This is a genomic window from Cellulomonas sp. ATA003 (genome assembly GCF_031582905.1).
GTDB lineage: Bacteria > Actinomycetota > Actinomycetes > Actinomycetales > Cellulomonadaceae > Pengzhenrongella.
On record NZ_CP133990.1, the window covers coordinates 2,062,603 to 2,119,341 of the forward strand.

At 73.0% G+C, this 56,739-nt stretch carries 50 protein-coding genes, 14 pseudogenes and 1 riboswitch (2 of these 65 cut by a window edge); of the genes and pseudogenes, 34 read left to right on the forward strand and 30 right to left on the reverse strand.

Annotated features, from left to right (window positions below; translation table 11 throughout):
• From REH70_RS10130 to REH70_RS10170, 9 genes and pseudogenes are all read left to right on the forward strand, one after another.
• A pseudogene (locus REH70_RS10130) lies at nucleotides 1-1,044 on the forward strand (RsmB/NOP family class I SAM-dependent RNA methyltransferase); it begins 548 nt to the left of the window's first position.
• Between the two features lie 30 nt (nucleotides 1,045-1,074).
• Nucleotides 1,075-1,743, forward strand: a complete 669-nt coding sequence (rpe, locus tag REH70_RS10135; RefSeq protein WP_310747007.1) for a ribulose-phosphate 3-epimerase — start codon at nucleotides 1,075-1,077, stop codon at nucleotides 1,741-1,743.
• Nucleotides 1,744-1,846: 103 nt separating this feature from the next.
• Nucleotides 1,847-1,991: riboswitch (FMN riboswitch) on the forward strand.
• A gap of 228 nt (nucleotides 1,992-2,219) precedes the next feature.
• A pseudogene (gene ribD / locus REH70_RS10140) lies at nucleotides 2,220-3,330 on the forward strand (bifunctional diaminohydroxyphosphoribosylaminopyrimidine deaminase/5-amino-6-(5-phosphoribosylamino)uracil reductase RibD).
• A complete protein-coding gene (locus tag REH70_RS10145; protein ID WP_310747009.1) occupies nucleotides 3,330-4,073 on the forward strand; it encodes a riboflavin synthase in 744 nt (247 codons plus the stop codon). The pseudogene ribD and the gene REH70_RS10145 overlap by 1 nt, the downstream one beginning before the upstream one ends.
• Nucleotides 4,070-5,488, forward strand: coding sequence for a GTP cyclohydrolase II (ribA, locus tag REH70_RS10150; RefSeq protein WP_310747010.1), 1,419 nt, complete (start codon nucleotides 4,070-4,072; stop codon nucleotides 5,486-5,488). Before REH70_RS10145 ends, ribA begins: the two co-directional genes overlap by 4 nt.
• Nucleotides 5,485-5,952, forward strand: a complete 468-nt coding sequence (ribH, locus tag REH70_RS10155) for a 6,7-dimethyl-8-ribityllumazine synthase (RefSeq protein ID WP_310747011.1) — start codon at nucleotides 5,485-5,487, stop codon at nucleotides 5,950-5,952. Before ribA ends, ribH begins: the two co-directional genes overlap by 4 nt.
• Before the next feature lie 67 nt (nucleotides 5,953-6,019).
• Nucleotides 6,020-6,283 (forward strand): phosphoribosyl-ATP diphosphatase, encoded by a 264-nt coding sequence (locus REH70_RS10160; protein WP_310747012.1) that lies wholly within the window; start codon nucleotides 6,020-6,022, stop codon nucleotides 6,281-6,283.
• Between the two features lie 72 nt (nucleotides 6,284-6,355).
• Nucleotides 6,356-7,204 carry an ATP phosphoribosyltransferase gene (gene hisG, locus REH70_RS10165; RefSeq protein WP_310747014.1) on the forward strand — a complete coding sequence of 283 codons (849 nt, stop codon included), beginning with the start codon at nucleotides 6,356-6,358 and terminating at the stop codon, nucleotides 7,202-7,204.
• Nucleotides 7,192-7,665 (forward strand): PH domain-containing protein, encoded by a 474-nt coding sequence (locus REH70_RS10170; RefSeq protein WP_310747015.1) that lies wholly within the window; start codon nucleotides 7,192-7,194, stop codon nucleotides 7,663-7,665. The genes hisG and REH70_RS10170 overlap by 13 nt, the downstream gene beginning before the upstream one ends.
• Here REH70_RS10170 and REH70_RS20625 read toward each other — a convergent pair.
• Complete coding sequence (locus REH70_RS20625; RefSeq protein ID WP_396134503.1) at nucleotides 7,565-8,218, reverse strand: GGDEF domain-containing protein; 654 nt, start codon at nucleotides 8,216-8,218, stop codon at nucleotides 7,565-7,567. The genes REH70_RS10170 and REH70_RS20625 overlap by 101 nt on opposite strands.
• A pseudogene (locus REH70_RS20630) lies at nucleotides 8,107-8,433 on the reverse strand (GGDEF domain-containing protein); the annotation flags it as partial. The gene REH70_RS20625 and the pseudogene REH70_RS20630, both read right to left, overlap by 112 nt.
• Here REH70_RS20630 and REH70_RS10175 point away from each other — a divergent pair.
• Nucleotides 8,342-8,749, forward strand: coding sequence for a hypothetical protein (locus tag REH70_RS10175; protein WP_310747017.1), 408 nt, complete (start codon nucleotides 8,342-8,344; stop codon nucleotides 8,747-8,749). The pseudogene REH70_RS20630 and the gene REH70_RS10175 sit on opposite strands and share 92 nt — an antisense overlap.
• A 228-nt stretch (nucleotides 8,750-8,977) precedes the next feature.
• Here the strand turns inward: REH70_RS10175 and REH70_RS20635 are convergent, their stop codons facing one another.
• Together REH70_RS20635 and REH70_RS10180 are read right to left on the reverse strand one after the other, a co-directional pair.
• Nucleotides 8,978-9,130, reverse strand: coding sequence for a DUF3866 family protein (locus REH70_RS20635; RefSeq protein WP_396134504.1), 153 nt, complete (start codon nucleotides 9,128-9,130; stop codon nucleotides 8,978-8,980).
• A 38-nt stretch (nucleotides 9,131-9,168) separates the two neighbouring features.
• Nucleotides 9,169-10,421, reverse strand: a pseudogene (locus REH70_RS10180) (DUF3866 family protein).
• Nucleotides 10,422-10,440: 19 nt separating this feature from the next.
• Between REH70_RS10180 and REH70_RS10185 the strand changes: the two are divergent.
• From REH70_RS10185 to REH70_RS10245, 13 genes and pseudogenes are all read left to right on the forward strand, one after another.
• Nucleotides 10,441-10,785 (forward strand): annotated as a pseudogene (locus REH70_RS10185) (helix-turn-helix transcriptional regulator); the annotation flags it as partial.
• 40 nt (nucleotides 10,786-10,825) lie between these two features.
• A complete protein-coding gene (locus REH70_RS10190) occupies nucleotides 10,826-11,296 on the forward strand; it encodes a WYL domain-containing protein (protein WP_310754461.1) in 471 nt (156 codons plus the stop codon).
• Entirely contained in the window at nucleotides 11,289-12,305 is a 1,017-nt protein-coding gene (locus REH70_RS10195) for a WYL domain-containing protein (protein WP_310747019.1), read from the forward strand. Before REH70_RS10190 ends, REH70_RS10195 begins: the two co-directional genes overlap by 8 nt.
• A 9-nt stretch (nucleotides 12,306-12,314) precedes the next feature.
• Nucleotides 12,315-12,638, forward strand: a complete 324-nt coding sequence (locus tag REH70_RS10200; protein ID WP_310747021.1) for a hypothetical protein — start codon at nucleotides 12,315-12,317, stop codon at nucleotides 12,636-12,638.
• Between the two features lie 132 nt (nucleotides 12,639-12,770).
• Nucleotides 12,771-13,070, forward strand: a complete 300-nt coding sequence (gene tatA / locus REH70_RS10205; protein ID WP_310747022.1) for a Sec-independent protein translocase subunit TatA — start codon at nucleotides 12,771-12,773, stop codon at nucleotides 13,068-13,070.
• 51 nt (nucleotides 13,071-13,121) lie between these two features.
• Nucleotides 13,122-13,883, forward strand: coding sequence for a twin-arginine translocase subunit TatC (gene tatC / locus REH70_RS10210; RefSeq protein WP_310747023.1), 762 nt, complete (start codon nucleotides 13,122-13,124; stop codon nucleotides 13,881-13,883).
• Nucleotides 13,880-14,911 carry a diacylglycerol kinase family protein gene (locus REH70_RS10215; RefSeq protein WP_310747025.1) on the forward strand — a complete coding sequence of 344 codons (1,032 nt, stop codon included), beginning with the start codon at nucleotides 13,880-13,882 and terminating at the stop codon, nucleotides 14,909-14,911. Before tatC ends, REH70_RS10215 begins: the two co-directional genes overlap by 4 nt.
• Before the next feature lie 172 nt (nucleotides 14,912-15,083).
• On the forward strand, nucleotides 15,084-17,006 hold the full coding sequence (locus REH70_RS10220) for a DEAD/DEAH box helicase (protein ID WP_310754227.1): 1,923 nt from the start codon (nucleotides 15,084-15,086) through the stop codon (nucleotides 17,004-17,006).
• Nucleotides 17,007-17,101: 95 nt separating this feature from the next.
• Nucleotides 17,102-17,845: a hypothetical protein gene (locus REH70_RS10225; RefSeq protein ID WP_310747027.1), complete on the forward strand. Its 744-nt coding sequence runs from the start codon at nucleotides 17,102-17,104 to the stop codon at nucleotides 17,843-17,845.
• Between the two features lie 144 nt (nucleotides 17,846-17,989).
• On the forward strand, nucleotides 17,990-19,636 hold the full coding sequence (locus REH70_RS10230; protein ID WP_310747029.1) for an amidohydrolase family protein: 1,647 nt from the start codon (nucleotides 17,990-17,992) through the stop codon (nucleotides 19,634-19,636).
• 494 nt (nucleotides 19,637-20,130) lie between these two features.
• Nucleotides 20,131-20,421: pseudogene (locus REH70_RS10235) on the forward strand (apolipoprotein N-acyltransferase); the annotation flags it as partial.
• 133 nt (nucleotides 20,422-20,554) lie between these two features.
• Nucleotides 20,555-21,580, forward strand: coding sequence for an apolipoprotein N-acyltransferase (gene lnt, locus REH70_RS10240; RefSeq protein WP_310754228.1), 1,026 nt, complete (start codon nucleotides 20,555-20,557; stop codon nucleotides 21,578-21,580).
• Between the two features lie 38 nt (nucleotides 21,581-21,618).
• Nucleotides 21,619-22,369: pseudogene (locus REH70_RS10245) on the forward strand (polyprenol monophosphomannose synthase).
• Between the two features lie 64 nt (nucleotides 22,370-22,433).
• On the opposite strand, the gene REH70_RS10250 reads toward REH70_RS10245, so the two are convergent.
• The 4 genes from REH70_RS10250 to REH70_RS10265 form a co-directional block, all read right to left on the reverse strand.
• Complete coding sequence (locus REH70_RS10250) at nucleotides 22,434-22,778, reverse strand: RNA polymerase-binding protein RbpA (protein WP_310747030.1); 345 nt, start codon at nucleotides 22,776-22,778, stop codon at nucleotides 22,434-22,436.
• 228 nt (nucleotides 22,779-23,006) lie between these two features.
• Complete coding sequence (locus REH70_RS10255; RefSeq protein WP_310747032.1) at nucleotides 23,007-25,130, reverse strand: ABC transporter ATP-binding protein; 2,124 nt, start codon at nucleotides 25,128-25,130, stop codon at nucleotides 23,007-23,009.
• 100 nt (nucleotides 25,131-25,230) lie between these two features.
• On the reverse strand, nucleotides 25,231-26,322 hold the full coding sequence (locus REH70_RS10260; RefSeq protein WP_310747034.1) for a glutamate--cysteine ligase: 1,092 nt from the start codon (nucleotides 26,320-26,322) through the stop codon (nucleotides 25,231-25,233).
• A gap of 4 nt (nucleotides 26,323-26,326) precedes the next feature.
• Entirely contained in the window at nucleotides 26,327-26,977 is a 651-nt protein-coding gene (locus REH70_RS10265) for a heme-degrading domain-containing protein (RefSeq protein ID WP_310747036.1), read from the reverse strand.
• Between the two features lie 226 nt (nucleotides 26,978-27,203).
• Here REH70_RS10265 and REH70_RS10270 point away from each other — a divergent pair.
• The 5 genes and pseudogenes from REH70_RS10270 to REH70_RS10290 all read left to right on the forward strand — a co-directional run bounded on the left by REH70_RS10270 (nucleotide 27,204) and on the right by REH70_RS10290 (nucleotide 31,510).
• Nucleotides 27,204-29,593 (forward strand): annotated as a pseudogene (locus REH70_RS10270) (ATP-binding cassette domain-containing protein).
• 127 nt (nucleotides 29,594-29,720) lie between these two features.
• Nucleotides 29,721-29,918: a hypothetical protein gene (locus REH70_RS10275; protein ID WP_310747038.1), complete on the forward strand. Its 198-nt coding sequence runs from the start codon at nucleotides 29,721-29,723 to the stop codon at nucleotides 29,916-29,918.
• An 82-nt stretch (nucleotides 29,919-30,000) separates the two neighbouring features.
• Complete coding sequence (locus tag REH70_RS10280; RefSeq protein ID WP_310747039.1) at nucleotides 30,001-30,537, forward strand: hypothetical protein; 537 nt, start codon at nucleotides 30,001-30,003, stop codon at nucleotides 30,535-30,537.
• An 11-nt stretch (nucleotides 30,538-30,548) separates the two neighbouring features.
• On the forward strand, nucleotides 30,549-31,070 hold the full coding sequence (locus REH70_RS10285; protein ID WP_310747041.1) for a hypothetical protein: 522 nt from the start codon (nucleotides 30,549-30,551) through the stop codon (nucleotides 31,068-31,070).
• Entirely contained in the window at nucleotides 31,067-31,510 is a 444-nt protein-coding gene (locus REH70_RS10290) for a PQQ-binding-like beta-propeller repeat protein (protein ID WP_310747042.1), read from the forward strand. Before REH70_RS10285 ends, REH70_RS10290 begins: the two co-directional genes overlap by 4 nt.
• A 26-nt stretch (nucleotides 31,511-31,536) precedes the next feature.
• Here the strand turns inward: REH70_RS10290 and REH70_RS10295 are convergent, their stop codons facing one another.
• From REH70_RS10295 to REH70_RS10305, 3 genes and pseudogenes are all read right to left on the reverse strand, one after another.
• On the reverse strand, nucleotides 31,537-31,794 hold the full coding sequence (locus tag REH70_RS10295; RefSeq protein WP_310747044.1) for a hypothetical protein: 258 nt from the start codon (nucleotides 31,792-31,794) through the stop codon (nucleotides 31,537-31,539).
• Nucleotides 31,795-31,840: 46 nt separating this feature from the next.
• Complete coding sequence (locus REH70_RS10300; RefSeq protein WP_310747046.1) at nucleotides 31,841-33,178, reverse strand: serine hydrolase domain-containing protein; 1,338 nt, start codon at nucleotides 33,176-33,178, stop codon at nucleotides 31,841-31,843.
• A 191-nt stretch (nucleotides 33,179-33,369) separates the two neighbouring features.
• A pseudogene (locus REH70_RS10305) lies at nucleotides 33,370-33,808 on the reverse strand (VOC family protein).
• A gap of 179 nt (nucleotides 33,809-33,987) precedes the next feature.
• Between REH70_RS10305 and REH70_RS10310 the strand changes: the two are divergent.
• A pseudogene (locus REH70_RS10310) lies at nucleotides 33,988-35,455 on the forward strand (APC family permease).
• 123 nt (nucleotides 35,456-35,578) lie between these two features.
• On the opposite strand, the gene REH70_RS10315 reads toward REH70_RS10310, so the two are convergent.
• Complete coding sequence (locus tag REH70_RS10315) at nucleotides 35,579-35,770, reverse strand: hypothetical protein (protein WP_310747048.1); 192 nt, start codon at nucleotides 35,768-35,770, stop codon at nucleotides 35,579-35,581.
• Between the two features lie 49 nt (nucleotides 35,771-35,819).
• A complete protein-coding gene (locus REH70_RS10320) occupies nucleotides 35,820-35,978 on the reverse strand; it encodes a hypothetical protein (protein ID WP_310747050.1) in 159 nt (52 codons plus the stop codon).
• Nucleotides 35,979-36,004: 26 nt separating this feature from the next.
• Between REH70_RS10320 and REH70_RS10325 the strand changes: the two genes are divergently transcribed.
• From REH70_RS10325 to REH70_RS10335, 3 genes are read left to right on the forward strand one after another with little or no spacing between them, the layout of a single operon-like run.
• Nucleotides 36,005-36,391: a TraM recognition domain-containing protein gene (locus REH70_RS10325; protein ID WP_310747051.1), complete on the forward strand. Its 387-nt coding sequence runs from the start codon at nucleotides 36,005-36,007 to the stop codon at nucleotides 36,389-36,391.
• Nucleotides 36,388-36,672, forward strand: a complete 285-nt coding sequence (locus REH70_RS10330) for a hypothetical protein (protein WP_310754463.1) — start codon at nucleotides 36,388-36,390, stop codon at nucleotides 36,670-36,672. The genes REH70_RS10325 and REH70_RS10330 overlap by 4 nt, the downstream gene beginning before the upstream one ends.
• A complete protein-coding gene (locus REH70_RS10335) occupies nucleotides 36,615-36,842 on the forward strand; it encodes a DUF4913 domain-containing protein (protein WP_310754229.1) in 228 nt (75 codons plus the stop codon). Before REH70_RS10330 ends, REH70_RS10335 begins: the two co-directional genes overlap by 58 nt.
• A 125-nt stretch (nucleotides 36,843-36,967) precedes the next feature.
• Here the strand turns inward: REH70_RS10335 and REH70_RS10340 are convergent, their stop codons facing one another.
• The 10 genes and pseudogenes from REH70_RS10340 to REH70_RS10390 form a co-directional block, all read right to left on the reverse strand.
• A complete protein-coding gene (locus REH70_RS10340) occupies nucleotides 36,968-37,303 on the reverse strand; it encodes an Lsr2 family protein (protein WP_310747052.1) in 336 nt (111 codons plus the stop codon).
• A gap of 230 nt (nucleotides 37,304-37,533) precedes the next feature.
• On the reverse strand, nucleotides 37,534-38,157 hold the full coding sequence (locus REH70_RS10345; RefSeq protein WP_310747053.1) for a hypothetical protein: 624 nt from the start codon (nucleotides 38,155-38,157) through the stop codon (nucleotides 37,534-37,536).
• The gene (locus REH70_RS10350) at nucleotides 38,154-38,462 is read right to left on the reverse strand and encodes a hypothetical protein (RefSeq protein ID WP_310747054.1); all 309 of its coding nucleotides are present in this window, start codon (nucleotides 38,460-38,462) and stop codon (nucleotides 38,154-38,156) included. Before REH70_RS10350 ends, REH70_RS10345 begins: the two co-directional genes overlap by 4 nt.
• 981 nt (nucleotides 38,463-39,443) lie before the next feature.
• Complete coding sequence (locus REH70_RS10355) at nucleotides 39,444-39,908, reverse strand: signal peptidase I (RefSeq protein ID WP_310747056.1); 465 nt, start codon at nucleotides 39,906-39,908, stop codon at nucleotides 39,444-39,446.
• 78 nt (nucleotides 39,909-39,986) lie between these two features.
• Nucleotides 39,987-40,640: a hypothetical protein gene (locus REH70_RS10360; RefSeq protein WP_310747057.1), complete on the reverse strand. Its 654-nt coding sequence runs from the start codon at nucleotides 40,638-40,640 to the stop codon at nucleotides 39,987-39,989.
• Nucleotides 40,641-40,760: 120 nt separating this feature from the next.
• Nucleotides 40,761-42,413: a GGDEF domain-containing protein gene (locus tag REH70_RS10365; protein WP_310747058.1), complete on the reverse strand. Its 1,653-nt coding sequence runs from the start codon at nucleotides 42,411-42,413 to the stop codon at nucleotides 40,761-40,763.
• Nucleotides 42,410-42,643, reverse strand: coding sequence for a hypothetical protein (locus REH70_RS10370; RefSeq protein ID WP_310747060.1), 234 nt, complete (start codon nucleotides 42,641-42,643; stop codon nucleotides 42,410-42,412). Before REH70_RS10370 ends, REH70_RS10365 begins: the two co-directional genes overlap by 4 nt.
• A gap of 871 nt (nucleotides 42,644-43,514) precedes the next feature.
• Nucleotides 43,515-45,337, reverse strand: a pseudogene (gene malQ / locus REH70_RS20640) (4-alpha-glucanotransferase).
• 119 nt (nucleotides 45,338-45,456) lie between these two features.
• Nucleotides 45,457-47,170, reverse strand: a pseudogene (locus tag REH70_RS10385) (glycoside hydrolase family 13 protein).
• Nucleotides 47,171-47,624: 454 nt separating this feature from the next.
• Nucleotides 47,625-48,906 (reverse strand): annotated as a pseudogene (locus REH70_RS10390) (IS3 family transposase).
• 646 nt (nucleotides 48,907-49,552) lie between these two features.
• Between REH70_RS10390 and REH70_RS10395 the strand changes: the two are divergent.
• On the forward strand, nucleotides 49,553-49,870 hold the full coding sequence (locus tag REH70_RS10395) for a hypothetical protein (RefSeq protein ID WP_310747061.1): 318 nt from the start codon (nucleotides 49,553-49,555) through the stop codon (nucleotides 49,868-49,870).
• Nucleotides 49,871-50,149: 279 nt separating this feature from the next.
• Here REH70_RS10395 and REH70_RS10400 read toward each other — a convergent pair whose 3' ends face one another.
• The 7 genes from REH70_RS10400 to REH70_RS10430 all read right to left on the reverse strand — a co-directional run bounded on the left by REH70_RS10400 (nucleotide 50,150) and on the right by REH70_RS10430 (nucleotide 55,997).
• Nucleotides 50,150-51,109: an alpha/beta hydrolase gene (locus REH70_RS10400; RefSeq protein ID WP_310747062.1), complete on the reverse strand. Its 960-nt coding sequence runs from the start codon at nucleotides 51,107-51,109 to the stop codon at nucleotides 50,150-50,152.
• A gap of 881 nt (nucleotides 51,110-51,990) precedes the next feature.
• Entirely contained in the window at nucleotides 51,991-52,599 is a 609-nt protein-coding gene (locus REH70_RS10405) for a hypothetical protein (protein ID WP_310747064.1), read from the reverse strand.
• A gap of 8 nt (nucleotides 52,600-52,607) precedes the next feature.
• On the reverse strand, nucleotides 52,608-53,276 hold the full coding sequence (locus REH70_RS10410; protein WP_310747066.1) for a hypothetical protein: 669 nt from the start codon (nucleotides 53,274-53,276) through the stop codon (nucleotides 52,608-52,610).
• Nucleotides 53,273-53,632 carry a helix-turn-helix transcriptional regulator gene (locus REH70_RS10415; protein ID WP_310747068.1) on the reverse strand — a complete coding sequence of 120 codons (360 nt, stop codon included), beginning with the start codon at nucleotides 53,630-53,632 and terminating at the stop codon, nucleotides 53,273-53,275. The genes REH70_RS10410 and REH70_RS10415 overlap by 4 nt, the downstream gene beginning before the upstream one ends.
• Nucleotides 53,625-54,704 carry a tyrosine-type recombinase/integrase gene (locus tag REH70_RS10420; RefSeq protein WP_310747069.1) on the reverse strand — a complete coding sequence of 360 codons (1,080 nt, stop codon included), beginning with the start codon at nucleotides 54,702-54,704 and terminating at the stop codon, nucleotides 53,625-53,627. Before REH70_RS10420 ends, REH70_RS10415 begins: the two co-directional genes overlap by 8 nt.
• Nucleotides 54,705-55,016: 312 nt before the next feature.
• Nucleotides 55,017-55,700: a pentapeptide repeat-containing protein gene (locus REH70_RS10425; RefSeq protein WP_310747071.1), complete on the reverse strand. Its 684-nt coding sequence runs from the start codon at nucleotides 55,698-55,700 to the stop codon at nucleotides 55,017-55,019.
• Between the two features lie 114 nt (nucleotides 55,701-55,814).
• Nucleotides 55,815-55,997, reverse strand: coding sequence for a PspC domain-containing protein (locus REH70_RS10430; protein WP_310747073.1), 183 nt, complete (start codon nucleotides 55,995-55,997; stop codon nucleotides 55,815-55,817).
• 584 nt (nucleotides 55,998-56,581) lie between these two features.
• Here REH70_RS10430 and REH70_RS10435 point away from each other — a divergent pair.
• Nucleotides 56,582-56,739, forward strand: a pseudogene (locus REH70_RS10435) (AI-2E family transporter) (its annotated part continues 610 nt past the right edge of the window); the annotation flags it as partial.

The following is a 56,739-nucleotide window of genomic DNA, read 5'->3' on the forward strand; positions in this document are numbered from 1 at the left end:
CGTCAACGCGGTGCTGCGCGCGGTCAGCGCGCACGACCTGGCGACATGGCTGGAGCGCATCGGCGACGCGGTCGACCCGGCCGGCACGGACGCGGTGGCTCGCCTGTCGGTCACCCAGAGCCACCCGGTGTGGGTGACCCGCGGGCTGCGAGAGGCGCTCGTCGGGCACGGCCGCGCCGCGGACGAGATCGAGGCACTGCTCACCGCGGACAACGCCGCGCCGGGCGTGACCCTCGTGGCACGCCCCGGACTGGTCGACGTCGACGAGGTGCGCGAGCAGGCCCGCCTCGACACGGCACCCGGTCGCTGGTCGCCGTACGCGGTGGCCATGTCCGGCGGTGACCCGGGCGCGCTGCCCGCGGTCCGGGACGGCCGGGCCGGCGTGCAGGACGAGGGCAGCCAGCTCGTCGCCCTCGCCCTCGCGGGGGCGCCCCTGGACGGTCCGGACGAGCGCTGGCTCGACCTCTGCGCCGGACCGGGGGCAAGTCCGCACTGCTCGCGGCGCTCGCCCACGCGCGCGGCGCCCGCCTCGTCGCCAACGAGGTGCAGCCGCACCGCGCGCGCCTCGTCGAGCGGGCGCTGGCCGCCGTCCCGACCGCGGCCGTCGAGGCGGTCCGCGTCGGGGACGGCCGCACCGCCGGCGAGGACGAGCCCGGCGCCTACGACCGCGTGCTCGTCGATGCACCGTGCACGGGGCTCGGCGCGCTGCGGCGCCGTCCGGAGTCCCGGTGGCGCCGGACGCCCGGTGACCTGCCGCACCTCGGCGCCCTGCAGCGCGCGCTGCTGGCGTCGGCGCTGGACGCGGTACGCCCGGGCGGCGTCGTCGCCTACGTCACGTGCTCACCGCACCTCGTCGAGACCCAGCTCGTCGTCAAGGACGTCCTGCGTCGTCGCGACGACGTCGAGGTCCTCGACGCGCGCCCCACGGTGCGCGACGTCGCCGGCCCGGACCTGCCGCTCGCCGACCGCACCGACGTCCAGCTGTGGCCGCACGTGCACGGCACCGACGCGATGTTCCTGACCCTGCTGCGCCGCCGCGCCTGAGAGACCCCCGCGCCGTTAGGGTCGGTGCGCATGGGCGCCCTCCTCAACCCCAGCATCCTGTCCGCCGACTTCGCGAACCTCGAGCGGGACCTCGGGAAGATCGCGGGCGCGGACTACGCGCACGTCGACGTCATGGACTACCACTTCGTGCCGAACCTGACGATCGGGCTGCCGGTCGTGGAGCGGCTCGTGCAGGTGTGCCCGGTCCCGATCGACACCCACCTCATGATCGAGGACCCGGACCGGTGGGCGCCGGGCTTCGCCGAGGCGGGTGCCGCGTCCGTGACCTTCCACGCCGAGGCCGCCCAGGCGCCCGTCCGGCTGGCCCGTGAGCTGCGCCGGCTCGGGGCGCGCGCCGGGCTGGCGATCCGCCCCGCGACGCCGGTCGAGCCGTTCCTCGACCTCCTCGACGAGATCGACATGCTGCTCGTCATGACCGTCGAGCCCGGGTTCGGCGGCCAGTCCTTCATCGAGGGCACCCTCGCCAAGATCCGCCGCGCCCGCGCCGCCGTCGACGAGTCCGGGCTCGACGTGTGGATCCAGGTCGACGGCGGCGTGTCCCGCACGACCATCGAGCGCATCGCCGACGCCGGCGCGAACGTCTTCGTCGCCGGGTCGGCCGTCTACGGGGCCGACGACGTCGCCGCGGAGATCGACGTCCTGCGCGGCCTCGCCGACGGCGCCGCGCACCACCACTGATCCGCCGACCCGGGCCCAGGCTTGAACCCCGCGGAACCTGCGCGCGCATGAGCCGGTGCGGGCTGCGGCCTCCGCGCACTGTGGCAGGATTGCCGGTGAACACACACGTGCTCCGGGGTCGGTGAAAATCCGAGCCGGCGGTCAAAGTCCGCGACCCGCGCGTCGTCCTCCACCCGGGGGTCGGCGCCGGTTGACCTGGTGGAACTCCAGGACCGACGGTCAAAGTCCGGATGGGAGGAAGTACGTGGCGGTGGGCCGACCCGTGTCGGCGCACCGTGGTGGTGCGACGGCGTCCGCCGTCCGGCACCACCCTGTCCACCCCGGAGCCCGCAGAGGCGTACCGGAGGTGAGCGACCGTGACTAGCCCTGACGTCCGTGACGCCCGGACCGAGCTCCGCCCGGCCGGACCGCCCGCACGCGCCGGTGCCCGTGGTCCGGGTGGCGCCACGCAGGTCACCCGGGCCGAGGCGGTCGCCATGGACCGCGCCCTCGAGCTCGCCCGCCGCGGTCCCGTGCACGGCCCCAACCCCCGCGTCGGCTGCGTCCTCCTCGCCGCCGCCGACACTGACGCTGACGCCGCTGCCGCCGGGCGTGGGTCCATGGTCCTGGCCGAGGGCTGGCACGCCGGTGTCGGGACGCCGCACGCCGAGGTCGCCGCGCTGCTGGCGGCCCGTGAGGCGGGGGTCGACGTCCGCGGGTGCACCGCCGTCGTCACCCTCGAGCCGTGCAACCACACCGGCCGCACCGGACCGTGCGCGCAGGCGCTGCTCGACGCCGGCGTCGGGCGCGTCGTGATCGCCGTCGCCGACCCCAACCCGATCGCCGCCGGGGAGCGGACCACCTGCGCACCGCGGGCGTGGACGTCGTCACCGGCGTGCGCGAGGCCGAGGGCCGCGAGCTGCTGCGCACGTGGTTGCCGGCGGTGGAGCGCAGCCGGCCGTTCGTCACGCTGAAGATCGCCACCACGCTCGACGGCCGGGTGGCCGCGGCCGACGGGTCGAGCCGCTGGATCACCTCCGAGGTCGCCCGCCGCCACGCCCACTCGCTGCGCGCCGACTCCGACGCGATCGTCGTGGGCACCGGCACGGTCGCCGCGGACGACCCGTCCCTGACCGCACGGACCGCCGACGGCGGGCTTGCTGCCCACCAGCCGCTGCGGGTCGTCGTCGGGCACCGGCCCGTCCCGGCGGACGCGCGGCTGCGCGGCCCCGGGGAGAGCTGGTGCAGCTCGCCACGCACGACGCCGCCGAGGTCCTCGACGCGCTGCACGCGCGCGAGGTCCGGCACGTGCTCGTCGAGGGCGGGCCGACGCTCGCCGCGGCGTTCCTGCGCGCGGGCCTGGTCGACGAGGTCTACGCCTACATCGCGCCCGTCATCCTGGGGAGCGGACCCACCGCGATCGGCGACCTCGGCCTCACCTCGATCACCGACGCCGTGCGGCTCGTGCCGCGCGAGCCCGTCCCGCTCGGCCCCGACGTCCTCGTCGTCGCGGCCGCCGCACCTGGCACCGCACCGCAGCCCACGCCGCAGCCCCCAAAGCCGCAGCCGACCATGCCGCAGCCCACCGCACCGCAGGAGGACCACTGATGTTCACCGGGATCGTCGAGGAGGTCGGCACGGTCGTGTCCGTGACCCCCGGGCCGGCCGGCTCGTCCGGCGCCGCCGAGGCCGACGTCCGCCTCACGGTGCGTGGCCCGCTGGTGACCTCCGACGCCGCGCTCGGGGACTCCATCAGTGTCTCCGGGGTGTGCCTGACCGTCGCGGAGCTCCCCGGCGACGGCACGTTCACCGCCGACGTCATGCCGGAGTCGCTGCGCCGCACCGCGTTGGGGACGCTCACCGCGGGTGACCCGGTGAACCTCGAGCGTGCGGTCCGCGCCGACAGCCGGCTCGGCGGGCACGTGGTGCAGGGGCACGTCGACGGGGTCGGCACCATCCTCACCCGCACCCCGGGGCCACGGTGGGACGACGTCGTCGTCGGGATGCCGGCCGATCTCGCGGGGTACGTCGCGGAGAAGGGGTCCATCGCGGTGAGCGGCGTGTCCCTGACCGTGACGCACGTGGGCCTGGACCGGTTCGGCATCAGTCTCATCCCCACCACGCTCGCCGCGACGACGCTCGGCCACCTGCAGCCCGGTGCCGCGGTCAACCTCGAGGTCGACGTCATCGCGAAGTACGTCGAGCGGCTGCTGCTGGCCGGACGCGGCGCGGGCACGCACGGCACGGGCACGGACGCGGGCACGGACGCGACGGGCACAGGCACCGGCACGACGGGCACCGGCACCGGCACCGGCACGCCCGGGCCCGCCACCGACGCGGCGACCCGATGACCGCCGCGAGCGCCGCCGTGACCGACCCGGACGCCCCGCGCCTGGGCACCGTCGAGGAGGCCATCGCCGAGCTGCGCGCCGGCCGGCCGGTCCTCGTCGCCGACTCCCCGGACCGCGAGAACGAGGCCGACATCGTGCTCGCCGCGCAGTCCGCGACGACGGAGTGGGTCGGCTGGACCATCCGGCACTCGTCGGGCTACCTGTGCGCCCCCATGACCGGCCCCCGCGCCGACGCGCTGGACCTGCCGCTCATGGTCCCCGCGAGCCAGGACCCGCGACGCACCGCCTACACGGTGACGGTCGACGCCGCGCACGGCGTGACCACCGGCATCTCCGCCGCCGACCGCGCCCACACCCTGCGGGTCCTCGCCGACCCCGCGTCCGGGGCGGTCGACCTCATCCGCCCCGGCCACGTGCTGCCGCTGCGGGCAGTCCCCGGCGGGGTGCTGCACCGGGCCGGCCACACCGAGGCTGCGGTGGACCTGTGCCGCCTGGCCGGCCTGGAGCCGGTCGGGGCGATCGCGGAGCTGGTGAACGACGACGGGTCGATGACGCGCCTGCCGCAGGCCGCCGCGCTCGCCGCCGACACCGGCCTCGTGCTCCTCACCATCGAGGACCTCATCGCCTGGCGGCGCGAGCACGATCCCGACGTGACCGCCGACGCCGGGGCGCCGGACCGCGCCCCGTCCGCCGACGCGACCGCCACCGGCACGCACGACGTGCCAGGTCCGCGCGTGCACCGCAGCGGCGTGGCCGCCCTGCCCACCAAGCACGGCTCGTTCCGCGTGCACGGCTACCGCGACCTGCGCAGCGGCGCCGACCACGTCGCGCTGGTGTCCGTCCACGCGATGGGCGAGAACCCGGTGGTGCGGGTGCACTCGGAGTGCCTGACCGGTGACGCGTTCGGCTCGCTGCGCTGCGACTGCGGCCCGCAGCTCGACGCGGCGCTCGAGCGGGCCGCCGAGGAGGGCGGCGTCGTCGTCTACATGCGCGGGCACGAGGGCCGCGGCATCGGCCTGCTCGCGAAGATCGGGGCGTACGCGCTGCAGGACGCCGGCCGGGACACCGTGCAGGCCAACATCGACCTCGGGTGGCCCGCCGACCGCCGCGAGTACGGCGCCGCCGCCGCGATCCTCGCCGACCTCGGGGTGCAGCGGCTGCGCTTGCTGACCAACAACCCCGCCAAGGTCGCCGGGCTGCGCGCCCACGGGCTCGACGTCACCGCGATGCTGCCCCTCGAGGTGGGTCGCACGCCGGAGAACGCCGCGTACCTGCGCACCAAGGCCGTCGAGATGGGGCACCTGCTCGCCGTCCCGGACGACGACGCACCGTCGCACCCGGCCGCACCGACGCCACCCACCGCAGCCCTCGCACCCATCGCACCCACCGCACCCACCAGGAGGACCACCGCATGAGCGGCGCCGGAGCACCGAGCATCACCGTCGACGGGACCGGCCTGCGCGTCGTCGTCGTCGCCGCGAGCTGGCACACCGAGGTGATGGACGGGCTGCTCGCCGGCGCCCGCCGCGCGCTGGCCGAGGCGCACGTCACCGACGTCCGCGAGCTGCGCGTCCCTGGCTCGTTCGAGCTCCCCGTGGCCGCGGCGCGCGCCGCTGCCGCCGGGGCGGACGCCGTCGTGGCGCTCGGCGTCGTCATCCGCGGCGGCACGCCGCACTTCGAGTACGTGTGCTCCGCGGCCACCGACGGGCTGTCCCAGGTCGCGCTGACCACCGGCGTGCCCGTAGGCTTCGGCCTGCTGACCTGCGACGACGAGCAGCAGGCGCTGGACCGCGCCGGGCTGCCGGGCTCGTCGGAGGACAAGGGCGCCGAGGCGGCCGAGGCCGCCGTCGCGACCGTCGTCGCGCTGCGCGGCCTGTGACCGGCGCCCGACCGGTCCGCCCGGGCGGCGGGCGGACGTCGTCCACGCGGCGTCTAGGCTCAGGGTCGTGAAGACGTTCGACTCCCTGTTCTCCGAGCTCGCCGACAAGGCAGCCACCCGCCCCGCCGGCTCCGGGACGGTGGCCGAGCTCGACGCCGGCGTCCACGCGATCGGCAAGAAGGTCGTCGAGGAGGCCGCCGAGGTGTGGATGGCCGCCGAGCACGAGGGGGCGGAGCGCACCGCCGAGGAGATCTCGCAGCTGCTGTACCACCTGCAGGTCCTCATGCTCGCGCGCGACCTCACGCTCGACGACGTCTACCGCCACCTGTGACCCGTGCGCGGGGTGCCGCCCACCCCTGACGCCACCCACCCGCCCGACCGCTGACGACCACCCGAGGACCACGTGCTGAGGATCGCTGTGCCGAACAAGGGCTCCCTGTCGGAGCCCGCCGCCGAGATGCTCCGGGAGGCCGGGTACCGCCAGCGCCGCGACTCGCGCGAGCTCGTGCTGCCCGACCCGGACAACGGTGTCGAGTTCTTCTTCCTGCGCCCGCGGGACATCGCGGTGTACGTGGGTGCGGGCACCGTCGACGTCGGCGTCACCGGGCGTGACCTGCTGCTCGACTCCGGGTCGACCGCGACCGAGCACCTCAGCCTCGGGTTCGCGCGCTCGACGTTCCGGTTCGCCGCACCGGCCGGCCGGCTCACCGACGTCGGGCAGGTGGCCGGGCTGCGGGTGGCGACGTCCTACCCCGTGCTCGTCGCCGACCACCTGCGGTCCGGCGGGATCGAGCCGGCCGGCATCGTGCGCCTCGACGGCGCGGTGGAGACCGCCATCCAGCTCGGCGTCGCGGACGTCATCGCCGATGTCGTCGAGACCGGCACGACCCTGCGCGCGGCCGGGCTCGAGGTGTTCGGCGACCCGATCCTGCGCTCCGAGGCGGTCCTCATCCGCCGTGAGGGCGCCGAGCCGCCGGCCGGCCTCGACGTGCTCACCCGCCGCATCCAGGGTGTGCTCACCGCCCGCCAGTACGTGCTCATGGACTACGACGTCCCCGCCGAGCTCGTCGACCGGGCGGTCGCGATCACCCCGGGCCTGGAGTCGCCGACCGTCTCCCCGCTGCACAACGGGGACTGGGCCGCGGTCCGCGCGATGGTCCGCCGCGACGACACGAACCGCGTCATGGACGCGCTGTACGACGTCGGGGCGCGCGCCATCCTCGTCACGTCCATCCACGCGTGCCGGATCTGACAGTGGACCGTCCCCGCCCGGACCGGGCACGGCTGTACGCGCCGTTCCGCCCCCGCGCGGCGCGCGTGGTCAGCGCGGTCCTGGCCGTGGCGATCTTCGTCGGCACGGTCGTCTTCGTCGCGCTCCTCGCCGAGTGGCTCGGTCCGCCGAGCGCCGTCGGCGTGGCGGTGCTGGGCCTGCTGATCACCTGGTTCTGCTGGCGGCAGGCGACCGTCCGCGCCGACGTGGACGAGCAGGGCATCGTCGTCCGCAACCTCGTCGTCACCCGGCGCCTGGAGTGGGCGCAGATCGTGTCGGTCCGCTTCGGCGGCGGACGACCGTGGGTGCAGCTCGACCTGTCCGACGGCGACGTCCTCGCGGTCATGGGCGTGCAGCAGGCCGACGGCGACCTCGCGACCGCCGAGGCGGGGCGCCTCGCCGCGCTCGTGGCCATCCACACCCGCACCAGCCAGGACGACTGAGCGGGGCGGGTTCGGCCGGGGGCGGGCTCGGCCGGGGGCGGGCTCGCCCGAGGGGCGCCCCGCCGCCGGGTTCTCGCGCCCGGTCCCCGCCGGTCGCGAGGCCGCCCCGGTCATCGATCCCGTGATTGTGCTCGCCCGCACGAGCGGCCGACGACGGACGGCCGCTAGACGGGCACGTCGTCGCCGGCGGTGGGCCCTTGTCGGCGTAGAGCCGACTGTCGGCCACGGCGATCCAGGCGTCCAGCTCCTCGCCCGACCACGGGGCCACCCCGGCTGCGAAGGTGATCGAGACGCTCGAGGCACGCAGGCGCTCCACGACGGCTGCCGCCCGGGCCGGGTCGGTGCCCGGCATGAGGAGGACGAACTCGTCGCCGCCCAGTCGGCCGAGCAGGTCGCGCGGGCGGAGGTTCGGTGCCCAGGCCCGGGGAGCGCGGCCAGTACGGCGTCGCCGGCTCCGTGCCCGTGCCGGTCGTTGATGCCCTTGAAGTCGTTGAGATCGATCATCGCGACGGTGATCGGCTCGCCCGTGCGCGCTGACCAGGCCATCTCGCACCGGGCCTGGTCGAAGAAGGCGCGCCGGGTCAGGACACCGGTGAGCTCGTCACGCGTCGCGTCCTGACGCAGCCCGGCCACCTTGGCGTTGAGGACCCAGGCGACACCGGTGATGGTGCCCATCATGAAGATCCAGGTCTGCACGGCCGACGGCGGCGACGCGGTCGCCAGTCCGTACCCCAGTCCGGCGGCCACCAGGGCGAGGTGCACGGTCATCTCGGTGCGGCGGTGGAAGACAGCGGTGAACATCGCCACCCAGAAGAAGCTGACCGCGGTCACCACGGCGCCGGTGGCGGTGGTCGACTCGGCGACCGTCCACGTCATCGCGGCGGTGGCGGTGGCGAGCAGCCCGTGGACGTGGGCGGTGGTGACCCGGTGCCGGCGCCATCGCAGCACGGCGGCGATCGCGAACCCGACCGCCGCGAGCACCCCGGCGAGGCGTCGCGGTGCGGTGTCGCTGAAGGGCACGACGACGGTGACGGCACAGATCGCAGCGATGAGGCCGATGGCCGTGGTGAGGACCGTGACCTGACCGGGACTCACGAACTTGGGGGACAGCCGCCTCGCCACGCCATGCACCTCGCCTCATCTGTGACCGGCACCTGCTGCCCGATGACGTGCGACCCCGGCGGCGCCGGCAGCCGGGTCGTCACCGAGCTCATCGACCAGCCGGTGCACGGCGTGAGGCAGCGATGTCGGACGGCGGCCGTTCGTGGGGCGGGCACGCGCGAAGGCCGGTGACCCACCCGGGCCAGCGGGCTCAGTCGTGGTCGCGCAGCAGGTCCGCCGCGTGCACCCCGGCGGCCGCGGCCGCGAGAAATGCCCCCGGGTCCTGCTCCAGTCCGCGCCCCATGGTGGACAACCGCACCGGCGACGCCGCGAGCGAGGCGAGCAGGTCGGTACCGGCGTCCACCTCGACCAACCGGTGTCGCCCCGTCGGCTCCACCAGGCTCAGCGCCTGACCGCGCACCCGCGTCCCGAGCGCGGTGAGCGAGCCGTCCTCGAGCGGGGGACGCCGTCCTCGTCCGGGATGCCGGCCGTGGGGCCGGGCTCGAACACGGGCACGACGACGTCCGCGGGCACCAGCGCGACCCGGCCGAAGGCGGTCATCGAGTGGTGCGAGACGCCCTGGTGGCGGGGCCGCGGGTCGGCCCCGGAGACGCGCAGGGACGCGACCGGCCGTCCACCGAGCGTCCCGGCGGCGTTGATGGCCTCGCCGGCGGCCACCCCGGAGAACCCCCACCGGGTGCCGGTGCCGAGGTTGCCCGGTCCCTGCGCGACGACCGCGATCTCCGCACCCGCCACCGCGCGCGCCGCCAGCAGTGCGGTGTGCACCGTGACCGCCTCGAGGTCCCCGCCGAACGCCTGCCCGGCGGTCACGCACGCGTCCACCCAGCCGGCGTCGCGTAGCCCGGCGACGGTGCGGGAGAACCAGGCCGGCAGCGCGCCGCCGTCGGTCATGACGTAGGCGACGCGCGGCGCGGGGCGTCCCGCGAGCGCGGCGGCGTGCCGGGTCCCGGCGACGATGGCCGGGACCGCGGAGTGCAGGTCGGCGACGACGACCGGCATCCCGCCGAGGTCGTCGGCGTCGCGGAGCATCTCGTGGTGCGGCGACTCCTGCTCGTCGACCCCGAGCACGAGCGCCTGCAGGGGCGTGTACCGCGCCTTGACGAGGTGCCCGGGTCCCGCGGGCGGGTCGGCGGGCAGCTCACCGGCCGGACCCACCACGAGCGCGTACCCCCGGTCCCGAGGCCGCGGGCGAGCGCCGAGACGTTGAGCAGCACCCGCGTCCCGACCGCCGGGTCCCCGACCAGCTGCGGGTACGCGAGCGCGCGCACCTCGTCCCCGTCGTCGACCCGCACCCGCAGCTCGGTCGCGCCCGACCAGCGCGCGCCCTGCGACACCACAGTCCCTGCCCGCCACGTGATCACGCCGACCACGCTACCGGCGGCTAGCGTGACCCCGATGCCTGAACAGATCCACCCCGCCGAGCGGCTGCTCAACCTCGTCATCGCGCTGGTCAACACCGTCGGCCGCATGACCAAGGAGCAGATCCGGTCCAGCGTCGCGGGGTACGCCGACGCCATCTCCGACGACGCCTTCGAGCGCATGTTCGAGCGCGACAAGGACGCGCTGCGCGAGCTCGGGATCCCCATGCTGACGGTCGCGGGTGGCGGGCACAGTGCCGACGTCGGGTACCGCATCGACTCCGAGGCGTACGCGATGCGTCCGGTCGACCTGACCGCGGCCGAGCTCGGGGTGCTGTCGCTCGCGGTCCAGTTCTGGCAGGACAAGGCGCTGCGCACCGACGCCGCCCGGGCGCTGACCAAGCTGCGCGCGGTCGGGTCCGCGCCCGCCGGGACCGACCTCGTCGCGGGCCTCGCCCCGCGTGTGCGGCCCGCCGGGGACGCCTTCGGCCCCCTGCTCGACGCCGTCCAGGCCCGGCAGGCGGTCACGTTCACCTACCGGGCGGCGAACACCGGCGAGGTCCGCGAGCGCACCGTCGAGCCGTGGCGGCTGCTCGCCCGCGGCGGCGGCTGGTACGTCGCCGGCCGCGACACCGACCGGGACGCACCGCGCTCGTTCCGGCTCAGCCGCATCCAGGAGGGTGCGCGTCACCGGCGCTCCCGGCGCCTACACGATCCCGGCCGACGTCGACGCCGGCGCGGTGCTGGGGGACCGGCGCACCGAGGTGGCCCGCCAGGCGGTCCTCGCGCTGCGTCCCGAGCGGGCCGGTGCGCTGCGCGCCCGCGCGGTGCCGCCGGACCCGGCGGCCGCCCACGCCCCGGCCGCCGACCCTGCCGCCGCCGACGTCGACCTCGCCGACCCGCGGGTCGCCGCCATGCTCACCGACCGCGACCTCGTCCGCGTGCCGTTCACGCAGCGCTCGGAGCTCGCGGACGAGATCGCGGGGTACGCCGACGCCGTCGTCGTCCTCGGCCCGGCCGACCTGCGCGACGCCGTCCTGCGCCGGCTGCGGGCGGCGGCCACCCTCGACCGGCCACCCGTGCCGGCCCCTGCGGCACCGGGAGCCCGGACACGTCCGCAGCCCGACGCGACGGAGGCCACCCGTGGCTGAGAAGGCGACCGACCGGCTGCTGCGGCTGCTCGGCATGGTGACCTACCTCGACCGGCACTCCGGGGTCCCGATCGAGCAGGTCGCCGAGCACTTCGGGGTGAGCACCCGGCAGGTGGTGGCGGACATCGACACCCTGTGGGTCACCGGCACCCCGGGGTACTGGCCGCACGACCTCATCGACTTCGACGCCGCGTCGTACGACGAGGGCGTCGTCCGGCTGGTCGAGTCGCGCGGGATGACCCGGCCGCTGCGCCTGGGCACCCGGGAGGCGGTCGCGCTCGTCGCTGCCCTGCGCGCCATGCGTGCCGCGGTGGCGCCCGGGCTCGACGACGCCCGCGCCGCCGTCCTCACCTCCGCGCTGGACAAGCTCACCGCGGCGACCGGGGAGGCCGCCGCGGCGGTCGACGTCCGGCTCGCGGTCGACGGCGACCCCGAGGTCGTCGCCGCGCTCGGGGAGGCGCTGACGACGTCCCGCCGCCTGCGCATCCGGTACGTCAACGCGGCGGACGTCGCCGGCGAGCGCGAGGTCGACCCGATCCGCCTGCTCACCGAGGACGACCACTCCTACCTGCTGGCGTGGTGCCACCGCGCGTCCGACGAGCGCCTGTTCCGGGTCGACCGCGTGCTGGCCGCCGAGGTGCTCGACGTGCCCGCGACCGCGCACCCCGTGGCCGGCGACACCCAGACGTTCACCCCGTCGCCCGACGACGACCTGGTGACCCTGGACCTGGCCAGCCCGGTGCGCTGGATCGCCGAGCAGGTGCCGGTCGAGAGCGTCGAGGACCTGCCCGACGGCGGCTTCCGCGTCGCCCTGCGCGTCGCCGAGCCGGCGTGGCTGCGCCACCTGCTGCTGCAGGTCGGGGCGCACGTGCGCGCCGTGCAGCCACCCGTGGTAGCCGCCGACGTCGCTGGGCGGGCGCGCGCGGCCCTCGCCGCGTACGGGGACCTGGCCGCGGATACGCCCGCAGGCCACGGGGCACCGTCCGACCGGCCGGGTGAGCCCGGCTAACCTGTGCCGGTGCTCTGGTTCACGGTCTGGACGGTCCTCGTGCTCGCGACCCTCGCGGGCGCCTTCGTGCTGGGCCGCGACCTGTGGCGCAAGGGGCGCGCGCTGATGGCCGAGCTCGAGCGAGCCGCGGACGTCGTCGGGCAGCTCGCCGACCGCGCGGACGCCCTCACCGAGGCCGCCGCCGCGCTCGCACCGACGCACGACCTGCTCACCGACCCCGACCGGCACCGCGAGCGGCTCGCCGAGCTGGCCGACCGTCGCGCCGAGCGGCGGGCGGCCCGGGCCGCGCGCCACAGCGCGACCTACACCCGCTGGCGCGCGTACACGCGCTGACGCCCCGGTCTTCGCGCCCGGGCAACCGGCCACGCGGGGTCGGCGGGTCGTGCCGGGATCACACCGGCCCACCCGGGGAGCATCGGCCGCGCGGACTAGCATGGACGCAGCCGTCACCGAAGGAGTACCCCCATGAACCTCAGGCCAGCCGAGATCGCTCTCCTGCTGCTCGTCGTGCTGCTGCTGTTCGGGGCGAAGCGCCTGCCGGACCTCGCGCGGAGCATGGGGCGGTCGCTGAAGATCTTCAAGAGCGAGGTCACCGACCCGCGCGACGACGGCACCACGGCGGCGTCGTCCGGTTCGGCCTCGACCGCGGGGCCCACGGAGCCGGCCGCCGTCCCGGACACGCGGGCCGCGGGCACCACACCCCCGCACGGCGACCCCGCGCTCAGCGCGCTGCCCGCCGACACGTCCGACCGCAAGCAGGCCTGACACCCGGTGGGCGCACGCAGCACCCGTCGCCGGAGTCTCGGTGACGGTCGGATGCCACTGCGCGCGCACCTGCTCGAGCTGCGCTCGCGGGTCGGCCGCGCCGCGCTCGGGCTGCTGATCGGCGCCGTCGTCGGCTGGCTGCTCTACGACGTCGTCTTCCAGGTGCTGCAGACACCCGTCGTCGCGCTGCAGGGCGCCGAGCAGGGCACGCAGCTCAACTTCCCCGGGGTGATGGCGCCCCTGGACATGCAGGTCAAGGTGTCGCTGTTCATCGGCGTGCTCATCTCGAGCCCCTGGTGGCTCTACCAGCTGTGGGCCTTCATCACCCCAGGTCTCACGCACCGCGAACGGCTCGTCACCGTGGGGTTCCTCTCCGCAGCCGTCCCGCTCTTCCTCACCGGTGCGTTCCTCGCCTGGTGGCTGCTGCCCAAGGCGGTCGGGGTGCTCACCGCGTTCACCCCGCCGGACGCTCTCAACCTGATCAACGCCCAGGAGTATCTGACCTTCGTCATGCGGATGGTGCTCGCCTTCGGCGCGGGGTTCCTCCTGCCCGTGGTGATGGTCGCGCTGACCATGGTCGGCGTCGTGGAGGGACGCACCTGGCTGCGGGGGTGGCGGGTCGCGGTCATGCTGTCGTTCGTCTTCGGGGCGGTGGCCACCCCGACCGGTGACGTCCTGTCCATGCTCGTGCTCGCGGTGCCGATCGTCGTCCTGTACTTCGCCGCCGTCGGGATCGGCACCCTGCTGGACCGACGGCGGGCCCGCCGCGCCGCCGAGGAGGACGCCGCCTACCTCGCCGAGCACGGGGGATGAGCCGGCTCGGCGTCCTGGTCAAGCCGGCCGCCGCCGGCGGCCGCGGGGCCGGCACCGGCGCCGCGACGGTCGACCGGCTGCGCCGCCGCGGGCACGCCGTGCGGGTCCTCACCCTTGGCGACGTCGTGCGGGCGCCGGACGCCGACGGCCCGGACGCCGACGTGCTGGGCACGGTCGACCTGGACACGGTCGACCTGGACGGCGTCGTCGCGGTGGGCGGGGACGGGACCGTGCACGCCGCCCTCCCGCTCACCGCCGGCACCGGACTGCCGCTGGGCATCGTGCCCGCCGGCAGCGGCAACGACGTCGCCCACTCCCTCGGCCTACGACCCGGCGACGTCGACGCCGCGGTCCGCACCCTCGAGCGCGCGCTCGCCCGCGGCCCCCGCCGCGTCGACGCCGTCCGCGCCGGGTCGCCCGACGCCACCGCACCAGGCCGCACCCCACCCGGCCGCACCCCACCCGGCGCCACCCCACCCGGCGCCACCCCACCCGGCGCCACCCCACCCGCCGGCACCGCACCCACCTGGTACGCCGGGGTGCTGTCGTGCGGACTGGACGCCGCGGTGAGCGCACGCGCCCACTCGATGCGCCACCCGCGGGGCCCGGCCCGGTACGTCCGGGCCCTCGCCGCCGAGCTCGGCCGGTTCGCGCCGTACGGGTACCGCCTCACGCTCGACGACGACGTGTGGGAGTCGCCCGGGACGCTCGTCGCGGTCGCGAACACCCCACGCTTCGGTGGCGGCATCCGCATCGCCCCGGACGCGAGGGTGGACGACGGCCTGCTCGACGTCGTCGTGGCCGGCCCGGTCACCCGCCGCGGGGTCGCCGCCCTGCTGCCCGGCGCCTACGCCGGACGGCACGTGAGCCACCCCGCCGTCCGGGTGCTGCGGACCCGGCGGGTGCTCGTCGAGGCCGCCCCCGACCTCGGCGGGCCGCCGCCGACGGCCTACGCCGACGGCGAGCCGCTCGGCGCGCTGCCGCTCGCGGTCGAGCTCCGCCCCGGCGCGCTGGCCGTCCTCGCGTAGCCGCCGCGACCGCCGTCCACCGGCGACCTAGGGTGGAGGGCATGGCAGACGTCGACCTGAGTCCGGCCGAGCGGTACGCGGCGTCCCGCCGTCGGGCCGCGGCGGCCAAGACCGAGCTCGCCGCCTTCCGCGAGCTCATGGGTTTCCAGCTCGACGACTTCCAGGTCGCGGGCTGCCAGGCGCTCGAGGGGGCCGCGGGGTCCTCGTCGCCGCGCCGACCGGGGCGGGGAAGACGGTCGTCGGGGAGTTCGCCGTCCACCTGGCGCTCGCGGGCGGGAAGAAGGCGTTCTACACCACCCCGATCAAGGCGCTGTCCAACCAGAAGTACGGCGACCTCGTGCGCCGCTACGGGCCGGACCAGGTCGGGCTGCTCACCGGGGACACGTCCGTCAACGGCGATGCACCCGTGGTCGTGATGACCACCGAGGTGCTGCGCAACATGCTGTACGCGGGGTCGGACGCTCTGCACGGGCTCGGGTACGTGGTCATGGACGAGGTGCACTACCTCGCCGACCGCTTCCGCGGGCCGGTGTGGGAGGAGGTGATCATCCACCTGCCCCCCGAGGTCCAGCTCGTGTCGCTGTCGGCGACCGTCTCCAACGCGGAGGAGTTCGGGGACTGGCTGGAGATGGTCCGCGGCGACACCGCCGTCGTCGTCAGCGAGCACCGCCCCGTCCCGCTCGGTCAGCACGTGCTGACCCGTGGCGCCCTCCTCGACCTCTACGCCGGGCACGTCGACCCGACCGCGCCGGGTCCGAACCCGCCGATCAACCCCGACCTCATGATCGCGATGCGTCGCCGTGACCGGGAGGGCGGTGGGAACGGCGGTGGCGGCCCGAACCGCGGCGGCCCCGGGCACCGGGGCCGCGGGGACCGGGGCTACCGCGGGGGCGGGGAGGCCGACCGGGAGGCGCCCCCAGCGGTGGGAGCGCCGGCTTCCGGCCCACCCCCGGTTCGCCGTCGTCGACGTCCTCGCCGAGGCCGGGCTCCTGCCCGCCATCTACTTCATCTTCTCCCGCGCCGGCTGCCAGGGCGCCGTCTCGCAGTGCCTGTCCGCCGGGGTGCGCCTGACCACCCCGCAGCAGGAGGAGGAGATCCGCCGGATCGTCGAGGAGCGCTGCGCGAGCATCCCGCCGGAGGACCTGCAGGTCCTGGGGTACTGGGAGTGGAGCGAGGCGCTGGCCCGGGGGTCGCCGCGCACCACGCCGGCATGCTGCCGCTGTTCAAGGAGACCGTCGAGGACCTGTTCTCCCGCGGCCTGGTCAAGGTCGTCTTCGCGACCGAGACGCTCGCGCTCGGGATCAACATGCCGGCTCGCTCGGTCGTGCTGGAGAAGCTCGTCAAGTGGGACGGGTCCAACCACGTGGACGTCACGCCGGGGGAGTACACCCAGCTCACCGGCCGCGCGGGGCGTCGCGGCATCGACACCGAGGGCCACGCCGTCGTCGTCGACCACCCCGGGCTGGACCCGGTCGCGCTCGCCGGGCTCGCGTCCAAGCGGCTGTACCCGCTGCGGTCGAGCTTCCGGCCGACCTACAACATGGCGGTCAACCTCGTCGCGCAGGTCGGCCGGGAGCGGGCCCGCGAGGTGCTCGAGACGTCATTCGCCCAGTTCCAGGCGGACCGCGGCGTCGTCGGGCTCGCCCGGCAGGCGCAGGCGCACACCGAGGCGCTCGCGGGCTACGCGGAGGCGATGCGGTGCCACCTCGGTGACTTCGGGGAGTACGCCGCGATCCGCCGGTCCATCAGCGACCGCGAGCAGCACCTGACCCGCGAGGCCACCCGCGAGCGCCGCGCCGACGCGATGCGGTCGCTCGAGGGCGTCCGGGTCGGTGACGTCGTCGAGATCGGCGCCGGGCGACGCGCGGGCTACGCGGTCGTGCTGGAGCCCGCCACGCACAGCGGCTTCGACGGCCCGCAGCCGCTCGTGCTGACCACCGACCGCCAGGTGCGGCGGCTGTCCGTCGCGGACTCGCCGGGCGGGGTGCGCACCGTCACCCGGATCAAGGTCCCCAAGGGTTTCAACGGCCGCAACGCCCCGCGCGCCGCGACCTCGCCGCGACGCTGCGCGAGTCCCTGCCCGACGACGTCCTGACGCCGCGCGGTGGGCGCCGCGGCGGCCGTCGCGGCGCCGGGGCACCGGACGGCGTCTCCGGCGACGACGCCGAGATCGCGAGCCTGCGCCGCCAGATGCGGGCGCACCCGTGCCACGCGTGCCCGGACCGTGAGGAGCACGCCCGATGGGCTGAGCGCTGGGACCGGCTGCGCCGGGAGCACGACGCGCTCGTGCAGCGCATCGAGGGCCGGACGAGCTCGATCGCCCGGGTGTTCGACCGGATCTGCGACGTCCTGCAGCGGTTGGGCTACCTCGGGACCGTCGTCGCCCCGACCCCCGCCGACGCGGCCGCCACCGAGGTCCAGGTCACCCCGGACGGCCAGTGGCTGCGGCGCCTGTACGCGGAGAACGACCTGCTGGTCGCCGAGTGCCTGCGCCGCGGCGCCTGGGACGAGCTCGACGCGCCGCAGCTCGCCGCCGCGGTCTCGACCGTCGTGTACTCCGCGCGCCGCGACGACCGGGACGCCGAGCCGCACGTGCCCGGCGGACCGCAGGGCCGGCTGGCCCGGGCACTGGACGAGACGGTGCGGATCTGGTCCGAGCTGGACGACCTGGAGACCGCCCACCGCATCGAGTCCACCGGACCGCTGGACCTCGGCCTGGTGGAGGCGGTGCACCGGTGGGCGTCCGGCCGCAGCCTCGACGCGGTGCTCAAGGGCACCGACCTCGCCGCCGGGGACTTCGTGCGGTGGTGCAAGCAGGTGATCGACCTGCTCGACCAGCTCTCCCAGGCCGCACCGAGCCCGCGACTGGCGGAGGCGGCACGGCGTGGGGTGACCGCGCTGCGGCGCGGGGTGGTGGCGTACTCCTCGCTCTGAGCAGCCGGGAGGTGGTGCCGGGGCTCGCATCTGGGGCCGCTGCAGAGCCGCTGCAGAGCGGCTGCCGGGCTGCTGCCGGGCTGCTGCCGGGCTGCTGCCGGGACCCTGCCGGGCGATGGGGGAGCGCTCGCCTACTGTGTCCGCGTGACCTCCACCCTGTACCGCAACGGCGTCGTCCACTCGCCCGCCGACCCCTTCGCCGAGGCCCTCCTTGTCGTTGACGGCACCATCACCTGGATCGGGGCGGAGGACACCGCGGCGGGCCTGGCCGCGAACGCCGACACGGTGGTCGACCTCGACGGCGCCCTGGTCGCCCCGGCGTTCGTGGACGCGCACGTGCACGTGCTGGAGACCGCGCTCGCGCTGGAGAGCGTGGACCTGTCCGCCGCCGCAGGCGTCCGGTCGCTCGCCGACGCCCTGGCCGCCGTCCGGTCCGCCGCCGACGCCGCCCCGGTCCGCAGCGTCGGAGGTCCCCTGCTCGGGCACGGGTGGGACGAGGTGGCGTGGCCCGAGGGCCGGGCGCCGACCCGGCACGAGCTCGACGACGCCGCCCACGGCCTGCCGGTGTACCTCGCTCGGGTGGACGTGCACTCCGCGGTGGTGTCGACGTCGTTCGCCCGTGAGTCCGGCGTCGTCGGCCTCCCCGGGTGGACCGACGACGGCCGCGTGGAGCGGGATGCCCACCACGCCGCCCGCACCGCGGCGCGCGCGGTCGCCCCCGACCGGCAGGAGGCCCTCTACCAGCGCGCGCTGGCCGCGGCGGCGGCGCGAGGGATCGCGTCGGTGCACGAGCACAGCGCACCGGGCATCGACACCCGGGAGGGCCTCGCCCGGCTGCTCGCGATGACGGCCGACCCGGCGAGCGGGCTGCCGCACGTCGTGGGGTACCGCGGCGAGCTGTGCCGCACGACCGACGACGTCGGCGAGCTCCTCGCGACGATCCCGGGGTTGACCGGCGTCGGCGGCGACCTGAGCGTCGACGGCTCGATCGGCTCGCGCACCGCGGCGCTGCGCGAGCCCTACGCCGACCGCGCCGCCGCCGGTCGGGGGCCGCTGTACCTCACCGCCGACCGCATCGCCGCGCACCTCGCCGCCGTCGCGGGCGCCGGGCTGCACGCGGCCTTCCACGTCATCGGCGACCGCGCGATGGACGAGATGCTCGCCGGGCTGCGGCTCGCGGTCGACGCGGGCGGCACCAGCGCCGTGCGCGCCGCCGGCCACCGCCTCGAGCACGCCGAGATGCTCGACGCCGACACCATCACCGCGCTGTCCGGGCTCGGGGTGCGGCTGAGCATGCAGCCCGCCTTCGACGCCGCCTGGGGCGGTGCGCACGGCATGTACGCCGCCCGGCTCGGCGCCGCCCGCGCCGCGACGCTCAACCCGGTCGCCGACCTCGCGTCGGCCGGCATCCCGCTCGCGTTCGGGTCCGACGCCCCGGTGACGCCGATGGACCCGTGGGCGGGGGTGCGCGCCGCCACAGCTCACCACGAGGCGGCGCAGCGCATCTCGCCGCGGGCGGCGTTCCGGGCGCACACGCGCGGCGGGTGGCGGGCCGCCGGGCTGGACCACACCGGCGCGGGGGAGATCCGGATCGGGGCGCCCGCGCACCTGGCCCTGTGGCGCGCCGAGCACCTCGCCGTCCAGGGCGCCGAGGGGCGGGTCTCCTCGGCCTGGAGCACCGACGCCCGGGCCGGCACCCCGCTGCTGCCGGACCTGAACCCGGGGGCGCCCGAGCCGGTCTGCGTGCGGACGGTGCGCGACGGCGTCGTCGTCCACGACGCGCTGGACTGAGCCCACCGGTGGGCCGAGCGCGCCCACCACCGACACGCCCTCGGCTCCGGGTTCGACACGCGCAGACACACCGGCCGACACGCCGACACGGGCCCCCGGACGGGTGGTCCGTGACCGGGACGTGACCAGCGACGACGCCTCTGACCTGCGGTGATGGTCGCTTGACACCACTGGGACGGCCGGTAGGTTCATGCGCTGTTCCACCCGTCCGGCACGGCGCCTCCCCGCTCTGCGGGGCCGAGGGCGGCACCCAGGGCGGGGCATCCGGCTGGGCCCGCGTGTTCACCAGAAAACAGACGTCCGCTCACGTGGACGTCTGGACCGAAGGACACGCGGGCCGGTCGGGGGAGCGCCCCGTGCTGACGTAACCTTCTCCGGTGCCGCGCCGTCCCGAACCCGCCCGCCGGTGGGTGCTCGTGCTCGGCGTCGTCGGCGGGCTGGTGGCCGAGACCGCGTTCCCGGGCCGTGGCTGGTGGGGCGCGGCGTTCCTGGGCATGGCCCTGCTGTTCGCCGCCTTGCGCCGGGACAGCGCCCGGTGGAACGCCCTGGTCGGCTTCGCCTGGGGGCTGGCCTTCTTCGCCCCGCACCTGACCTGGGCCGACTACGCCGTCGGGCGCGTGCCGTGGCTCGCCCTGACCGTGCTGCAGGCCGGTGCGGTCGCGCTGTTCGCGGCCGGCTGGACCTGGGCGCGCCGCGGCGTCGGCACCTGGCGCAGCCCCGCGCTGCAGGCCATGGTCTTCACCCTGCTGTGGGTCGCGATGGAGGAGCTGCGCTCCCGGGTGCCGTTCGGCGGCTTCCCGTGGGGCCGGCTGGCGTTCTCGCAGGCCGAGTCCCCCTGGGTCGCCTCGCCTGGCTCGGGGGGCACCGCTGGTCTCCGCGGCCGTCGCGCTCACCGGCGTCCTGCTGGCCCTGGCCGTCCTGGCCGCCCGGCGGCTGCGCGTCCTGCGCACGGTGGGCGCGATCGGCACCGCGGCCGTCGTGGTCCTGGTGGGGCTGCTGGTCCCGCTGGACACGCAGGCGCAGTCCGGCACGCTGCGCATCGGCGCGGTGCAGGGCAACGTCCCGACCCCGGGCCTGGACGCCTTCGCCCAGCAGCGCGAGGTGCTGCACAACCACGCCCAGGGCACGCTGGCCCTCCTGGACCGGGTGGAGCCCGGCGAGCTCGACCTCGTCGTGTGGCCGGAGAACGGCACCGACGTCGACCCCCAGGTCGACGACGCCGCCGCCCGGGAGATCGACGACGCGGCGCGCGCGGTGGGCGCCCCCATGCTCGTCGGGACCGTGGAGTACCCCGAGACCGGCGGGCGGTACAACACCGCGGTCCTGTGGGAGCCGGGCACCGGGGTCACCGCGAAGTACTCCAAGCAGCACCCCGCCCCGTTCGCCGAGTACATCCCCCTGCGGGAGTGGGTCCGCCCGTTCTCGTCCGCGGTCGACCTGGTGCGCAACGACATGATCGCCGGCACCGAGGTCGGCGTCGTCCCGCTGGCCTCCGAGCGCCTCGGCCGGACCGTGCCCATCGGGGACGTCATCTGCTTCGAGGTCGCCTACGACACCCTGGTGCGCGACTCGGTGCGTGCGGGCGCCGAGGTGGTCATGGTGCAGACCAACAACGCCTCGTTCGGCTACACCGACGAGTCGACCCAGCAGCTGGCGATGTCGAAGCTGCGGGCGATCGAGCTGGGCCGGACGACCGTGCAGATCTCCACCGTCGGGGTCAGCGCGATCATCAGCCCCAACGGCGCGGTCACCGAGCAGACCGGCCTGTTCACCGCCGAGCAGATGGTCGACACCGTCCCGCTGCGCACGTCGTGGACGCCCGCCACGGCCCTCGGCGTCTGGCCGGCGTGGATCGCCGACGCGCTCGCGGTCGTGGTCGTGCTGGCCGGCACGGTCGGGGCCTGGCGGGTACGCCGCGCCGACCGCCCGGACCCCGCCACGTGACCGGCCAGGGCGGCCCGGCCCGGCGCGCGCTCGTCGTCATGCCCACGTACGACGAGCGCGACGCCCTGCCCACCACCCTGGGCGGGCTGCGGAGCACGGTCCCGGGCGTCGACGTCCTCGTGGTCGACGACGCCAGCCCGGACGGCACCGGCGAGATCGCCGACGCCATCGCCGCCGACGACGACGCCGTCCACGTCCTGCACCGCAGCGGGAAGCTCGGGCTGGGCACCGCGTACGTCGCGGGCTTCGGCTGGGCGCTGGAGCGCGGGTACGACGTCGTGGTGGAGATGGACGCCGACGGCTCGCACCGCGCGGTCGACCTGCCGGCCCTCCTGGACGGTCTGGGCCGCGCCGACCTCGTCCTGGGGTCCCGCTGGGTCCCGGGGGCCAGGTGGTCAACTGGCCGCGGCACCGGCGGTGGCTGTCCCGCGTCGGCAACTCCTACACGCGCGTGGTGCTCGGGCTGCCGCTGCGGGACTCGACCGGGGGTTCCGCGCCTACCGGACGCAGGTGCTGGAGCGGATCCACCTCGAGGACGTCTCGTCGCAGGGGTACTGCTTCCAGGTCGACATGGCGCGGCGAGCGGTGGAGGGCGGGCACCGCGTCGTCGAGGTGCCCATCACGTTCGTGGAACGCGTCGAGGGTCGCTCCAAGATGAGCCGGGGCATCGTGCTGGAGGCGCTCGTGCGGGTCACGCAGTGGGCGGCGCGGCGCCGGACGCAGCAAGCAGCCGGCGCGTTGCGCCGGCTGCTCGGTGGTCGTGCGGGTCGTCCGGGGCGGCAGGACTGACTGCTCACCCGTCGTGCGGGGTGCCGCTCACCTGCTCGGCGGAGCGGTGCTCAGCGGGTGGTGCTCACGCGCTCCGGCGCAGCTTGCCGGCCCGGAGCAGCTCGAGGCGCTCGTCGAGCAGCACCTCGAGCTCCTTGATCGTGCGGCGCTCGAGCAGCATGTCCCAGTGCGTGCGCGGCGGCTTGCCGGCCTTCGCCTCGGGACGCTCGGCGCCGCGCAGCAGCGCCTCGCCGCCGCCCGGGATCTCCCAGACGAGCGGGATCTCCGCCTCGATCGAGAACGGGACGGTGACGCTCACGCCGTTCGGGCCGTCGTAGTGTGCCAGGACACGGGGGGCGAACTCGACGCCCTCCTCCGTCTCCATGCTGTTGGATCCGATGCGCATTCCGCGCAGCGACCGGTTCGCCATCGCCAAGCCTCCGTGGTGCCGTGTCGTCTCGTGCTCTACCAGTGGGTCCAACGCCGGGTGTGCGCCCGGTGTTCCGCCGTGACGTGAAGGTCCGGTGAACGAGGCGCAGGTCACCGTGGTCGATACTGCCGACATCTGCGTCGTCCCGCCCGACGAGAGCCGGACCCCGCCCGACCTGCCCTTCTTGTGCGGTTCCGGGCCGTGCCGGGACGGGGGTTGGGGCCCTCGTCAGTCCGCGGGCGCGGCGGGCTGGGCGAGCACGACGCCGTCGGTGAACATGACGCCGTCGGCGAAGCGGGCCTCGACCCGGCCGCCGCCGAACCCCTCGGCGTACAGGCGGGCGTACAGACCCGTCGGTGAGGCGACGAGCTCGTCGTGCGTGCCCCGCTCGACGACCCGGCCGTCGTCCACGACGAAGATGACGTCGGCGTGCCGGATCGTCGACAGCCGGTGCGCGATCGCCAGGGTCGTCCGCCGCGTCATCGCGGTCGCCAGCGCGTCCTGGACGAGCCGCTCGGACGCCGAGTCCAGGGCCGACGTCGCCTCGTCGAGGATGAGCACGCGCGGGTCCTTGAGCAGCACCCGGGCGATCGCGAGGCGCTGCTTCTCCCCGCCGGACAGCCGGTAGCCACGCTCACCGACCGTCGTCGCGTAGCCGTCCGGGAACGACATGATCCGGTCGTGGATGTTGGCCGACCGGCACGCCTCCGCGAGCTGGGAGTCCGTGGCGTCCGGACGCGCGTAGCGCAGGTTGTCGGCGATGCTCGCGTGGAACAGGTACGGGTCCTGGGTGACCATGCCGACGACGTCGGCCAGCGAGCCGAGCGTCACATCCCGGACGTCGCGACCGTCGATCCGGACCGCGCCGCGGTCCACCTCGTACAGGCGGGGCACGAGGTAGCTCAGCGTCGTCTTGCCGGCGCCGGAGGGCCCGACGAACGCCGCGAGCTGGCCGGGCTCGACCCGCAACGAGACGTCGCGCACGGCCCACGGCCGTCGGCGGGAGCCGTCTGGGCCGTGCCCGGTGCCGGTCCCGGTGCCGGTGCCGGGGCCGGTCTCCGGGCCGACGTCCGAGCCGGCGTCCGGGCTCGTACCGGTGCGCGCGACGGGTGCCCCGTCCGTCCCCGGTGCCGCGTCGGCGGGCCCGACGGCAGGCACCGCGAGCCCGGGGGCCGACGTCGCGACCGGGGGCTTGCCCGGACCGCTCGGCGGCAGCCCCAGGGCGCCCCAGCCCAGGCTCATCCCACCGCCGCCACCATGGCCGCCTCCGCCACCACGACCGCCGCACGGCGCGGGTGGCGGTGCGGTGAGCCGCGGGGGCGGCGGGTAGGCGAACCAGACGCCGTCGAGCTCGACCCGTCCCTCGACCGACGTCGCGTCGAGGACCTCCGCGCCCGGCCGGTCGGCGATCGCGGGGGTGAGGTCGAGGTACTCGAAGATGCGGCGGAACAGCGCGAGCGACGTCTGGACGTCCAGCGCGACCCGCATGAGGGAGACCATCGGCATCATGAGGCGGGACTGCAGGGTCGAGAACGCCACGAGCGTCCCGGCGGAGATCGCCGCGGCACCGGCACCACCGACGTCCCCGGTCAGCATGTAGCCCGCGACGAGGTAGACCAGCGCCGGCGTGATCGCCATGAACGCGCTGACCACACCGAAGAAGCCCTGCCCGGCCATCGCCTGACGCACCTGGAGACCGACCTGCCGCTCGTTCTCCACGCGGTACCGCGCGACCTCGGCGTCGGCGCGGTTGAAGATCTTCGCGAGCAGGACGCCGGAGACGCTCAGCGCCTCCTCGGTGATCGCCGTCATGTCCGACAACGACTCCTGCGTGGCCCGCGCCAGGCGCTGCCGCCGGGCGCCGACCCGCCGCTGCAGCACGACGAACACCGGCATGAGCGCGACCGCGACGATCGTCAGCTGCCAGCTCAGCAGCACCATCGCGACCAGCGAGGCGATCACGGTCACGAGGTTGGACAGGATGGACGACGCCGTCGTCGTCAGCACCGACCGCACCCCGCCGACGTCGTTGGCGAGCCGGGACTGGATGGACCCCGTCTTCGTGGCGGTAAAGAACGCGAGCTCCATGCGCTCGAGGTGCTCGAAGAGCCGTCCGCGCAGCTCGGCCATCGCGAGGTTGCCCACCTTGGTGGTCAGGTAGGTCTGCCCGACGCCGATCGCGGAGCTCAGCAGCGGGATGACGATCATCGCGGCGGTCAGCCCGAGCAGCAGGCGCAGGTCGACGCCCGAGCCGTCGACCGGGAAGAGCGCCTCGTCGAACACCCGCTGGGTGAGGAACGGCGTCACGACGCCGAGCAGGGAGCTGACGAGGATCGCGACGGCGACCAGCACCAGCGATCGGCGGTACGGGGTCAGCAGGGCGCTGATGCGGCGCAGCAGCGCGGGGACGCCGGCACGGTCGACGCCGCCGCGGTCGAGGATGCCGCGGAGCTCACGCGAGCGTCCGCTCGGCCGCGCGCGCCAGCAGGTCGGCGTCCGACAGGCCCTCGTGCCGCCACGCCCGCTGGACGTCGGCCCCCGTCCCGTCGGCGAGCAGCACCTCGAGGCGTGCCGCGACGCGGTCGAGGTCGCCGGTGCGCCGGAGCGCGGGGGTGACGTGCTCGAGCAGCGTCCGGACGACGGTGGCCGCCGGCGCCGGACGTCCGCTGAGCGGGTCCACGAGGTCACCCCGCAGCCCGGTCCGCGCGGCGCGCCACGCCGCGACCCGCAGCAGCTCGGTGCGCGGCTGGGGGCCGGCGTCACCTCGGGCGACCGCCGTCTCGGCGAGCCCGCGGACGAGGGCGGCCTGCAGGACGGCGTCCTCGGCGTCGAGGCACACGTCGGCCACCCGCACCTCGACGGTGGGGTAGCGCGCGGAGAGTCGGGCGTCGAAGTAGACCATCCCCTCGTCGAGGATCGTCCGGCTCGCGACGAGGTCGGCGACCACGCGCCGGTAGGTGGCCGCGTCGCCGAACGGCGCCGTCGGGCCCGCCGTCGGCCAGTGGCCCCACACCTGGCTGCGGTAGCTGGAGTACCCGGTGTCCTGCCCGGCCCAGAACGGGGAGTTGGTGCTGAGCGCGAGCAGCACGGACGCCCACGGGCGCACGTGGTCCGCGACGAGGACGCCCTCGTCGTCGTCGGCCACCTCGACGTGGACGTGGCAGCCGCAGGTGACCGCCTCGTCGACCAGCGGACCGAACGCCTCGTGCACCCGCCGCAGGCGCTCGTCGACGAACACCGACGTGTCGAGGGTCCCCGGTGCGGTTCCCACCGCGGCCAGCCGGGCCCCGGCGCGCCGCGCGGACCCGTCGGCCGCCGTGCGCCCGGCCCGCACCTCGCGGGCGAGCTCGTCGAGGTCCGCGCACGGGTGCGTGGACGTCTCGATCTGCTCCTGCATGAGCTCCTTCTCGAGGTGCCCGCCCGGGACGTCGGTGGACGGGTCCTCGACGCGCTTCGCGTACCGGAGCACGGCGGGCGCGACGGGGCGCAGCGTCCCGTCCGGGGAGACCAGCATGAACTCTTCCTCGACCCCGACGGTGCGCACCGGCTCAGTCTGGACGGTGCCACCCACGGTGTCCTGCCCGTGGGGCGTGAGCCCGGCCACCCGCGGCCGGCCCGCGCGACCCGGCGTGGGAGCGCCGCTCAGGCGAGGAGCTCCCGGACCACCTCCACGACGAGCGCGTGGTCGTCGGCCTGGGGAGCCCCGACACGGTGACGGTCCCGACCACCCCGACGTCGCGGACCCGCACCGGGAAGCACCCGCCGTGCGCGGCGTACTCCTGCAGCGGCAGCTCGTGCTGCGCTGCGAAGGTCGTGCCGGCGAGCCGTGCGCGCAGCCCCACGAGGTACGACGACGCCCCGAAGCGCTCCACCACCCGCACCTTGCGGACGATCCAGGTGTCGTTGTCCGCCGTGGTGCCCGGCAGAGCCGCGTGGAAGAGCTGCTGCGGACCGCGGCGGATGTCGACCGTGACACCGAGGCCACGCTCGCGCGCCGTCGCCACCAGCCGGCTGCCCAGCCGCCAGGCGTCGTCGTTGTCAAAGCGCGTGAAGACGAGCTCGCGCTCCTCGGCCTCGACCCGGGCGACCAGGGCGGCGACGTCGGGCTCGTCCGAGGCGGAGGAGGACGCGGCGGGCGAGGACGCGGCGGTCGGGGAGACGGCGGTCGGGGAGGCGGGGGCGGTCGAGGGGGTGTCCATGTCGCGATCCTGGTCCGCGAGCGCCGCGGCGTCGAACCGGGCTCCGACCCCACCCGCGCGGGCCCGACCCGCGCGGACCTGACGCACCCGGACCGACACGCGCCGGACCGGGTCGCCGCAGGACGCCGCCGTGGCACCGTGGGCGGACGGTCGGCGCCGGAGGCCGTTGCGTCGCGCGCGGACCGCGCGGGACGCTGAGCGAGCTGGCCTCACGGACGGAGACACCATGACCACCGCCACGGACGCGCCCGAGCAGCGTCCCGCACCGCACGTCGCCGACACCCACGACCTCATCCGGGTGCAGGGCGCCCGGGAGAACAACCTCAAGGACGTGACCGTCGAGATCCCCAAGCGCCGGCTCACGGTGTTCACCGGGGTCTCCGGGTCGGGCAAGAGCTCGCTGGTGTTCGCGACGATCGCCGCGGAGTCGCAGCGGATGATCAACGAGACGTACAGCGCGTTCGTCCAGGGGTTCATGCCGAACCTCGCGCGGCCCGACGTCGACCTCCTGGACGGGCTGACGACCGCGATCATCGTCGACCAGGAGCGGATGGGGGCCAACCCGCGGTCGACGGTCGGCACGGCGACGGACGCCAACGCCATGCTGCGGATCCTGTTCAGCCGGCTCGGGACGCCGCACGTCGGACCACCGACGGCGTTCTCGTTCAACGTCCCCACCCGGCGCGCGAGCGGTGTCATGAGCACCGACAAGGGCGGCCGGGTCGAGAAGGACGTGGTGCGCGACGCCGTCTACCTCGGCGGCATGTGCCCGCGCTGCGAGGGGATGGGCGCGGTGAGCGACGTCGACCGCACGGCGCTGTACGACGAGAGCAAGTCGCTGAGCGAGGGGGCGCTCACCGTCCCGGGCTACAGCGCGGACGGCTGGTACGCCCGGATGTTCGCCGCTGCCGGCCTGGACCTGGACAAACCGATCCGCGACTTCTCCGCGAAGGAGCTCGACACGCTGCTCCACAGCGAGCCGAGGAAGATCAAGGTCGAGGGCATGAACCTCACCTACGAAGGGGTGATCCCCAAGATCCAGAAGGGGATGCTGTCCAAGGACGTGGAGGCGATGCAGCCGCACATCCGGGCCTTCGTGGAGCGGGCGATCACCTTCCAGACGTGCCCCGAGTGCGACGGCACGCGCCTCACCAAGGAGGTGCTGGCGTCCAGGATCCGCGGGAAGAACATCGCCGACCTCTGCGCGATGCAGATCAGCGACCTCGCCGAGTGGGCCCGCGAGCTTGACGAGCCGTCGGTGGCGCCGCTCGTGTCCGGGCTGCGGCACCTGCTCGACTCCTTCGCCGAGATCGGCCTGGGCTACCTCTCGCTCGACCGTCCGGCGGGGACGCTGTCCGGGGAGAGGCGCAGCGCACCAAGATGATCCGCCACCTCGGGTCGTCGCTGACCGACGTGACCTACGTCTTCGACGAGCCGACGATCGGCCTGCACCCGCACGACATCCAGCGGATGAACGGCCTGCTGCTGCAGCTGCGGGACAAGGGCAACACGGTGCTCGTCGTCGAGCACAAGCCGGAGACGATCGCGATCGCCGACCACGTCGTCGACCTGGGCCCCGGCGCCGGTACCGCGGGCGGAGCCGTCTGCTTCGAGGGGACCGTAGAGGGGTTGCGGGCCAGCGACACCGTCACCGGCCGCCATCTCGACGACCGGGCGACCCTCAAGGACTCGGTGCGGACGCCGTCCGGCGCCCTGGAGATCCGCGGCGCCTCCACGCACAACCTCCGGGGCGTCGACGTCGACGTCCCGCTCGGCGTGCTGTGCGTGGTCACCGGGGTCGCGGGGTCCGGCAAGAGCTCGCTGATCCACGGATCGGTCGCCGGCCGTGACGGCGTGGTGGTGATCGACCAGGGCGCGATCCGAGGCTCGCGCCGGAGCAACCCGGCGACGTACACGGGACTGCTCGACCCGATCCGCAAGGCGTTCGCGAAGGCCAACGGCGTCAAGCCGGCGCTCTTCAGCTCCAACTCCGAGGGCGCCTGCCCCACTTGCAACGGCGCCGGTGTCATCTACACCGACCTCGGGGTCATGGCCACCGTCGAGTCGCCTTGCGAGGAGTGCGGGGGCAAGCGGTTCCAGGCGTCGGTGCTCGAGTACCACCTCGGCGGCCGCGACATCAGCGAGGTGCTCGCGATGTCGGTGGCGGAGGCCGAGCAGTTCTTCGGCGACGGGGAGGCCCGCACGCCGGCCGCCCACAAGATCCTCGACCGGCTCGCCGACGTCGGGCTCGGCTACCTCACCCTCGGGCAGCCGCTGACCACGCTGTCCGGGGGCGAGCGGCAGCGGCTCAAGCTCGCCACCCAGATGGCCGACAAGGGAGAGGTGTACGTCCTCGACGAGCCGACCACGGGTCTGCACCTGGCCGACGTCGAGCAGCTGCTCGCGCTGCTGGACCGGCTGGTCGAGTCCGGCAGGTCGGTGATCGTCATCGAGCACCACCAGGCCGTCATGGCGCACGCGGACTGGATCATCGACCTGGGCCCCGGCGCGGGGCGCGACGGCGGCCGCATCGTCTTCGAGGGCACGCCGGCCGACCTGGTCGCGAGCCGCTCGACGATCACCGGGGAGCACCTCGCGGCCTACGTCGGGACGTGACCGCGCCCGCGACCCGGAGGCCGGGGCGAGGGCGCCGTCAGCCACCGGCGGCTCATGGACGACCGCCCCCCGCCGATGGGAAGGGCACGGGCGCCACTGGGGCGTCCCCGGTGGAAGGTCGTGGACGGTGTCGGAGCTGGTCGCGCCCGCTCGCAGCGGGGCGTTCGTGCGTCTCGCCTACCACTACACGGACGGCCGCGACGTGGTGACCGATGCGATGACGTGGTCGGAGGCGCTCGCCTACCTGCCCCTGCTGTGCGCCGTCCCCCTGGGTGACCGCCACTACGCCGCCCCCTCGGCGACGATCGACCTCGTCGACGCCTGAGGCCGGGCGCGGACCATGCCGAGGCTGCACGCAGTGCCCGCGGCGGCTTCTCGCTGCGCGCCCTCGCTGGGATGCTGGGTCCGTGAGCCCCTCGCAGCGGGACATGCGCGACGTCGTCCTGCACGACGACCCGGGGTCGCCCGGGTCGGACGATCCCGCCCCTCCCGTCGGCGCGCCTCCGCGGAGGGCCTGGCTGACGCCGCGCCGGCTCTGGGCGCTGGCCGCCGTGCTCGTCCTGGCCGTCGCCGTCGCCGCGGTGGTCGACTCGCGGCGCAGCGACGCCGCGCTCGTCGATCTCCGCGGGCTGCCCGGGGTCCTGGCGCCCGTCGACGGTCCCGTCCGGGAGCTGTGGCGAGCCGACGGCCTCAGCATGTGGCAGACCGCCCGGATCGATGGCCTGCTAGTCGGTCCTGCCCAGATCGAGCTCGGCCGGGTGGACGCGGTCGGCCTGGCGGAGGCCACCGGTGCCGTGGTGTGGCGCACGCCCCTGGTCACGGAGGGCGAGCGCGCCGGTGGTGTGACGTGCGCAGTCCCGGAGGTCGGGGGTCCAGCGGGGCGCCGGACGGTGCGACGTCACCGTCACCGCCGCCGGGGGCGACCGCAGCGTGGGAGCGGGTGATGACGTGCGTCGTGGTCGAGACGGAGCCGGCCGACACCGGAGGGCCTGCCGCGACGTTCCAGCCCACCGCGGCACGGCTGCTGGTGCTCGACGCCACGACCGGCACGGTCCTGCGTGAGGAGCCCACGGTCCCCACCACCGCGGTGGCCGCCCTCGGCGCGGACCTGGTGCTCAGCCACCTCGACGACGACGGCCGGCTGGTGGTGCGCCGCACCGATGCGGGGGCGGAGCAGGAGCGATGGTCGTTCACCAGCCCCGACGCCCTGACGCCCAGCACCTCCGGACGGTGGGCGTCGGTCGCGGTGGAGGACGACCTGGTCGTCGCCGGCGGTGACAGCGGCTGGGTGCTCTCCGTGGACGGCCGCGAGCTCCATCGCTGGCAGCCGTCCCCGACGGGAGCAGGGTGGCTGGACCTGCTGCCCGGCGGGCTGGTCGTCGAACCGGGGAGCCCGGTGACGAGCGGACGCGCCTCCTCGACCCGAGGACGTCGTCGGCGTTCACCGTCGACGGACGCCCGCTGCCCATCACGGTGAACGACGGGTCGGCGGACGACCTCGTCCTGGCGCGCACGGTCGCGGACGACCTCACGGCGTACGACGCCTCGTCCGGGCGACCGCGGTGGACCCTTCCGCAGTCCGGCGCCACCGCGGCGGGCGCCGTCGTCGACGGGCGCATCGTGATCACCCGCTCCGACGGTCTCGCCGCACTGAGCGCCGGCGTCGGGCGGCCCCTGTGGCAGGTCGACGTCGCGCTGGACGGTCAGTTCCCCGTCCTCACCGACGGTCGACTTCTGCTGTGCGTGGTCGCGGACCCGGAGCGGGGCACCGTGCTCGCCGCGTACGGGATCGACGACGGCCGGCTGCGGTGGGAGGTGGATCTACCCGAGGACGTCTACCACCTCCGGGCCGAGGAGGGTCGTCTGGTCGGCTTCGCGGGCAACGGGACCACGCAGGGTCTCGTCGCCTTCGGCTGACGGTCCGACGGCGCGGGTCGGGTCGGTCAGGGCTGCCGCGCCCGCCGGCCGGCGAGGTAGCCCGCTGCCCAGCCGGCCACCACGAGCCCGACGGCGCCGACGGCGGCGCCCCACAGGTGCACCGTCCCGAGGACGACGCCCGGCATGAACGCGTCGCCCGACGGCAGTGGGGCGTACGCGAACCAGCCGAACTGGTTGGTCGGGGCGAACGCCAGCATCGCGACGCCGACCGTCACGAATGCGAGGCCGACGACGAGGAGGGACCGCGCATGACGTGGCAGCACGCGGGTGAGCGTAGCCGCCGGGCGGGTTCCAGCCGCCCGGGCGGGTTCAGCAGGTGGCGAGCAGCATCGGCACGAGCAGGGCGTTGAGGTCGTACGGCGCCTCGGCGTCGCCGACGAGACTGCGCCCGGTGACGGCCAGGGAGAACGAGCGCGAGCCGTCCGGGGAGCTCAGCGCGAAGCTGACCGTGCCGTACGACCCGCCGTCGTGGCCGTACAGGTAGGCGGGCGCCTCGGGCGGTGCGCACGGGTCCGGTACGCGGTACACCCCCAGGCCGTACTCGAGCAGGTCCGTGCTGCGCGGCGCCATCATGCTCGCCACGGTCTCGGGCCGGGTGAGCCGGCCGGTGAGCAGGGCGTCGGTGAAGGCCAGCATGTCCTTCGTCGTGCTGGTCGCGGCGCCGGCCGCCCCGAAGACGTCGGGGTCAAAGCGGTCGAGACGAGCCCACGGCGTCCCTCCCGTGCCCTGGGCACCGAGGTACGCGGCCTCGGCGAGGAACGGGCCGCGCGACTGCGCGTCGTCGGGGTAGTCGCTGCGCGGCATGCCGGCCGGCCGGAAGACGCGGTCGCGGAGCAGCCGGTCGAGGTCTCGCCCGGTCACCTCCTCCAGCAGCATCCCGAGGACGACGTAGCCGGCGTTGGAGTAGGAGAACCCGGTGCCCGGGGGGAAGTGCCACGGCGTGGCGAGCGCGGCGCTGACGTGGTCGACGTCGGTGTAGTCGTGATCCAACGCCGCGACGAACTCGTCCCAGGACCCCAGGTCCACCATCCGGGTGGCCACCATGACATCCGTGCCGGTCGGCATCCCGGAGCGGTGGCTCAGCAGGTGCTCGAGGGTGACGTCCGGCTGACCCGGGATCAGCCCGGGCAGGACGTCCTCGACGCGGGTGTCCAGCGTCCAGGTGCCCCGCTCCACCTCCTGCATGACGATCGTGGCGATCATCGGCTTGGTGATGCTCGCGATGCGGAAGCGGTCGTGGTCGCGGGCCGGCTGACGTCGGTCGAGGTGCCGGAGGCCCTCCGCGTCGGACCAGACCAGCGTCGGCGTCTCGATCCGCGCGGTGACGGCGACGGCGCCGTCGTCGACCAGGGTGCGCAGCGCCGCGTCGAGGCCCGCGGGGTCGGCCGCCGGGCGCGCCTGGGCCTGGGGCGCGGGGGTCCGGGCAGCGCCGAGGGTCGCGGGTCCGGGGGCGGCGTGCTGCGCGGCCTGCAGGACGGCACGGGAGAGTGCTGTCGGGTCGTCCGCCCAGGCCGCCGCGCCGACGACGGGGGTCGTGGCGGGGGAGGCGACGGCGTCGCGGTCGGGCGCTGCGGCCAGGGGGAGGGCGAGGGCAGCAGCGGCCGTGATGCCGACGGCCGCCCGGCGGATGGGTGTGCTGGACGTCATGGACAGAGCCTCTCGGGTCGACGATGCGCTCCCACCGTTCCCCATCGGACGAGCCGGGACAACACCCGGCGGCGGGGGCACGGACGGTCGCGGACCCGGCCGGCGTGCGACGTCACCGCGGTGAGGCCACACATCGGGCGACGACGTCCGGACAGCCCGGGATCGACGCCCGGGACGTGGGTGGCCGTCGGTCAGCTGCGGTCCAGCTTCTCGGCGAGCATCACGAGGATGCCGCTCGGGCCGCGGACGTAGGTGAGCCGGTAGGCGTCCTCGTAGGTGGCCACGCCCCGCAGCGGATGGCACCCGTGCCGCGCCGCCACCTCGAGGGCTGCGTCGATGTCGTCGACCGAGAAGGCGACGCGGTGCATGCCGAACTGGTGGGGGAGTGTGGGTGCGGTCTCGATCGCCTCCGGGTGGATGTACTCGAACAGCTCGAAGTCGACCGTTGCCGTCCGGCGTCCGGAGCAGGGCGATCTTCGCGTGGTTGCCATCGAGGCCGACGGCGGTGTCCGTCCACGCGCCGCTGACCGTGTCCCGCCCGACGACGATCAGTCCGAGGTCGGTGAAGAAGGCGATCGTCGCTTCGAGGTCCCGCACGGCGATGCCGACGTTCTCGAAGGTGATGGGCATGCGCAGCACGCTACCGAGCGGAGGGCGGGCCGGATACGTCGCGGTCCCGCAGACGGCCACGAGTCTCCCCGGCCGGCTCCTGCGAGCTGCTCGCACAGCGCGCTGACCCGGGAGCACACTGTCGAGCATGGAGCGGCGGCCGGTCGGGCCCGCCGAGCCCAGTCGCGAGGAGCCCCGAGATGACCGTGCCCGCAGGACCACCGGCCGGCTCCCGGCCTCCGAACCTCTCGCTGAAGCGCGTGATGGGTCCGAAGCTGCTCCTGCTCTTCATCATCGGCGACATCCTGGGGACCGGGATCTACGCGCTCACCGGCCAGGTGGCCGCGGAGGTCGGTGGGGCTGCCTGGCTGTCGTTCCTCATCGCGTTCCTGGTCGCGTTGGTGACGGCGTGCTCCTACCTGGAGCTCGTCACCAAGTACCCGCAGGCGGCGGGTGCGGCGCTGTACACGCACAAGGCGTTCGGCATCCACTTCGTCACGTTCCTCGTCGCCTTCACCGTGATGTCGTCGGGTATCACGTCGGCGTCCGCCGCGTCCGGTGCGTTCGCCAGCAATGTCGCGGTCGCCTTCGGGCTCGGCGAGGCGTCGACGGTGCGGCTCGTCATCGCCCTGCTCTTCATCGTCGTCATCGCCGCGGTCAACCTGCGTGGTGTGGCCGAGAGCGTCGGGCTCAACGTCGTGCTCACGATGATCGAGCTGTCCGGGCTGCTGCTGGTGATCTTCATCGGGTTCGCCGGGATCTTCGGGGGACTGGCCGACTTCTCCCGCGTGGTCGCGTTCGACACGCAGGAGGAGAAGAGCGTGCTCCTCGCGGTCAGCGCTGCGACCTCGCTGGCCTTCTTCGCGATGGTCGGGTTCGAGGACTCGGTCAACATGGCGGAGGAGACCAAGGAGCCGCACCGGATCTTCCCGCGCATCATGCTCACCGGCCTGGGGATCACGGCCGCTGTGTACGTGCTGGTCTCGATCGTCGCGGTCGCGCTCGTACCCGTGGGGGAGCTGGCGGGCAATGACACCCCGCTCGTCACCGTGGTGCAGACCGCCGCGCCCGGGTTCCCGATCAACTCGCTGCTGCCGTTCATCTCGATGTTCGCCGTCGCGAACAGCGCTCTGCTCAACGTGATGATGGCGAGTCGCCTGCTCTACGGGATGAGCAAGCAGGCCGTCCTCCCGCCGTTCCTGTCCAAGGTCCTTCCCGGCCGACGCACCCCTGGGCGTCGATCGCCTTCGTCGCCGCCATCGCGGTCGTGCTCGTCTCGTACATCTCGCTGAACCCGGACGCGACCATCGCCCTGCTGCTCGGCGGCACGACGTCGCTGCTGCTGCTCGCGGTCTTCGCCGTGGTCAATGCCGCGGTGCTCGTGCTGCGTCGACAGCCCGCCGACCACGAGCACCACCACTTCCGCACCCCGACGTTCCTCCCGGTGGTGGGCGTGGTCGCGTGCGTCTACCTGGTGCTGCCGTGGACGTCGGGGCGACCAGGGAGCAGTACGAGATCGGCGGCGGCCTGCTCGTGGTCGGCGTGGTGCTGTGGGGTCTGACCTGGGTGCACCGCCGGCGCAGCGGATACCACGTCGGCGCCCCGGACCATGTGCCCGAGCCCGCCGCGGCGACCGAGCGACAGACCGAGCGCGACGTCACCGGGTAGGCGCGGCCGCGCGCGCGGACGCCACCAGCCGTCCCGGCCGCGCACCATCCGAGCCCTGAGCGCATCGGACAGGCACCGGGGTTCATCGCCGCCGCTTGCCGCCCGTGCACAGAACGGCAGCGATCATGGCGACGTCGTCTGGCCTGCGCTCGTCCGTGAGCGTCCGTACGCCCTGGTCAGGACGTCCGATCCGACTCGCTCGGTTGACTGGCAGGCACGGATGTAGGTGCGCCGGGAGTAGTCGATCGCGACGGTCGTGGTCTGCTTCGAGCGCAGGAAGGTTCCTTGGGTGACGTCTCCAGGTGTGGTGGTCATGCGCCGGATCAGGTGCCAGCGGACGAAACGCCGGACGGCGTCGCGGTGCTCACCGGGGAAGTCTGTCGAGTGCCTGGTCGCTCCACGTCGTGAACCGAGCCAGCAGCTCGTCGCGCCGGGGGAGTGCGCCGTGCTCAACGAGCAGACCGCGGACGTAGTCGCGGGTCCGCGAGGCCGGCAGGGCGTCGAGGGAGTCGTGGCTGATCACCGGCGCGACGGCGAGCTTGGTCCGGCATGAAGAAGCTCTGGTCCGCCGCGAACGTCAAGGTCTACGGCGGCGGCGTCAGCGAAGCCGCCTTCCTCGAAGACTTGTCGCGCACCATCGGCGACTACGACCGCCGCGCCACCTCCGTCTCCACCGGCCGCGGCAGCCGCACCGTCTCCGCCCAGCTGCACCGCGAACGCATCCTCGACGTCGCCGACCTCGCCGCCCTGCCCAGAGGCCGCGCCGTCGTCTTGGCGTCCGGCTCTCGGCCGACCCTCATCCGCACCCAGCCCTGGATGACGGGCCCGCACGCGGCGGCGGTTCGAGCCTCTATCGCCGCCCACGACCCGCAGGCTGCCCGCGTCCTTGAGCAGGCCGCCGCGGTGGCGGCGCCCGAGGCGGGGGAGCGGCGATGAACGACCCGCTGCTGGGGGACTGGTCCGACGTCGAGCAACTAGAAGAGATCGCCGAGCTCCAGCGCGGCCGGGGCGACGACGCCGAGGTGCCGCAGCTCTACTACGGCAGCCTCGACGACTTCGTCCGCGAGATCATCGTCCAGGTGTACCGCCGGCGGGTGGGGAGCGGGCCTCCCACCGGTGGTCGGCCCGCTGGTGGCGCAACGCCGAGGCCGTCCTGCGGCTGGACGCACTATGGCGGTCCTGGGAGCAGCTGCGCCTGGACCCCGCCACCGGCATGAGCATCTGGCTCCGCGACCACGCCGACCACCACATGCGCATGCTCATGGACCCCGAAGGCCCCTTCGCCACCTCCACCGACAGCAACCGTCCCGGCGAACCCCTCCCGTACGAGGCGCCGCCGGCCGGCTTGTTCCCCGACGTTCGCGTGCTCGAGCAAGAGCGGCGGTGAGCGGCGTCCGGATGGTGGTCGTCGGCGCCGTGTCCGGCCTGACCGGCGCGCACGGGCTGGCGCTCGTTACCGCCTGGCTAATTTACCGCCATCGCTGAGCGCGGCTTTGAGGAGCGCTGGGCGCCTCAGGCTTTCGCGGCCTCGTACTGCTGGCGCACCGAATCCGCGATCCGGCCACGCTCGTTGACCGTGATGCCGTTCGCCTTCGCCCACTCGCGGATGGCCGTCGTGTCGGCGTTGCCCGCGCGCGTCCGGGGAGCAGCACCGCCGCTGCGAGAGCGTCCGCCGCCGACCTTCCGACCAGCGTCGATGTAGGGCTGCAGCGCCTTGACCAGGACCTCACGGTTCTTGTCGCCGAGGTCGATCTCGTAGGACTGACCCTCGTAGGAGAAGGCGACGCTCTGGGCGCCTTCGGTACCGTCGATGTCGTCGAGAATGGTGACCTTCGTCTGCTGTGCCATGTGCTCAACATTCCCACGATGCGCATCCTCTGTCCAAAGGGCATCGCGTATTCATCATTCGGCGGGCAACGTTCACCGCAGCACTGAGACGCTTGAGACGTCGGTTCACCCGGTCTCGGGCATGTGGTCGGGCGCCTCGGCGATAGCCGACCCGGCGCGGGCGTCCCCCGTGAGGCTGGGCCGGTACGGGCCGTCGACCTTCGCCAAGTCAGTGGTGGCCCGCATGCCGATCAAGTGGTGACAGACTTCCAGAAGAAGGTGACGGCGCTCACAGAGGCTCCGGGCGTTGTGGCGTCGTCGGCCAGGCCAACGGAGATCCGGAAGACGTGCTCATCACCATTTGGCACATGCCTCCACTCGCCGGTGGGTGCCCCGGTGTCCGATGACCCGTGCGCCGACAGGAAGGTCGCGAGCGTTCCGCGGAAGACAGGCCCAGCTGGATCAGGTTCGTAGCTTTCGCCACACGGAGTCTCGGGGGTCTTCGTGCCCGATGCGGACCCTCGCTCGACGGTGAGCTCCAGCGAGTCGCTCAGGCCCGCTTCGGCGCGCTCACCCGAGCCCGAGGCGTAGAACACGACGTCTTGCCTACCGGCCGTCGCGTCGGTCGCCAGCACGACGGCGACGCACCTTACGATCTGCTGGCCGGGCACCATCGCCGCCGCCTCCCCGTCCGCAGGATGGAATAGAGCGGTGCCGCGGTCGTCATCGGTGAGGACGACGGTCGCGGCGGTGAAGCTGTTACCGGCGCTGCTGTGGATCGTCGTCCTCTCCGACCAGGCGAGGGCTGCTGTCCCTCCCGCCGTCAGGACCAGAGCTGCAGTCAGAACACGAGGCAACCGGGCTTTCGTCGTCACCACCGAGCCACCCGAGCCTCCCAGTTGATTCCGTCCCACTCAGTGAATGTCACGTGAGGGCGACCGCCTGAAGCGAGGAGGTGACCCGTCACCGTGTCCGCCGCCGGGCCGATGTCCACGACTGAGGTCCGGATCCACTGGTCGGTGCTCGCTGCGTAGCGAGCGACCACCATGTCGAAGTTGCCGTTCGCGTTGCGCTCGGCCCAGGTGAGCCAAGGGATAGACCCGACGACGGCGATGCTGGGATCCCCGACGTTCGGCATCCCGTCCGGGTACTGCGGTGATCCGCCGCCGACGCTCGACATTGTGCAGACGGTGGGAGCCAGACTCGACCCCCGGACTGCAGCCACGTGCTACCGGTCCATCGCCGCGTGCGGACCTGCCAGCAGCCGGCTGTCTGCTCGCGGAATGCGATGTGAGGCAGGTCATCGAGTCCGACTGCGATGGAGGGGCCGTAAGCAGGCTGGGCGGCGTTCACGTTGAGTTCCGTCCCGCGGCCCACGGACGGTGACCGCACCCGGATTGTCGAGATACCACTGCCGTTCGTTTCGGAGAACACCACCCAGGGCTGCCCCGCAACCGTGGCGACGTCCGGATCGACTGCCTGCTTTGCGTTGTCGTAAGCCATGATTCCGCTACCGCTGGCCGATGAGGTCAGAGTGTTGTAACTGCGCCACTTGACTTGGAGGTAGCTGCCGCTGCTGTCCAGTTCCTGCCACACCGCCCAGAGCGAGGTACCGACCGCGGTGAGGCGTGGCCGGTAGGCGTTCTTTTGGTTGTCCAAGTTCCAGGCATCCTGAGACCCGGCTTGGACTGTCTGCCACGCGCCGCCTGTCCAGCGCGCGATCCGGATCGTGCTGGGCGTGCCGACCTCCGACCAGGCGACGAAGACAGTTCCGTCGACTGCGGCGATCGCCGGTGTTCGCGCGTTCGTACCAAGAGCTCCACCGACGGCTTGCCAAGCCGTGCCGTCCCAGCGCTTGACCCGGACCTGCCGCCCGCTCCCGCTCGTCTCGGCCCAGGCGACCCAAGGCGCGCCCGCCACGTCGGCGAGTCGGGGCGTCCAGGACGAGACCGACGTGCTGCTGTTGATGGGACTCGTGGTCGGTGTGGTTGCGCTCGAAGGAAGGGGTGCCAAGCGAAGGTCGTTGCTGTAGCGAGCTGGTTCCCCGCGCTGACCGTCATGGCTGTGATGCCGCTCGAGGTCATGCCTGTCCCGAGCGGCAGCCACAGTAAGACGGCGAGAGCCCAGAGGGCGGTGCGCCTCGATCGACGTCGGGCCGGGCTCACAGCTGGTCCGTGCGCCAGACGCGGCGCAGAGTTGTGACGGTGAAGATTGCGATGAGGCCGGTGATCGCGCAGGCCCGCACTAGAGGGAGGCCGAGGGCGGCGACCGCGCGACCGACGTGGGGGACTCGAACGGCGACCTGATGGACGACGGCGTCACGGGGTGCCGGCCAAGTTTCGCTCGCGGTATTCGCGTCTCCCTTGGTCTGGACGGTGAAGCCGTCGGGCGTGTCCGTGCGTATGACGAGGCGGTGGGTCAGCGTGCGGTCCTGTGCCCGCGGATTCGGGAAGGTGAGGATGTCACCGGCGTCGGTGGCGCCGAGGCCGACCGGTCGCAGCAGCAGCAGGTCGCCCGCGCGCAGGGTCGGCCGCATGCTGTCGCTCCTGTCGATGACGATCTGCCAACCGGCAACGGCGAGGCTGGCGATCGCGAGGATGAGCGCGACCATGACCAGGGCTTCCACGCGGATGCGACCGAGGCGCCGAACCAGTCCGGACCGGCGGTTCGGCGCCGTCGCGGCCCGGCGGCGAGACACAAGAGCTCAGTTGGTGTCGGAGGTGAAGGCGAGGGTGAACGGCGCCACCGTCTCGTTCTGGGACGCCGTCGCCAGCACCTCGGCGCGCACCTGGAAGTAGTGCGTCTCTCCGGCGGCGTTGTTCCCCCAGGTCCCGGTGTCCAGCGGCGTGGTGCTAACCGCCGTGATGAAGTCCTGCAGATTGCCGGTGTACAGCTGGCCGATGGCATCGGCGGTGAACCCGCTGCCGCAGGTCGTGGTCGGCCACGACGGCGTGCCGGTGATCGTTCCACGGGTCACCGTGACATTGACGTCGGGCGCTAGCGTGCCCGCGCCGCCGGTGGCGGACAGCTTCACGGTCGGCGTTCGGGTGGTCGCGTTGGACGTGTACGTCACGCCGATGCACTCGGTCACGACATCGCCGGGAAGGAGAGCGTAGGCATTGCCGCCGTTCGCCGATCGGAACATCGCATAGGCGCCCGTGTCGTTGTCGGTGAGGCTGATCTGGGCGGTGCTGAAGCTGTTTGCCTCGTTCGTCGTCTGAGCGCTGAACCCCGACCAGGTGGACATGGCTGCGCCGCTGGCGACGATAAGCACGAGGACGGTTGTCACGCCGGCAGTACGTCTGCTGCGCTTGGCCGGGTGCACGCGGTGGCGGCCCGGGCTCGTCTTCTCGGTCATGTGGCGCTCCTGGCTGGTGGATGGTGGATGGTGGATGGTCACCACTCCATCGGCCGGGGCCCACCGCAGGTGAACGATTGAGCCATCGTGATCCGGCACCCCGGTCGCCGAGCCGGGATGTCACGCCCGCACGGCGGTCGACTCGGTGGAAATTGGGTCCACTTCCGCCTCCGTGGCGTCGACTGTCCGATTGCGTCCCGCCGCCTTCGCGCGGTAGAGCGCGCTGTCCGCAGACCGGAGCACGTCCGCGATCGAGGCATCTGCGGTCCACGGCGCTACACCCACGCTGCAGGTGACCGGCAGAGGCGCCTCGGACGTTTCGACGGCTCGCCGTAGGCGGTCTGCTACCGACACAGCAGATCGCGCGTCACCGGGCAGGATCACAGCGAATTCCTCCCCGCCGTACCGCGCGACCATGTCGCCGGTTCGGCTCGCCATGCGAACTGCGTGCGCGGCCGCCCGGAGTACCTCGTCGCCGACAGCGTGACCGTGGCTGTCGTTGACGGCCTTGAAGTGGTCGAGGTCCATCAATGCCACGGAGAAGCCCTCCTGCCCTGACCGTGCGGTGTCGATCGCGTGGGCGAGCGCAGCGTCGAAGGCGCGCCGGTTCCCGACGCCGGTCAGGCCATCCGTCTCGGCGATCCGGCGCAGGGATGCGACGGCAGCCGCGCGCGTCAGCGCCAGGGCGGCGTGTGCCACCGCCTGCTCGGCGGTGGACAGCAGTCGCCGGTCGACGCCGTTGAGCCGGCGTCGACCGAGCTCCAGCACGAGCCATCCTCGCCCGGCATCACCGAGGGGCAGCGGTAGCGCGACGATGCCTTGCGCTTGGGGCAGGCGTTGGACGAGCCATTCGTCCCAGGTCGGGTCCGCCTTGATGGCGAGCACCGGGCCGCCTCCGACGGGGACTCGAGCCAGGAGCGAACCGGGCGCGTCTGCGCAGCCCGTTGTTGGACCATGCGTGGACACCGCGGTCCGCCGGTCGGCCGGGCCCAGCACCAACTTGTCCGACTCCGGACTCGTCAGGACGACACAGAGCTCTGTGACCAGGCCTCCATCGTGGGTCGGTTGACCGGGCGTCACGGCCACGAGCGCCCGCCGTACGCCGAGATCGTCGACGACCGCTCGGGCAAGGCTGTGCACGACACTCTCTGGGTCGTCGACGGTCGACAGGGCAACAGCGAGGCGGTGTAGGACTTCAGCGTCGTACCGTCGCCGCCGGAGCTCGCGCTCGTTGAGCGCAGCGAACGCCGACGTGCCGAGCGCGGCGACCCAGAGCAGCAGCAGGAATCCGAGGTAGGTGGTCATGATGACCGGCCGACCCTCGAGCGTGCCACCGCGCAGCACACCGGTCGCGGAGGCATGGAGGAAGACGAGCACGACCAACGAGTGCCACAGCGCAACCTTGACGCCCGTCCGGAAGCTCATGAGCAGGCTTACCGCACTCACGTGGATGACATAGAGGGCAGTCACGAAGCCACTCAGGTTGCCGAGCACGTGGACCACCGCAGCGAGGACGAACCCGTCGAGCACGAGCGAGGCGTTGAGCGCCGTGATCGTCGCCTTGCGTCCCAACCGGGAAGCCAGCAGGGCGACGAGCACGAACGTTAGGTGCGCCCCGGCGATGAGCGCTGCCGCGTCGAGCGATCGTGTCGGTGCAGTGAGAACAAGACCAGCTGCTGCGCCGAACAGGCCGATGCGGAGCAAACCTGCCCAGCGCACCCGGTCGACCAGGGGCACGAGGCCGTGGCGCGAGGGATCGGACGTCTGGGTCACGGTCGGCTCCGGGGCGAGGTCGGGAACGGGACGAGCTGGTCTGGGTGCATCGGGGCGAGGGCCAGTTTTGGATCATCACGGTCGAGGCGGTCCTGCAGCCTTAAGTAGACGAGCAGCAGGACGAGGAGCAGCAGAGGCAGCCAGGCCGTCCGGGCCAGGTCGCGCAGGAAGACGCGCACCGGTCCGGCTTCGAGGGCGATGCCAACTGTGGGCTCGGGCGAGTGCTTCACCGAGGACTGCACAGCGCTCGTATCGCCGCCGGACGGTGCGCTGTTCGCAGGCGAGGTCGTGGGGTGCGACGGCCCGGTGTCGGCTCGCGATGCCGACGTCCCCCATGCGGCTTGTGAATCAGGCGGAGGCAGGTCGTCGTCGGGCGAGGCGGGTACCGCGACCCAAAGGAACGTCGTCGTCGCCGTAGCACCGGCGGCGCGCTCATCGTCGGCCACCTCCACGGTCACCCGAAAAGTTCGCGCCCCATCGGCTGGGGCCCAACCCGTGTCTAGGCCGTCCGACGCTGCCAGGTCCGCAAGCGTGCCCTCGTACAAAGTCACGCCCGAGAAGTCGGCGCAGTCGGCACTCGATCCGGTTCCTGTAGCGACCGTCACAAGGAGCAACGGCGCGAGCACCCCGTTCAGCTCTTCGGCCAGGAGGTGTACCTGCCCGGGCTCGGTCCAGCGAGGCAGTTCGACGCACCCGGCCAGCGGGTGACCGGGCACCAGGCCGGAAGCTGCCAGGAGCGGTTTAGCCCCTGGCGCGGCGGGCTCCCGCGCGGTCGGCGAGAACCCATCATCGAGACCTTGGCGTGCGAGCAGCACCGGTTGCCCTGCAGGTGGGGACGTGACCGCCACTGCGAGCGACGCGCCAGCGGCGACCAGGAGCGTCGCCACGGTCGCGCGGAAATGCCGAGTGCTCACAGTAGTGCTCATCGACAAGTCCGACGCCGGCAGTAGACGTTGCGCGCAGCGGACCTTTTCCGGCCGGAGTCAACAGCCTGAAGATCCACATGTGGGGTTGCTGGCGCGCCCCTTCGCGCTGAATCCGTCATGCCCCAGAGCCCGTTTGGGCGTGTGCTGGCCCTTTCTCCCGCGCGTCGCAGGGCCGTCAGACCGCGCGGCGCCCGTCGAGGATGCGCGCGACGTCCTGCGCGAGCGGCTCCTCGAGCAGGTCCTCCACCGGGCGGGGCAGGCTCAGGCACCAGTTCGGCCACGCGGTGACCGTGCCGGGCATGTTGGGGCGCTCGGCGACCGCGCCGGCGTCGTCCAGCGAGGCGAGCACGACGCGGGCCGCGCAGGCGGAGAGCCGGGCGTACTGGGCGCGGACCGCCTGGGCGACCTGCTCCGGGCCGACGGGGGCGTCGAGGTCGACCCCGGCCGCGGCCGCGAGCTCGCGGCGCACGCCCTCGAGCTGCTCGAAGTTCGCCGACTTCCCGATCGCGCGCAGGTCGGCCATGTCCGAGCCGGTCAGCGTGCCGGCGACCGTCGCCTGGTCGTGCGTGGACGACGCGCCCATCGCGGCCTCGGGGAACTGGTCCACCGGCAGGCGCAGGGCGGCGCGGTAGCCGAGCATCCCCTGCTCGGCCATCGTCTCGCGCACGCCCTCGGCGACCGTGCCCATGTCCTCGCCGACGACCCAGGCCCCCGCGCGGTGCGCCTCGAGCCGCAGCACCGCGAGCATCGCCTCGACCGGGTACCGGACGTAGGCGCCCGCGGCGGGGTGGCCGCCGACCGGCACCCAGTAGAGACGCCACAGCTGCATGACGTGGTCGATCCGCAGCGCACCGGCGTGGGCCAGCGCCGAGCGGACCATCGCGACGAACGGCCGCAGGTCCGAGGCGACGAGCGCCGTCGGGCTCAGCGGCGGCAGGCCCCACGTCTGGCCGTCGAGGTTGTGCCGGTCGGGCGGGCAGCCGACCTCGTAGTCGAACACGACGGCGTCCTGGTGGGCCCACGCGTCGGCCGAGGAGGAGTCGAAGCCGACCGCGACGTCGGCCACGATCGTCGCGCCCGCCTCGCACGCCGTCGCGAGCTGCACGTCGGCGACCCACTGCGCCCAGCAGTAGAACGCGACGCGCTCGGCGTTCTCCTCGGCGTAGTGCGCCGCGCCGGCGGGGTGCGGTACTGCTCGGGCCAGCTGGGCCAGTACGCCGTGCCGATGCGCTCGGCCAGGACGCACCACGTCGCGAAGCGGCGCAGGTCCTCCCCGCCCGCGGCGACCCAGACGTCGTGCTCGACGGGCAGGCGGCGGCGCGTGGCCTGCCAGATGCGCAGCAGCGCGGCGTGCTTGAGCGCCCACACCCCGTCGCGGTAGATGCGCCGCGTGGCGTTGAGCCCACGGCCGCGTGCGGCGAGGTCGGACAGGTCGACGGCGTCGGCGCCCGGGACGTCCTCGATGGCGATGTGGAGCAGCTGCAGCCACTCGCGCGAGGCGGGCGAGTACGGCGAGGCCTGCTGGACCGAGCACGGCGCCGCCGCGTGCAGCGGGGAGATGAGCACGGAGGCCGCACCGGCGTCGCGCGCCCGGCGCGCGATGTGCGCGAGGTCGCGGAAGTCGCCGATGCCCCACGAGCCGCGCGACCGGGCCGCGTAGAGCTGCACGGCCCAGCCCCAGCCGCGCTCGGGCTGGGGAAAGGTCGCCGGGGCGCTCAGGAGCAGGCGGCGACGGCCGTCCGCCGTGACCAGCCGGTAGTAGCCCGCCGGGGGCGCGACGTCCTCGACAGGGCCGAGGTAGGACCCGTCCAACGTCTCGAGGTGACCGTCCAGCCGCTCCCACCGTTCCCCTGGCACGCAGACAAGCGGCGTTTGGGAGATACCCCTGTTGGTCACGGCGGCCTGCACGACGGCGCGCGTCGCACCGTCAAGATGCTGGACTACGCCTTGGGCGTCGACGTAGCTCGCCGGCACTAAATCGGGATGCGTCACGGCCATGTGTTTGTCCCTGTGCGGATCTGATGGCGCTGGCCCGGGAGTCGACGAGCCGCAGAGCCCGTCCAACTGTTAGGCCACCGCCGAGGATGTACTGCTTCAGACGGAGGAAACGGCAAGTGTCAGTGACCCCGCGGTGCATCCGGGTCTGGGGTCGTGACGAACCAGACCGCGACGTCCTCCGGGACACGCCCAGCCTGATCTAGGGGACCGCTTGAGAGGAGCACGTCCGCGCCGGTCGGCAGCGGTACCGCCTCGACACCGAAGTTGACCAACACGGAGACCGCGGCGCGGCGGCCGCAGTTCGTGAAGACCAGCACCCGATCGTCACCACCGCCGTCCCAGCGGAGCGTCCCCTCGCCCAGTCCGGCCTCGCGTCGGTTCCGGAGGGCGCTCCGGTAGAGCTCGAGGGTCGAGGACACGTGCTTGGACTGCGCGTCCACCGCTAGCTGGCGGTAGGAATCCGGCTGGGGCAGCCACGTCGTGCCCGTCGGGCTGAACCCGTAGCCCGGGGCTGCGGCTTCCCAGGGCATGGGCACGCGGCAGCCGTCCCGGCCGGCCTCGGTGCCGCCGTGGCGAAACCACGCGGGGTCCTGGCGGACCTCATCGGGTAGGGCTGTGTGCTCAGGCAGGCCGAGCTCCTCGCCCTGGTAGAGGTAGCTAGAGCCAGGCAGCGCGAGCATGATCATCGAAGCGGCGCGCGCGGCGCAGCCCTAGGTCTTGATCGGGTTGCGGATCGGTCGCCCTGATGCCGTTGGGCCACGTGGTGTCCAACGGCAGCGCCAGCCGTGTCGTGTGGCGTAGGACATCGTGGTTGCTCAGGACCCAGGTTGCCGGCGCCCCGACGGCCGCGCCCGCGGCCAGCGAGGAGCGGATGGACTGCCGAAGGTCATCGGCCCTCCACTGAGCGCCGAGGAAGTCGAAGTTGAACGCCTGGTGCATCTCGTCCTGGCGAACGTAGCGGGACAAGCGCTCGGCGGGCGCTACCCACGCTTCGGCCACCATCATCCGCTCGCCCTCGTAGCTGTCGAGCAGACGGCGCCAGGAACGGTAGATCTCGTGGACGCCGTCCTGGTCCCACATCGGGGGCCGCTCGCCGTCCGGGCCGCTCCCATCCAGCAGAGACTGCTCGTGATCCCAATCCGGGAGCCCCTCGGCCTTGATCATCCCGTGTGCGACATCTACGCGGAACCCGTCCACCCCGCGGTCCAGCCAGAAGCGCAACACGTCGTCGAACTCGGCGCGCACCTCGTGATTCGTCCAGTCGAGGTCTGGCTGCTTGGCGTCGAACATGTGGAGGTACCACTGGTCCGGCCGGCCATCGCGGTCGGTCGTCCTCGTCCAGGCGGCGCCCCCGAACACGCTGCGCCAGGAGTTTGGTGGTAGTTCGCCAAACTCGCCTTGGCCGTCGCGGAAGAAGTACTTGGCTCGTTCCGCACTTCCTCGCCCGGCGGCCAGCGCGGCTCGAAACCATGCGTGCTCGTCGGAGGTGTGGTTTGGCACGAGGTCCACGATCACCCGCAGGCCCAGCGTCCTGGCAGTGGCGATGAGGCGGTCCGCGTCCGCCAGCGTGCCGAACGCGGGGTCGACGTCCCGGTGATCAGCGACGTCGTAACCCGCGTCAGCCATCGGGGAGACGTAGAACGGTGACAGCCAGAGCGCGTCGACGCCGAGGTCCACGAGGTGCTGCATCCGCGAGGTGATCCCCGGCAGGTCGCCGATGCCGTCACCATTCGAGTCGGCGAAAGACCTGGGGTAGATCTGGTAGATCACGGCCGATCGCCACCATGGTGAGGCACTTCTCGCCGGGTCTGTCACGGCAGCGGGGGTGTCCATGTCGGCGCTTGCGTCATGCAACGGATTGTGGCGTGTTGCAACGGCTTGCAGCAAGAACCAACCAGCGGGCCTCTCGCCAACGGGCGGGGGCGATTCAGCCTCGTCGGTCCGGCCTGTGAGCAGCTCGCGGCTGTCGTCTCGTCCATGTCAACGCCGCAGCCCGAGCCCCGTGCGACGACGACCTGGTCATGCTCGCGTGGCACAACCCCAAGCACCGCTACCCGCGGCTACGTCCACGATCGACTTCGCGATCGCGCGTTGGGCGGTCACGCTCGACCGGGTAGCGGAGCTTGCGTGGCGGTTCGGCTCCTGCCGCAAAGTACGTCAGCGGAGGCGTCCGGCGAGGCGCTATGCCAACGTCGAAGTGCTGCCGCACCCGTCCTCGCGCCCTCCAAGGAGCACTGCAGGTGCCGGTCAGCGCATGTGATTCGCCCCGGGTTCGGTGGAGGCCCGGTTATCTGGCTCCGGCAGTGAGTTCGGCCGGTGCGGTTGCAGGGTAGTGCGCCCAGTAGTGCTGCTCGAGCTCTGCTGGTGGGACCAGTCCGATCTCGCCGTGCAGGCGCCGGTGGTTGAACCAGTCGACGTACTCGGCGACGGCGATCTCGACGTCGGCGACGGACTTCCAGCCCCTGGTGGGCGCATCGCGGGGTTGCGGATGCACTCGGTCTTGAACAGCGCGTTGAACGCCTCGGCCAGGGCGTTGTCGTAGGAGTCGCCCTTGGAGCCGACCGAAGCGACGGCCTTGGCCTCGGCGAGCCGCTCGGTGTAGCGAATCGCTCGGTACTGCACTCCGCGGTCGCTGTGATGGGTCAGGCCGGTCACGTCCTGCCCGGCGCGAAGCCGTGCCCACAGGCCCATGTCGAGTGCGTCCAGGGCCAGATCGGTGCGTAGCGAGGTCGAGACCTGCCACCCCACGACCAGCCGGGAGAACACGTCGATGACGAACGCCGCGTAGGTCCACCCGGCGTGGGTGCGCACGTAGGTCAGGTCCGCGACCCACAGCTGGTTCGGTGCGTCCGCGACGAACGCGCGGTCCACCAGATCCGCCGGCCGCTCGGTCTGCGCACCGTCGCTGGTGGTCGTGCGGCGGGTCTTCTCCCGGCTGATCCCGCGCAGCCCCTCGGCCCGCATGAGCCGTTCCACCGTGCACCTCGCCACCGCGGTGCCGGTCCGGTTCAGCTCGGCCCAAACCTTCTTGGCCCCGTAGACGCACAAGTTCTCCTGGAAGGTCTTGCGGATCAACGGCACCAACTGCGCATCGCGAACCGCACGCGCCGACGGGGCCCGCGTGCTGGTCGCGTAGTACGTGCTCGGAGCGATCTGCGCCGCAGTGCCCTTGAGCACCGCGCAGATCGGCTCGACCCCGAGCTCGCGCCCCTCCACCACCTCGTGGCGGTGAGCGTCGATGTAGTCGACTACCTGACGGACGGGCGGTCGAGCTCCGCCGCGAAGAAAGCCGAAGCCGTCTTCAAGATGTGGTTCGCCCGCCGCAACTCCTTGACCTCACGCTCTAGCTCGGTGATCCGTGCCGCGTCCTGGCTCGTCGTCCCGGCCCGCTGCCCGCCGTCGATCTCCGCACGCTTGACCCACGTGCGCAACGCCTCCGGGTGCACGTCCAGATGGCCCGCGACCCGACGGACCACGACCATCCGCTGCTCACCCGCCGCGATCGCGTCCAACGCCATCCTCGTGGCCCGCTCACGCAGCTCCTCGCTGTACTTCTTCGGTGCCGGCATGACTCTCATCCTTCCTGGGTTGAGAGCCTCCACCGAACCCGGGGCGAATCACATGCTTCTCCTGCGCCACCCTGATCGAACTGCCCAGGGACCCGCGGTTGTCCATCCCTGCCGCAGGTACCAGTGATCGCTGAGGGTGACGCCGTGCGTCAGCGACATCCGGCCACCAAGCTTCCCGTTTGGTTGACTCCAGCGGCGAGCCCGCAGCGCCGCTTCGAGCGCGCGACCGGCGGGTTGTCAACGGCGTGTCGGATCGGGCGGGCAGCTTCGGGAAGTCTGGTGGGGGAGGCTGAGGTGGTGTCAATGACCTTGCCTTTGGGTGAGCCTGCTGCGGCCTCGTGGACAGCAGTGCCGGAAGGTGAGTTCGTCGAGTTGCTGTTGGAGGCGGCCGGGACGCCGACGAGGCGGCCGAGGGTCGTGGCCGTGGACGGTCGTGGCGCGTCGGGGAAGTCGACGCTGGCCGAGCGCCTGTGTCGACGGGTGAGCCGCTCGGCGGTGGTTCACACCGACGACCTCGCCTGGAACGAGCCCTACTTTGCGTGGGGTGACCTGCTGGCCGATCACGTCCTACGTCCCTTGCGCCGCGGGGGCCGCGTCCTTCCGTCCTCCCGCGTGGGCGGAGCATGGCCGCCAGGGATCGATCCAGGTGTCTGCGGGGCTCGACCTCGTCGTCGTAGAAGGCGTCGGAGCAAGTCAGCGGGAGCTGGCGACATTCATCGACGCGACGGTGTGGGTGCAGTCCGACTTCGCCGCAGCCGAGAAGCGGGGCATCGCCCGCGACCTCGCGCAGGGAGTCAACGGGGATCCCGAGGAGACGGTCGCATTCTGGCACGAGTGGATGGCGGAGGAGCTGCGCTTCCTCGACCGGCAACGGCCGTGGGAGCGGGCCTGCATGGTCGTCGCCGGGACGCCGCCGATCCCGCTCGAGAAGGACCAGCTCGCCATCGCCCCGGGCCCCCTGTAACCCCTTGCCTCGACGGGGCACGCGGCGCTTCTGTTGCATGACAAGGGCCGATTAGTTTGCGCTATGCGGTTTGTTCGCCTCTCTCGCACTGCTCGGCCGCCGCTACGCACCCCTCGGCCGCCGCGTATTTGCGGGCCGAGCCAGCCCGCCCGTGCGTCGGCGGCGACCACGACCGTCTGCGCACAACGCTTCTTGTTCCGTGGCCACGCGGTCGGTAGCGCTCTCAGAAGGCTTGTAAGGAAGGAGGCTGGAAGCCGCCGTGCACCGCTACCATGGGGATCAGGTATCGCACGTCCGATCGGGCTCGCGCTCGGGCTGGCTCGTCACGGGTGGTCCCGGGTAGAAGGATTGTGTCCTCGCCACGGTTCGGTCGATGGTGTGGATCAGATCGGTGAGGCCTGGCTCTTCGATGGGGAAGTGCCCGCACTCGCGCAGCATGATCAGATCGCCCGGTGCTCCGAGGCGGCTGAGCCATCGGATGCTGATCTCCACGGGCGTCCACGCGTCCTTCGCCGGATGGGCGAGCGTGACCGGCGTCCGCATCAGCTCTGGCGGAGTGTGTCGGTAGGACAGGTAAGAGGCGAGAAAGCCGAGCGGCACCCTCACCCCGCCGCCGCGCCGGTCGCTGGTGCACATCCGGCTCAAGCGCGGGTCGCGGCTCATCTTGGGCAGTGCGGCCACCCACGACATCGGGATCCGCTTGCCGGACAGCCGGTTGGGTAGCAGCCGCGACAGGGGGCCGGCGAGCACTCCCAGTGGCCCGAAGCGGGTCATCACGGCGCGGGCGCGCCAGTCGCGGGGATCTAACAAGCAGGTTGCGACGACGGCGGCCGCGCGGCCGGTGCGGGCGGCCACCTCATATGCCAGCAAGCCGCCGATGCTTGCGCCGAGCAGCACAAGAGGTCGCCCGTCCTCTTCCGAGGCCAGGAAGTCGCCGAGGAGCTCGACCCAGTGGTGGTAGCGCACCGCACCGTGGTCCGGCGAGACGGTGTTCCCGTAAAGCGGCATGTCGATCGCGGTCAGGTCCACCTGCTCGGTCCGCGTCAGGGACGCGATCGGCCAGAGCGCCGCGCTGTGACCGCCGGCGCCGTGGACCAGCACCATCCTGGCCGGCGCGGCGGCGTTCGGACGCCTGAGCACATGCACCTCGTGCCCTCGCCAGGCCCACCACGCGCTGAGCGGCTCTTGATCGACGCGCTCGTGCCACGACTTCGGCAGAAGGGCCGCGTAGTCCGCCACGCTCGGAGACCTCACGAGTGGCACGGTAACGACGATCCGGGTTGACATGCGCCGCGCCCGACCCGGCCAAGACCCCACTCGCGGACTGGCAGGCGCGGGTGTAGGTGAGCCGGGAGTGACCTGCTGATGTCGCGGAAGATATGGGGAGCATCAGCCACCTCGAGCACGGGGTTGGCTCCCCAAGTTAAGCGGCCCGATGCTCGCGATCCTGAGTACGACGCGGGCCTTGCGCGGGCTGGCCAGTCGCCCGCTACGACGACGCGCCGTAACCCGCGCGGCGGCGCCGTCATCCTGCCGCTGTCCTGACCTGGGCTCCGCGGTAGAAACGCCGCCTGTTGTCACACCCTGCGGCGTCGCATCAGCATGTGCGCAACAGCGCCAGCTATGACTGCTGCAGCAAGCGCGAAACCGAGTGAGAGTCCTGCACCACAAGGAACCACATACCCGAAAGTCGAGTAGCACTCGGGTGGGTCCCGATCGATTCCGGAAGCAGGAACCAGCAGTAGATAGAGCAGGATTCCGGCAACTACCGCACTCAGGGCCACCACTACCCACCCGTCGCGTCGTCGAGTCCTTCGCGTGCCTTGGTCCGTCATCGCCGCCACCTCGCAGGTTTGAAGGGATGGCTTACACGTTACCGGGCTCTCGGTGGCGGAAATCTTGAGGGACATGCGCCCCAGGAGCGCGGGGGCGGACGCCTCCTCGATCCCGTCAGCGTCGGGTGGTGATGTAGCGGGCGTAGGTGGTCGCTTCGGCTGTCGCATGCCGTTCGAGCGTCGCCTGGCTGTAGCCGAGGGTCTCGGCGAGGACCGGGATCGGGCTGAGCATGGCGAGCTCGCCGAGGGTGCCCAGGCGTGCGGCGCGGGTCGAGAAGACGGTGTTCAGACGCTGCCGCAGGTGGGCGGCGCTGAGGTGTCGGCCAGGGAGTGGCCTCGGAAGATCCACAGGCTGTTGGGGTGCGCGGCTGTCTGGTCGTGCCCCGGCTCGGTGAGGAGCTGGCGCAGCGGTCCGTCGAGCGGCGGGGGCAGGGTGATCGGACTTTGGCCGACGGTGACGGTGGCCAGTTCCTTGTCGACGACGGCGTTGTCCCAGGTGAGGCGGACCACGTCCTCGACCTGTTGGCCCAGGACCAGCACGAGGATGGCGGCCAGGCGATCTCTGGGTGTGAGCTCGTGATTGTCGCCGACGACGGCCTGGACGGCGCGGGACTGCTCGGCGGAGGGGAGCTTGTGGGCGGTACCGCGGCGATGGGGCGTCATGGTCAGGTGCGGGTCGACGAGGTGGGCCTTGATCGCCCAGGCGAGGAAGCGGCTGCTGAGCTCGCGTGTCGTGGGTCCGCCGGCCTGCCAGGCGTCGAGGTCGCCCTGGGTGAGCTGGCGCAGGCTGGTGCCTCGTGCGGTGAGCCAGGTGAGGAAGTCGATAGCGACGGTTGTGGTCTGCTTCGAGCGCAGGAAGGCTCCTTGGGTGACGTCTCCTGGCGTGGTGGTCATGCGCCGGATCAGGTGCCAGCGGACGAAACGTCGGACGGCGTCGCGGTGCTCACCGGGGGAAGTCTGTCGAGTGCCTGGTCGCTCCACGTCGTGAATCGGGCGAGCAGCTCGTCGCGCCGGGGGAGTGCGCCGTGCTCGACGAGGAGACCGCGGACGTAGTCGCGGGTCCGTGAGGCCGGCAGGGCGTCGAGGGAGTCGTGGCTGATCACGGGCGCGACGGCGAGGTTGGTGAGGAGGGCGGTGACGTGCTGCTGGTTGATCCAGGTCAGTCCGCTGTTGGGCCGGTTCATCGCCTTCAGCGCCGAAGCCACAGGTGCCAGCGTCGGGTGGATCGCGCCGGTGTGCGGGTTGGTCAGCAGACGGTCGACTGTCGCCGACAGCACGCAGCGCCAGCACTGACCGCCGGAGTGCAGCTCGTCCTCGGCGCCGCAGGTCAAGCAGTCGACGTTGAGCTTGACGCCGCTGCACCCGCGGCAGGTCGGTTGCCCGTCGATCCGGCCCGGCAGGACGCCGTGATGACCGCAGGAGCAGGTGCCGGTGGTGCGTTTGGCGGCCAGGTAGCAGTAGCCGCAGATGCGCCCGTCCGGCCAGGACGCGACGAGCTGGTGGTGCTCACCGCAGCGCGCGCACTCCTCGGGCCAGGTGTCGGGGTCGCTGACCTTGCGGGGCCGGCTCATTCCTTCTGGTCCTGGTCTTCGGGGACGAGGCGGATCCGGCGGGCGATCGGGCTGCGCGGAGTGATGCCGAGGTCCTCGCTGCGGGCCGGGGCGTTCGCCGTGGCTGCGGCCCGCATTTCGACGACCGGCTCGAAGAGCTCGTTCGGTGTGCAGTCGAGGATGTCGCACAGTGCCGCGAAGGTCCGGGCCGGGATGCGCTCTGGTGTGCCGGTGACCAACCGGTAGACCTGGCTCTCGGAGAGGTTGACGCCGCGAGCCCGCAGCAGGGGGACGAGCTCGGTGCTCTTCCACAGGTTGCGCTGGGCCATCACGGTCCGTAGATGCCACCGGTAGCCGATGCGGCGCTGTTCAGGCACCGGGTGCCTCCTGGTCAGGGGTGGCGATCCGGCGGGCGATCATCTGCTCGATGGCCCGCTGCTTGAAGTCTGACGAGACCGACGTGTACAGGCCGGTGGTGGAGGCGTGGGAATGGCCGACTTGGGTCTGGACGAACGCGGCGTCGTACCCGGACTCGATGAGGTGGGTGACGTAGGAGTGGCGCAGACAGTGCAGGCCGAGTTCCTTGGGCAGCCCAACGGCGTCCCTGACCTGCGCGAATGCGTCGCCGAGGCTGCCGAGGCGGACTCGGTCGCCGCGTTCGCTGGGCCACATCGCGTTGGACCGCTCCGCGGTGGCGAAGCGAGAACGGCCCTGGTCGCCGGTCCAGAACTGCAGCAGGGGCACGACCCAGTCGAACTCCGGCGCGGTCAGTACGGTGCGGCGCCGCGGGCCCGACCCGGCGGTGCCCTTGGCCCACCGGATCTGGACCGCGCCGAACTGCCCGTAGTCGCTCACGTGCGGGTTGGGGCCGAAGTCGTACACGTCGAGCATCGTCAGCTCGCGGCGGCGTAGTCCGAAGGCATAGCAGACCTTGAACGCGATCGAGTCCCGCAGCGCGGGCAGCCACCGTTTGCTGCCGGCGGCGTACTCGCGGTCGACGTGGTCGTCGAGGTAGTCGAACAGCCGCTGCAGTTCAGCTTTGGTGAAGGCGCGTCGTCCCGGCGGGACGGCGTCCTCCGCGGTGTGGCGCGGGGTGTTCCACTCGAAGCTGATCTGCGACGGGACATCACCGAACGTGCGTTCACAGAACGGGGCCCAGCCGTACACCGGCTGGGTCAGGTAGGTGCAGAATGCCGCGACCGCGTTGCCGTCCGCGCGCAGCGTCGTAAGACTGATCGGACGATCGCCGGAGCGCCGCTCGGCGAGGAAGTCCTCGAGGTCCACCGGGCGCCACTGCCATGGGAACGTGCCGGCGAACCGCTGGAATCGCTGCAGGACACCGCAGCGTCCCTTGATCGTCTGCGTCGTCAGGCCACGCGCCAACATCTGGGCGCGCCAGCCGTCGACCATCGCCTCGAACACCCGCTCGTCAGCGCGGAACAGACCCACGCTGCCATCGGTCAGGACCGCTGAGACCTTGCCCGGGACGGCGTCCACACGGACCCCACTTCGACGCTGGAATCGTGCATCTAACGCAGGAAACGTACGCCCACCTGCACCAAGCTGAGGCCTCGACGCGCCGCTGACGTCGGGCGCATCTCCACACGGATCGCCCTGACCTGCGGCAACTCTGCGATCGACGTCAGACGGGAGTCGTTGCACCTGATGCAACTCCCGCAGGATCGACGCCGATAATGCACATTATGACATCACGGCTCTGGCGGCGCCGCCCCACCGCTGCCCGACCGCGGCCCTGTGGGCTCACCTCCCCGAGGGTTCGACGATCCGGATCCGGTCGCCGCTGTCGGTGCAGTCCGGCGGCTCGGGTGGCAGGTAGCCGGACGGCCAGACGGTTGCGTCGTCGTAGCAGACCACCGACAGATCGGCGTCGGTGAGGTCGGCCCCACCCAGGTCCGCCTCGCTGAGGTCGGTCTTGAACAGGACCGCACCGCTCAGGTCGGCGCCGAGAACCGCGCCCCGCAGGTCCGCGAGGCTGAGGTCTGCGTCGCGCAGCACCGCCTGGTCGAGCAGTGCGTGGGCGAGGTCGGTCCTCCTCAGGACGGCCCCGCGCAGGTCCGCTCCGCGGAGGTCGGCGCAGCCTGCCTCGACCCGGTCGTCCACGACGCCGCCTGCGCGGGCCGACCCGACGTCCGTGCAGCCGAGGTCGAGCCCACTCAGCTCGGCGTCGCGCAGGAGGAGACCGCCGAACGGCTTCCTCGAGGCGCCGTCCAGCGCCACCTGGCGGACGAAGCGCGTGTTCTCCACCGATTGAGCGCGCACCTCCAGGCGCGAGTCCCACCAGGCCGCGAGGACGAACGCCACCACGAGCGCGACGACACCGACCAGCCCGTCACGGACCAGGTCGTCGCGTTGCCGGCGCCAGAACGAGCGCGTCTCGGTGGGCGGCGCACCGGCCGCACCGGCGCCCGCGCGTGCGCGTCCCATCGTGACTCCCCGGCTCGGACCCCGCCCTCGGATGCCGGATGCGGCGCGACCGACGGCGTCGTCGGCCGCGCCGCATCGGCGCTCGCCCGCGCGGGGCGAACGCGGCGACCCGTCCTACGCGTCCTTGGGGATGAGGATCCACAGCGCGATGTAGACGAGCTCGCCGACGCCGACGAGGCCGAAGATCACGAAGCCCACGCGGACCAGGAACTTCGGCAGGCCGAAGCGCTGCGCGAGACCGGCGCAGACGCCGGCGAGGATCTTGCCGTGACGGGGACGCACCAGGTGAGGGCTCATGACGGCACGCTACCGACGATCCACCGCGGCGGGCAGCGGACGGGTGCTCGGCACGGCGACTGGCTCTCGGGCACCGGACGGTCCAGGGTTGCGCTGTGACCGTTCCCGACAGCCCCGAGGCCGCCGCGTCCCGCGCCCCTCCACCTCGACGTCGCCCGACCCGGCGTCGTCCACCGCGACGTCGCCCTCTCGGGGCAGGTCGTCCACCGGCCGGGACGCCCGGCTGGGCGCTGCCGCTGCCCGCGCCGCGACCTGGAGCGTGCGCTTCCTGCTGGTCGCCGCCGCTCTCGCGGTGCTGTGGTGGGTCGTCGCGCAGCTGTGGGTGATCGTCCTGCCGGTCGCCATCGGCGTGCTCCTGGCGACCGTGCTGTGGCCGCCGACCCGGTTGCTCCGGCGTTTTGTCCCGGCGGCGCTGGCGTCGCTCGTGGTGCTGGTGGCCGCCATCGCCGTGCTCACCGGGCTGATCGTGTGGCTCTCCCCCAGGTCGCAACCTACGTCGAGCAGCTCGCGGACGCGACGACGGCCGGCATCGAGGACCTCGCGGGCGTCGTCACCAGTCCCCGTTCAACCTCGACGACAGCCAGGTCAACCAGGCGGTCGACGAGGTCGTCGGGTGGCTCCAGGGCAACGCGCAGACGATCGCCGGCGGCGTCGCCAGCGGGGTCGCCACGGTCGGGTCGATCCTCATCGGCACCCTGCTGGCCGTCGTCATGTGCTTCTTCGTGCTCAAGGACGGGCCGCG

Excerpts from the sequence above, each read along its gene's own strand:
- rpe (WP_310747007.1), top strand. The coding sequence starts at position 1,075 with ATGGGCGCCCTCCTCAACCCCAGCATCCTGTCCGCCGACTTCGCGAAC.
- REH70_RS10145 (WP_310747009.1), top strand. The coding sequence starts at position 3,330 with ATGTTCACCGGGATCGTCGAGGAGGTCGGCACGGTCGTGTCCGTGACC.
- tatA (WP_310747022.1), top strand. The coding sequence starts at position 12,771 with ATGAACCTCAGGCCAGCCGAGATCGCTCTCCTGCTGCTCGTCGTGCTG.
- REH70_RS10360 (WP_310747057.1), bottom strand. The coding sequence starts at position 40,640 with ATGACCGAGAAGACGAGCCCGGGCCGCCACCGCGTGCACCCGGCCAAG.
- tatC (WP_310747023.1), top strand. The coding sequence starts at position 13,122 with ATGCCACTGCGCGCGCACCTGCTCGAGCTGCGCTCGCGGGTCGGCCGC.
- REH70_RS10325 (WP_310747051.1), top strand. The coding sequence starts at position 36,005 with ATGAAGAAGCTCTGGTCCGCCGCGAACGTCAAGGTCTACGGCGGCGGC.
- REH70_RS10315 (WP_310747048.1), bottom strand. The coding sequence starts at position 35,770 with ATGACCACCACACCTGGAGACGTCACCCAAGGAACCTTCCTGCGCTCG.
- REH70_RS10330 (WP_310754463.1), top strand. The coding sequence starts at position 36,388 with ATGAACGACCCGCTGCTGGGGGACTGGTCCGACGTCGAGCAACTAGAA.
- ribA (WP_310747010.1), top strand. The coding sequence starts at position 4,070 with ATGACCGCCGCGAGCGCCGCCGTGACCGACCCGGACGCCCCGCGCCTG.
- REH70_RS10405 (WP_310747064.1), bottom strand. The coding sequence starts at position 52,599 with ATGACCACCACGCCAGGAGACGTCACCCAAGGAGCCTTCCTGCGCTCG.
- REH70_RS10430 (WP_310747073.1), bottom strand. The coding sequence starts at position 55,997 with ATGAGCCCTCACCTGGTGCGTCCCCGTCACGGCAAGATCCTCGCCGGC.
- REH70_RS10250 (WP_310747030.1), bottom strand. The coding sequence starts at position 22,778 with ATGGCGAACCGGTCGCTGCGCGGAATGCGCATCGGATCCAACAGCATG.
- REH70_RS10265 (WP_310747036.1), bottom strand. The coding sequence starts at position 26,977 with ATGGACACCCCCTCGACCGCCCCCGCCTCCCCGACCGCCGTCTCCCCG.
- REH70_RS10225 (WP_310747027.1), top strand. The coding sequence starts at position 17,102 with ATGCGGGCGCACCCGTGCCACGCGTGCCCGGACCGTGAGGAGCACGCC.
- REH70_RS10340 (WP_310747052.1), bottom strand. The coding sequence starts at position 37,303 with ATGGCACAGCAGACGAAGGTCACCATTCTCGACGACATCGACGGTACC.
- ribH (WP_310747011.1), top strand. The coding sequence starts at position 5,485 with ATGAGCGGCGCCGGAGCACCGAGCATCACCGTCGACGGGACCGGCCTG.
- REH70_RS10175 (WP_310747017.1), top strand. The coding sequence starts at position 8,342 with ATGAAGATCCAGGTCTGCACGGCCGACGGCGGCGACGCGGTCGCCAGT.
- REH70_RS10410 (WP_310747066.1), bottom strand. The coding sequence starts at position 53,276 with ATGAGCCGGCCCCGCAAGGTCAGCGACCCCGACACCTGGCCCGAGGAG.
- REH70_RS10425 (WP_310747071.1), bottom strand. The coding sequence starts at position 55,700 with ATGGGACGCGCACGCGCGGGCGCCGGTGCGGCCGGTGCGCCGCCCACC.
- REH70_RS10350 (WP_310747054.1), bottom strand. The coding sequence starts at position 38,462 with ATGTCGAGCGTCGGCGGCGGATCACCGCAGTACCCGGACGGGATGCCG.
- REH70_RS10300 (WP_310747046.1), bottom strand. The coding sequence starts at position 33,178 with ATGACGTCCAGCACACCCATCCGCCGGGCGGCCGTCGGCATCACGGCC.
- REH70_RS10215 (WP_310747025.1), top strand. The coding sequence starts at position 13,880 with ATGAGCCGGCTCGGCGTCCTGGTCAAGCCGGCCGCCGCCGGCGGCCGC.